The sequence below is a fragment of the Methanorbis furvi genome (assembly GCF_032714615.1).
GTDB lineage: Archaea > Halobacteriota > Methanomicrobia > Methanomicrobiales > Methanocorpusculaceae > Methanocorpusculum > Methanocorpusculum furvi.
The window spans coordinates 171,666-218,952 of record NZ_JAWDKA010000002.1 but is presented as its reverse complement, the minus strand read 5'-3'; the positions used below and the strand labels follow the sequence as shown (position 1 = coordinate 218,952).

The window sequence follows — 47,287 nt, the reverse complement described above, 5'->3', positions numbered from 1 at the left end:
AATTTTTCTCGTGATAATTTTTCTCGTGATAATTTTTCTCGTGATAATTTTTCTCGTGATAATTTTTCTCGTGATAATTTTTCTCGTGATAATTTTTCTCGTGATAATTTTTCTCGTGATAATTTTTCTCGTGATAATTTTTTCCGTGTTGTTCACGTCTGCTCCGTGATTTTTTCTGTGAAATTTCCGTGTACTCTGTGTGTTCCGTGGACGGAGCAACGAACCGCGAACAGTGTCTACCAATAAACGAATTTATGGGCACAGCACCTCCTCATCCGAAATCCTGATAACTTTCTGCATTGAATTATAGTACCACTATGGATATCAGCGAAGGCCCCCCGAAACTTACCCGTGGCGGGAAGAGGGGAGAACGAACCTTCGTCGCTCCGAACGCGACGATTGCAGGCGACGTCACTTTGGGAGACGACGTCACCGTTCTGTTCGGTGCAGTCCTCAGGGCAGACATGGCGAAAATAACGATTGGCAGCAGATCCAATGTACAGGACAACGCCGTGATCCACGAAAGCATCGGTCATCCGGTAACCATTGGTCAGAACGTCTCCATCGGTCACGGCGCAATCATTCACGGCTGCACCATCGAAGACGACTGCCTGATCGGTATGGGCGCAATAATCCTCAACGGTGCTGTGATCGGCAAAGGCTCGCTCGTTGCCGCAGGAGCACTTGTCTCGGAACGAAAAATAATTCCGCCGAACTCACTCGTCATGGGAGTTCCCGGCAAAGTCGGCAGGGAACTCACTCCCGAAGAGGCTGCCGGCAACCTCAAAAATGCCGAAACGTATGTTGCGGTCGGCAGGAGATACCGCAATGAGTGGAACTGACGTCGTCGTAATAGGAGCAGGAGTTGCCGGCATTCAGGCGGCAATGGACATCGCCAACCACAACATCCATGTCTGGCTCGTCGAACGCGAACCAACCATTGGCGGCCACATGGGAATGCTCGACAAAACATTCCCCACCAATGACTGTTCCATGTGTATCCTCTCGCCGAAAATGGCAGAGGTTGGGAGACACCCGAATATTACTCTCCTCACACTTTCGGAAGTTGAAAAGATCGAAGGAACTGTAGGCGACTTCACGGTCAGCATCACCAAATATCCCCGCTATATCCGCGAGGCTGACTGTACCGGTTGTGGCGACTGCACCAATATATGCCCGGTCGAAGTCTACAATAAATTCGATGCAGGACTTGGTGTTCGGAAAGCCATTTACAAACCCCATGCACAGGTCGTGCCGAACTGGGCGGTCAAAGACAACCTCCATTGCATCGAGTGCGGACTCTGCTATGAAGTCTGCGGAAAAAACGCTGTGCTGCACACAGACGAAGACGCAGTGAAAACGATTACCGTCAACGCTGCCGCTGTCGTCATTGCAACAGGCTACACCCTCTTTGACGCACAAAAGAAACAGCAGTTCGGTTACCTTCGCTACCCTGACGTCATCACCAGCATCGAGTTTGAGCGGATGATCAATGCCGGAGGTCCGACACTTGGCGAGGTCCGCCGCATGTCGAACGGTGAGAGACCGAACTCGGTCGTGTTCGTCCAGTGTGTCGGCAGCCGCGACATATCGATCGGCAGAAACTACTGTTCCTGCGTCTGCTGCATGTACGCACTGAAGAATTCTATGCTGATCAAAGAGCATTACCCGGACACTGAGGTCACTATATTATACAACGACCTTCGTGCGTACGGCAAAGGCTACGAAGAGTACGCAGAACGTGCAAAACAGATGGGCGTCAACATCGTCCGGGCATTCCCCGGTGAGATCCAGCAGACGAGAACAAATCTTGTTCTGCCGATCGAAGACACCGAGACCGGCGAGTTCAAAAATCTTGAAGCAGACTTAGTCGTCCTCTCGGTTGGAATGGAACCGCTCCCTGATACCATTCATCTTGCAAAATCTCTCGGACTTTCGCTTGATGAGAACAACTTCCTCTCCAGCGCTGACATGAAACTCAATCCGGCAGGAACGATTCGCCCGGGCATCTACATCGCAGGTGCCGCAGTCTCTCCAAAAGACATCCCCGACTCCGTCATCTCCGGCGGAGCTGCTGCGATGAAGGCAACAATTGACTCCTACTCTTCGGAGGAAAAACCGTGACGGACGAGACGAAAACAATCTGGTGGAATGATGAGAACAACTCGATCATGATGATCGACCAGACGAAACTTCCGGTCGAGTTCGTGGTCATTGAGGTGAAGACCGTTGAACGACTCGCTGATGCGATTCGCAGACTCGAAGTCCGGGGAGCTCCGGCTCTCGGTGTTGCAGGAGCTTTCGGCGTTGCATTGTCCGCAGTTTCCTGTACCTCTGACGTTGAGTTTGCCGAGACGGTTGCAAGCGACGCAGCTTTACTGAAAAGTACCAGGCCTACTGCGGTGAACCTTGCGTGGGGCATTGACAAAGTGCTGCGGTCGATGGAAAATCTTCCGCCTGAGATGGCAAGGTTCCTTGCGATCACCGCCGCGAAAACTATCGCGGAAGCGGATGAAAAATGCTGCATGCAGCTTGGCCATAACGGAGCAACGCTTCTTCCACAGATCGGAACCGTGCTTACGCACTGCAATGCAGGAGCGCTTGCCTGTTCAACGTGGGGAACAGCGCTCGGCGTGATTCGTTCAGCTCACAAGATGGGCAAAAAGATCTCGGTCGTCTCCTGCGAGACGCGTCCTCTTCTGCAGGGAGCACGCCTGACCGCATGGGAACTGCATCATGACAACATTCCGGTCACCTCGATCATCGACTCGGAAGCTGCGTATCTGATGCGGAAGGGAAAGATCGACTGCGTTGTGGTGGGAGCCGACCGGATCACGAAGGATGCGGTGTTCAACAAAATCGGAACCTACATGCATGCGGTCTGTGCAAAACATCACAACATTCCGTTCTATGTCGCAGCTCCAATCTCGACGTTTGATGTAGAGGCGGTTGAAGCAGATATTATTGTTGAGGAACGGAGCCGCGACGAGGTTGCGGCATTCTGGGGAAAGCCAACCGTGCCCGAAGGCGTTCCGGTCATCAACTATGCGTTTGATGCAACGCCGCTCTCGCTGGTGACCGGCATCATCACCGAAGTCGGCGTTCTGTATCCTCCGTACGATTTCTCGAATCTGAGGCAGATGTAATCCATGCCGGTCACCCTTCCGTTTTCCATTTTTGGTCATCCGTACTGGGACTCGCTGGCTCTGATGATTGGTCAGATTGCACTGCTGATCTTTTTCGTCTGGCTTGCCCTTGTCGTGATAACCGTCCTGCTGTTTGTTGTGTCGATCCGAAAGAAACATCTCTACTGCCCCTGGCTTCTTCGTCCTGCGTATCTTCTGCTGAAAGGGGCAGTTCGGACCGGATGCCGGATGGTTGGCATTGATGATACCGAGATCACTACTGTTCTGATCAAACTCGAGAATGATGTGAACCGCGACGAGTTCGCAGCTGTTCCGGTAAAAGAGCGTGCGGTGTTTCTTCCCCACTGTCTGCGCTCGGCGAAGTGTCCGGCTCATCTGACGCCCCTTGGGATCAAGTGTCTTGACTGCGATCGGTGCGGGCTTGGGATGGCGACGAATGCGTTAACTGATGCAGGGTATCTGGTGTTTATTGTGCCCGGTTCAACCTACATCAAACGACTTCTGAAGCGGTTTCACCCGCGGGCGATGATCGGTGTCGGGTGTCTGATGGAGATCAAGCAGTTTCAGGAGATGGCGAGGAAAATTGAGATGACGGCGATGGGTGTTGTGATGAAGTCGGACGGCTGTGTGGAGACGAGTCTTGACTGGGATGAGCTGTTCGAGGTTGCGTCGATCGGACTTCCCGAACCGGTTGTCGGGAGGAAGTAGATGTCTGTTACACTGCCGTTTGAGGCGACTTTGTTCAACAGCCAGTTCTGGGATAATCTTGCACTGCTGGTCGGACAGATTCTTCTGATTCTGATCATTGTCTGGATTGTTTTTGTGATCGCGATGGTTGCGTTGATTGTTCTCTCAATCAAACGCAAGCATCTCTACTTCCCGATGCTGCTCAGACCGGTCCTCGCGTTTACGGAAGGGGCGGTTGCGACCGGCTGTCAGGTTCTCGGCGTTGATGCAACACAGTTGATGGAGTTTTTGATCAAGATCGATAATGATGTGAACACAACTGCGTTTGCGGCTGTTCCGGTTGAAAATCGTGCGGTGTTTTTCCCGCAGTGTCTGCGGTCGTCCAACTGTCCGGCACGTCTTACGCCGGATGGGCTGAAGTGTATTTCCTGCGGCAGGTGCGGTCTTGGGTCAGTCATCCCTCCTCTGGAGGAGGCAGGATACAAAACATTTCTGATTCCGGGCTCCACATTCATCAAACGAATGGTGAAGAAGTACCGGCCTCAGGCGATGATCGGTGTCGGCTGTATTCTTGAGGTGAAGGAGGGTCTTGAGATGGGGAAACGTATCTCGATGATTACGCTTGGTGTGGTGACCAAGACCGACGGGTGTGTCGAGACGACGATGGACTGGGATGAACTGCTTGAGGTCGCGTCGATCGGACTTCCCGAGCCGATTGTGCGACGCGAGCCTGAGAGAAAGCCTGATCAGTGAATATTTTTTTTTCACCAAAATATTTTTTTACGATTTTTTTTTGTGTTGTCTATTAGTTCCTGGCCTCCCACGGAAAAACAGAAAACACAGAAATAAAAACATCACGTCTGCTCCGTGATGTTTTTCTGTGAAATTTCCGTGTGTTCCTGCGAAGCAGTAAGCAGGCCGAAGGCATGCGTTCCGCTTTTCCGTGGGCGGAGCTACAAACAATGCTGAACAGTGTTTGTAAATAAATGAATTTATCATCAAAGCCGCTTCAGGCAAAAATTTTCCAAAAGAAATCCTTATGATTCGGGCAGGCATACAGAAGTGGCAATGATTCATATAATTCCCAAACCCACCGACACACCGGGTGACAACTCGACCGGCATGGTGATGGCAGAACTCAAGCGGATGAACGTCCCCTTTGAAGTCCTCAACCTTGCCTCGGTTGATCCCTTCAATCTGCCGGTCGATGGAGAGACCATCTGGGCATGCGGCATTAAGCAGGACGGCATACAGTTTGAACTCCTCAAAGCACTCGAGCTCACCAACCGCGTCATCAACTCTCCCGAGGCAATCGCCACTTGTGCAAGTAAAGTTACCACAACCGCCATGTTGATCAATGCCGGAGCGCCGAGCCCTGACACCTGCTTCACAAACAACAAAAAAGTCGTCGCCGATTTTCTCGCAAGCCATGACGGCAAAGCAGTCTACAAACCGGTCTACGGCTTTGACGGAAACGGTATCTATCTCTTCAACTCGGTCGATCAGATAACCGAAGCCCCGCCGTACTATGTACAGCAGTACGTCAAAAATGATCGCGACTACCGCATCTTTGTCATCGGAAACAAAGCTGTCGGCGCAATCAAACGTGAATCAGACCACTTAACTCATAACATCCATCAGGGAGGCTGCGGCACGGCAGTAGAAATACCAGCCGACATGCGTGCGGCAGCAGAAGCAGCAGCACGGGCTATCGGAATCGACTACTGCGGTGTTGACCTTCTGCCGCTCGAAGACGGAGGCTACACGGTCCTTGAAGTCAACGGAACCCCGAACTGGCATTGCATGACAGCCCCCATCCCCAGACTGCTTGCCGAGTATCTGGTCGAACAGGATAAACTCGGGAAGTGCTGAAACTTTTTTTTATTTTTTTTGCCTATTATTTCTGAGCCGCCCACGGAACACACTGAGTACACGGAAATTTCACAGAAAAAAAACATCACGGAGCAGACGTGAACATCACGGAATTCTAAAACAATTCGTTTGGTATGAAAATCAAATCTCAATCTCATTTTCATCAAGGGGTTTGACACGTTAGTATCAGGAATATTTCCGTGATGTTCACGTCTGCTCCGTGATGTTTTTTTCTGTGGAACTCAGTGTGTTCCGCTTTTCCGTGGGCGGCAGAACTTTCATCAGTACACAAAATCAAAAAAAAGAACGCGGCTTTTGGCCAAAGCCGATTATTGCCAGATTACGAATGCTCGCGCTCTGACTCCATCTCCCGTAACGTCTTCTCCGCAAGTTCCTTCATACGTGTTGGAATCCCGCGGGAAGAGATAGTCTCAAACTCCTTCATGGATGCCGCAAGCTCAGAACCGAGAATAAAAATTGCATATTTGTGCTCAAGCTTGCTGCGGTTGATCTGATCTGGCTGGATCTTCAGTGCAGTATACTGGGGAAATTTCAGATCAGGATTGATCGACTCAAAGTACTCCTTTATATCGAAAAATATCTGGTGCAGTTCGATAAGCTCTTCCTTATGCATGTGTCATAAAGGTGAGAAGTCAGACCACATAAGCATTTGTCCGGAACCATTTGAAGGTATATGAACATTGTGCAGAGAAAGGGTGCAGGCAACATGTCGCGGACACAATAACTATCATTCCTTCCGTTCAAATATATACCACAATCCAAATCACCAACAGGAGACAGCTGTGAAAACCATCTATGTAATCGGCCACCGGCATCCCGACACCGACAGTATCTGCAGTGTTATAGGCTACGCCGCATATCTCAATAAACTGGGCGGCGGCCAGTACATCGCAGCCCGCTGCGGTGATCTGAATGCCGAGTCCAGATTTGCCCTGGAGAAATTTGGCGTTGAGGCTCCGGAACTTATTCTGAACGTTGAGCCCTCAGTCGCTGACATTCCGGTCACCTACTCCCAGAGTGCGACCGCCAGCACGCCGACAATCGACGTCATCGAAACAATGGACGCAAACGATCTGCGAAATCTGCCGATCACTGATGCTGCAGGAAAACTGATCGGTCTTGTGAGTGAACACGGTCTTGCCCATGCCTATGTCAGTACGATCAAGCGGGAAAATCTGGTCATGTCGCCGATGCCGGTTGAGACTCTCGCACGGATTCTCGCAGCAGACATCCGCGTCCGCAAACATGATGTTCTTGAAGGCTCGGTCTACATCTCAATTGATGCCCTGCATGTGATTCTCTCCCGCATCACCGAGAAGGATATTGCCATTGTCGGTGACGACGAACCAACCCAGCTTGCTCTGGTGTCTGCCGGTATTGCAGCTTTGATCATTGCAGACTCTGCGCCGGTTGGCGACCGGCTGCTTACAGCTGCTGAGGCACGCGGGGTTACGGTCCTCTCGACTGATGTTGATGCGTTTGGTGTTGCAAAGACGATTCACTTGACTCTGCCAGCAGAGATGATCATGGCGACCGATGTTCCTACCGTTCACATGGGAGACACGCTTGAGTACGTGAAGGAACTCGTTTCCAACTCGAAGTATCGTACTGCTTGTGTGCTGGATGAGAGCGGCAAACTCATCAGTACGATCTCCCGCAACTCGTTGATGGATGATGTGGAGAAGTCGGTGATTCTTCTGGATCACAATGAGTACAGTCAGGCGGTCGAGGGAATTGAGACTGCTGATATTATTGAGATCATTGATCATCACCGCCTCGGGGCAATGGCGACCTTGCAGCCGATCCGTTTTGATCTTGAGCCGGTCGGTTCAACCTCGACGATTGTGACCAGGAGATTTATGGAGTCAGGTATTGAGCCTGGGAAGGAGGTTGCGGGCGCTCTTCTTTCGGGAATTCTTTCTGATACTCTTGGGCTGAAGATGTCAACATCGACGAGACTTGATGAGGAGGCTGTCTCCTTCCTTGCAAAAATTGCTGATGTGGATCCAACAGCCTATGCTCAGGAGCTGATCGCTGAAGGGATGTCGCTGTCAGGTGTGTCCCAGAGCGAGCTGCTTGACCGTGATACGAAGGAGTACAGTCTTTCCGGCAAGCGGGTGATTGTTGCCCAGATTCTGACGCCTTCGTATGAGTATGCGCAGAACCAGTCTGAGGAGATTTATGCGGCTCTGCAGGCAAAGATGCGTGAGTCGAATGCTCCTGATATCTATATTGCGCTGTACACGAGTGTGTCGGAGATGGGGTCTGATATGTTTGCGGTCGCGGATGAGTCGACGATGATGAAGATGCACTGGGAGAAAAAACCGATGCATCTTGAAGGGGTTGTGTCGCGGAAAAAAGATTTCGTTCCGCGCTTCGGACGAACGCTGGCAAATCTTTTGTAAATATTTTTTTTTAAACGCGAATAACGCGAATAAAAAAATAAAAATAAAGATCATCTGCATCTCTCAGAATGAATCGTTCTCTAAAAATTAAGTGACGTCGTTAATATCTTAAAAATCGCCATTGGCGATTTTTTTTATTCGCGTTATTCGCGTTTCTTTTCAAATGCATCCTGAAGCGAAACAAAAAAAAGTGATTATGAGAGATGAATACTATTACTGCTCTTCTTCTGCTTCTTCAGCATCTTCCGAAGCATCAACTGCGTCTGCGGCTGCTCTGGCAAGCATTGCCTTCTCAAGCTTCTGCACCTTTGTCGAAAGTGACGGAATCGTCAGAACAGTTGACTCACGTTCTGCTGGCGGGTTCATGCGTGCGGCCTGCTCGTACCCGGCAACATCCTCCACAACGTCGGTCGGCAGATTCTCTGCCTTCTGTAAAAGCTCCAGCATCTCATTGCTGAAGTAGGTGTCAAGCACAATTTTTCTCTTCGCAGCATGACTCAGCTCACCGATAAACCGGCAGATCTGATCCAGCTCGAACGGAGTAATCTGGCGGGCGAACTCGTACTCCTCAATCCTCTGAAGTGTGCGGACAATCGCTTCAAGAGCCTCGGGCGTAACCACAAACACCGTACAGCGTGCAGATTCATACACAAACTCGGTCAGCTTTGACGCAACACAGTTTGGCACCACAAGATATGCCTCGCCCCGGACACCATCCTCCTTTGCCTCCTCGAACAGCTCAGCAGCCTCAGCCGCAACACGTCCCTCAAAGGATGCCACCTCATCAGGAGACGCAGGCGACACCGTGTTGAAAAACACATAACTGCTGTTCACCAGAATCGCAAAGTCGGGATGACCTGTACCGCGATAGGTCGCCTCGGTCTTCAGACCAAGATTCAGATCGGCACAGACTTTCTCCAGAATGGTGCCGACCCGTGCATGATGGCCGTCAAAGACCTCCACCATATCCTGTCGTGCCAAAAGATCTGCTGCTGCCTTCTCCTCGGCAAGTTTTGCAGAGAGTGCGTTCAGCCGTTCGGCCTCGATTGCAAGAGCCGCATACTTTGCATCGCGCTCACTCACATGCATATTGATCTCTTCCTGACGTGCAGAACTTTCCTTAACCGCAGCATCAATATTCTTTCTAAGGATATCCAGCTCGGCCTCGCGGGAAAGATACTGCTCGCGGAAGAGCCGTGCCTGATCATTATCTGCCATATGTGCACTGCGTTCTGCGGAAAGTTCGTTCGCAAGAGTATCGCGTTCGGTCATGAGGCAGTTGTGCGCTTCGGTAAGTTGGGCGTACTGATCGTTCAAGGCCTGTAACTCGGCACGGCGTGCACCTTCCGCAGCCTTCCACTGTTCTGCAGAGTCCGCATTCGCAGACGCAGTCTTTGTCATCTCGGACAGCTTGTTCTCAAGAAGACTCTTCTCCTCAGATAACGTGTCTCCGTCGCTGTGGAGATCCTCGTTCAGGGATTTTATCTCTTCCAGGCGGCTGCCGAGCGCATTGATCTCAGCTTCCTGATCTGCAGAAAGGGATTCAGTTTCTGCAAGCCTGTTTTGCGTCTCCGAAAGAGTACCGGTTATGACCTTATACTCTTCCTCTGCGGTTGCCGCTGCCGCAGTTATCTTCTTCCAGGAGAAAAGGCGAGTCCCCACACCGGCATCGCGAACCTTTCCGAAGAATGCATCAAGATTTTCCGAATCGCTCATAATCTAATCAAGGAAATATATGTGTGTCCTATCAGATAATACATTCGCATTTTCCAATAAGAAAACAAGCAGAAAAAAAAGGAGTTAGCGGGTCTGGGTCTTTTCGTAGACCACAAACCGCGCAATGGTTCGAACCGCTGCAATCACCTGCGAAGGGGTGATTACTTCAACCGAACAGGCCGGAGATGCGTACAGGGTCTTCGTAATGTACATCATGCATTCGTCCGGGACAACGATGAACGCTTCTTTGCGGCAGTTTGAGGTGTTCATACATGTTGCCAGTTTCTTTGCAGCCTCGCGGACCATGGCGTCTGCGTTTCGCAGTTCTTCGTAGGAACTTGGGGCGAAAGGTACGAACGCAGTGTGATGACCGCTGATTGTTGCGAGGAGTCCGTACTTTTCTTCGGTTGGTGCTGTTCCTGCAGCGTCCGTGATGGAGGTTCTGGTACGCTTGGCATGTTCCTTCCATTCGTCGAGGATCTCGGAGGTGATGGCAGAGTAGGTGGAGAGTGTTTCTTTTTTTGCGCAGAGGTCAGATTCGAGCGAGTGTTTGGTCTGCTGAAGGTTGCTGATCTCGCGGGTAAGTCTGGCTTGCTCTTCTTTGAGCTGTTCCTGTTTGTTTTGGTTTTCGAGGTCGGCCTTGACTGAGGTGAATCCCATCCGGTTGATGTCGGTGAGCATCTTCATTTTGACGTCACGCAGTTCGTTCAGTTCTTTTCTGAGTTTTTCTGCTTCCGCACATTTGTCGTCAAGGTCAGTTCTGAGTCGGTGAATTTCGGTCAGGTCGCATTCACGCTGGTACTTCCAGGAGTCAACCGTTCGGGTGAGTTCGTGAATGGTTGGGAGGAACTGGCGGCCTTTTTCTTCGAAGTCTTTGTTGAGTGCTTCAATTTCTTTTTCGTGCGTCTGAGTGAGGTTGGAGATGGTTTCTTCGGAGGCAGCAAGACGATCGAGTGATTCGTTTTTTTGGCGAACGAGTTCTGTGTACTCGGAGGTTAATGCATCGTACCGGGAGGTCTTTTCGGCGAGTTCGGTTTTGTTTTCGGCAAGCTGTGTTTCAAGTTCCTGAGCTTTGGCGACAGCGTTTTCCAGTTCGGTCTCAAGCCGGCTGATCTCACTTTTTTTGGCGGCGAGTTCGGTCTGCTGGTTGTGAAGTTCCAGCTCTTTTACTTTGTCGTCGTCTGACCAGTTTTGTGAGTTGGCTTCGTAGCTTTCCTTCAGAAGTTGATGCGCGATGGTTTCTTCGGCAAGTTTTTCGGATATTTGGGTGAATTGGGTGGTTGCCTGTTCATATTTTGTGGTGAGTGCTGCGTTTTCCCGTTTGAGCTGATCGATATTTTTATTGGCTTCTGCGAGAGATCCAGCTATTTGGAGATATTCGTTTTCCGCAGATACTATCTCGGATTGGACTTTTCCCCACGAAAACAGCCGTTCCGAGATGCCGGCACTGGACACTTTCCGGTACCGGCCTGAGCCTCCTGCTGTATTATTGTCAACCATACCTCTGATACCTACTATATTTATATCATCATCGGTATTTAAGATAAATGTTCGTTTTTGGGCTTTGCATCATTATTCATGTGCAGTCCAGGGGTTATCAGTTCACGGGAAAATATTGAATGCGATCAAGGGGCATTGGTTAGTGACAGGAGCATGTCAAACTCAGGTTTTCCTGATTTTTTCGTCAGGTGTGTTTTGAGATAATTTTTCTGAGAGGAATTGATTTTATTTTATGCAAAAAACCTATTATGTTATCCTCCCCATTATCTGATATTATGCAGGCGGTGGAATCCAGGGATAAACCACAGAAAGTAACGGCTACTATCTCCGTAACTCCACACGTAAAAGAGACGCTCCGTTCTTTGAAGAGAGGGAACGAGTCATACAGTGATGTTTTAGAGCCAATTCTCCATACTGTTGCAGTTTCAGAGTCCGATGAGGGTATTGGTGCAGTATTCCTCAAATCAGTTTATGTAAACGATGATCTGAAGAAATTGAAAAAACCGATCCCGCTAAAAGTCATCATTGATGAAGATAATACACTGATTCTCTCAAATAGCGAGTTTAAAATTCTCGTAACCTGTACTGATATCATTGATGGACTGGAGGAAGCCCGCTTACAGTTTGCAGATCTCATTGATATTTACACAGACAATCAACCCATGACAGATGGGGCAGTCACATTTGGCAAGAAATTGATGGACTCGGTTTGGACGTGATATCTTGTCGGTGCTAAAATGTGATGCGGTAACGAAAGCCCTGAGAAAGAAAGGTTTTGTTTTGGTACGCGGTCGATCAAAGCATCTTGTTTATTTCTTTGTACATGATGGAAAGAAATCAGAAATTGCAACACATTTAAGCCACAATAAACAGGAAATCAACGATGCACTACAGCGAGAGATGGCGGAACAAACCTATCTTTCAAAAGCTGAATTTCTTGAGATGATCTCCTGCAAAATCGAACACGATGAACTGGCCGCCCGTTATGCTGCTCGTGGTCTTCTTCAGAGAGATTAACTCTTTTTTTGTTTTCTTCCAGACAAAAACCTGCCCGCTATTCATGCAGACATTTTTCTTCAACTTCACGAAATATTCTCCTGCGAGTACATGGCACAATTCCCAAAAAATGAGTTCATAATTCACAGAGTGACGTCCTAATTATCTCGCTGAAAATCCAAATATACGCTCAAACTGAATTCAAATGAATGATCTTTGATCATGAAAACATCATTGCTGTCTCGGAAAATTATATTACCCCTGAAATCCAAAATACCATACTTAAAAGGAAAAATTTGTGGTGAGGCGTTGTGTGTGCTAATACCAAAAATACTGAGAACGCGGTTTCACCAGTGATTGGAGCAGTAATGCTGGTACTGATAACGGCAGTACTGGTGGCTATCGTCGCGATTGCCGTAATAGGTATGGCAGGCAATCAGCCTGGGTATGTTGTCGGAGTTACGGCGAGTGCCGCACCTTCAGGGAATGATGCGGTCGTGACACTCTACGGCAGCAAAAATATTCCCGAGCTGGTAAAAGTCGAGGTAATCGATGCCGGCTCTTCTGCCGGAGAGTACGTCGAGGTATGGAACGGAACGGCAGGCTCTGCACCGGTCGGCATACCGCTTACGGCGAAGAAGGTTGCGAGGCCTTCGGGGAATATGTCGTCTTACGCAACGAAGCTTCTGGTGCGGGGGACATTTGCTGACGGAACAGAGCAGGTGCTGCTTATGCAGGATGCGGCGTTTAAGGGAGTCGAAGAGGTGGTGGAATATATACTTTACAATAAAGTAGAGTGGAAGGAGTATTATGACAAGCATTATGATGACCCTGGTGAAACAGTGACGATTCCTCAAAAGACATTACTGGATTTCGGAGATGGTGAGTATCTATATTTTATCGACAATAGTGATTCTAATAAACGTGTAATGAAAGGAGTAAATAGGGATCAGTACTGGGATCTGAGGCCCGGTCAATGTGTTAAAGTAGATATTACACCAGAACTAGTTCGAGATGCAATATCGGGCCCAATAACAAGCCAGAGCGTGGGCAAGATAAAGACACTATATAATATTGGAGGTATATTAAAAATAAACCTAGATAATTATGGTGGTGTAAATCTTGTTGAGATCGGTACGATAGTAAACCCATAGTTTATTTCACTCGACCGAGACTCACCGATATCTCCGACTCCACAAAATACCCTGCTCACACAACCCCTTCACCCCCTCCTCCTCTTCCCCTCCATCTTCAGCAGATCCCTCTTGATCTGCAGATCAGGCGTGAAACCCCCAAGCCCTCCATCCGCCGCAGTAACACGATGGCAGGGAACAATCAGTGCAGTAGGATTTCTCGCCATCGCATTCCCGACAACCCGCGGATGTGTATCAGCAGCAAAAGCAACCTCCCCGTACGTCCTCGTCTCCCCGTAAGGAATATCAGACACCGCCGCATAAATGCGTGAGTAAACAGAATCTCCCGAAACTGCCGCAGACACGAGAGGTGCAAACGAATCAACCCGGCCCGCAAGAAACTTCGTGAACTGCACCGGAACCAAACCCTCAGGCGCGGTTCTCACAAACTGCACCTGATGCACAACATTTCCTTCCCAGGAAACAAGAACCTTCCACATCCCAAAACTACACGAACCAGTCTTCATCATACAATCACTTCCACTTCGCAAGAATTCCAGGCAACATATCCGCATCGCACTCTTTTAACTCAGCCTTCATCCATGGCGGAAGCCCGGAAAAGATCTCAGGATCCAAAAACCGCTCCTCGCCTAAGATAAGCACACCGCGATCCGTCTCGGTTCGGAGAACACGACCGAGCGCCTGAAGCGCCTTGTTCATCGCAGGAAGCGTATAAGCAATAAACTCTCCCTCGCTTCCAAACTTTCGCTTAAAGTAACTGTTCACCATCCGCCGAACCTGCGTAAAGGGTGCCAGAGGAAGCCCGATCACCATCGCCGCGGTCAGCTGATCGCCGCGGTAGTCAAGCCCCTCGCTCCATTTTCCTCCGCAGACCGCAAACATCACGCCCGACTTTCGCTGACTTGGAAGACTGATGAACTCCTTGAGTGCTGCGTTCGCCTCCTCAGTCTCGCGGGGTTCGATGAACACCTGCTTTGACCTGATCTTTCCCTCACAGAGTTTCGCAAACTGCGACTGCAGCTGATACGAAGGGAAGTATATCGCAATATTTCCCGGAAGCTTTGCGAACGCAAGAATGTAGGCGGTGATTGCCGCCGTGTTTTCCGAGTTCTGCCGCCGCGAAAATGCAGTCGTGATATCGCGGCTGCCAAGCACCAGACGATTCTCCTTTGGGAACGAATTCGGCAAAGACAACGTCCCAACCGGCATCTCACCAAAGTAGTAACGCCGGTAGGACTCTACCGGCGCAAGAGTTCCGCTGATAAGAACAGTTGCCGCATGCATCGAAACCATCTCCTGCAACCGATTTGCCGGATCGATGTTTCTCACCTCAAGATTTACCGCATCCCCATCCTTCACATAAACCGTAAGAAATGCCGGGTCGGATGAAGACCGGTAAATCCTGAACAAAAACTCGCACAACCGCTCAATTGCCGTCTCGCGGTACTCGGCCTTCTGAATACTTGCCTCGCGAAGCGTCTCCTTAATCGACAACAGATCATCCAAGATGTCGTCGAGCTTGGTGTAGAGCGAACCCTTGATTAACAATCTGTTAAAGATTGTCGGATCAAACCAGTCCTCCACCTCGTTCGACCGCTTCAACCCGTTCATGAACTCCGCAATTCTTGGTAGAACATGACGGACCGCATCAGCCCCGCGAACTTTCCCCCGGATGGACGCAAGTTCGTGCGAAGCATTTTCGATATCGATCTCACTGAGGCGAATGCTCTGAATGCCCTGCACCACATCACCGAGATTGTGGGCTTCGTCAAGAAGCATCATCACGTCCGTTGGTTCGCACTGCAGAGTCACATACAGCTGTTCGCGAATGTCGTCATTGAAGAGGTGATGATAGTTGAGAATCACCACATCAGCCCCGCGAGCCGCAGAAAGCATCAGATCGTACGGACAGACACTGCCGGCAAACTCATGCAGATCGGCAGGCATGACAACACCCTTCTGTGCCCGCTCGGCTTTGGTTCGCATCTCTGGAGACGGGATGAGTCTTCTGCCGCCTTCCTCCCCTTGCACAAAGACGCGGCTGTTGATAAAGTACGGACAGAGCATCGGATGATCGCGGTCCTGCTTTCTGATCTGTTCAAGGATCATCTTGTCCTTTGATGGAACCATCGACCCGCGGTCTGCTCTCTCCTGCATGAGAGCGGTCGAGAACGCCTTCACTCCTTCGCATCTGCGGTAGACATCTCCGTAGCCGCCTAAAGGACACATGTTTCCTTTGCCGATTAAGTAGACGAACTTGAGGTCACGCTTTTTCTTCTGCCGGATCAGTTCGAGTTCTCGGATGAAGATCTGCAGCTGTGAGATTGTGCGGACCGCAACGAAAATTTTTTTGCCGTTTGCCTCGGCAAGCAGGGGAGCGATCACGCTTGACTTGCCGCTTCCGGTTGGTGCATCCACCATGAGGATACCGCCTTCCCGTGCGGTCTTTGCCACCGCTTCCAGCATCTCTTTCTGGTTTTTACGGTAGGACTGATAGGGAAAGTAGTCGGTGATGGATGACATTGATGAGGTAGTATTGGACCTCCAGTAATAATGGAGTTACGCTTTGTCTGATCAGGGGGTAGCTTCATTTTTTGTTCTGTACTCTCGCAAAAAAATTTAGTGATTTTTTTTTTCTGAAATATCGTGATGAAATATTTTCATGTGACAACATATCTCCCGCAGTTATTTGGAAGAATCAATTCGTGTTCTCTACTTCAGCGACAATTTTTTTTTGAAAAATTTCCAGGACGAAACTCACTAAATCTTTTTTTATGATATCACACAAGTGAAACCACAAGAAAATTTCAATCGAGACATGTTTGAAAAAAAAAGTATTGGGGCATCCGTTGTGTGTGGGGATTTCCGGATGCCTGATTATGAATGAATGCTTGTGTGTGGTGGTTGCTGCTTTACTGTACGATCACGACCCATCCAAGAGTCGTGACATCAATATTACTCAGACTTCACCGCCGAATAACATTGTTTGTTGTGATCTTTTCGGGTCTCTTCCCGAACTCTCACAACCATATACACATAGAACTCATTTGTATAAAATGTTTTACATAATGTGCTGGACGTTAGTCATATTTACCGACAAACGAGTGAAAAAAATTTGATACGAAAAGTACAAGGCACGCGATTCATGAATCCTGAATCGCGTGCCGTTAGGTTTCGGCCTGTGGAGAACCGTATACCCAATTGTTTTTTGGAGAGTATGTGTGTGTGGTATGAATGTGTATGTAACCTGCCGCAGACCGGAAAACTCGCCGGTCTGCGGCAGCCTGTAGCCGTAGTGATTTTTTAGGCAAGGGTGGTTGATTTGCCCAATGTGACCTTGGCTCTGTTCCATCTGGTGGCTGTCTCAACAAATCTTGTCACTATCGCAAATCCTGCCGGCAGATTTCAATTCGGGGGTAAAAACCGCCATCGGAACTGGAGAGTGCAGATCTGTAACGAGTGCTGATTCAAACCCGAGTTCTCAGAGTTTGGGGTCCTCACTCGTTGATACTATGATACGTCATAATCCTATAAAGGACTATATTTAGTACCAAAATTTTTTCAGAAAAAGAGGGATATGTTGTATTTGAAGCTTCAGATTCAACCAAAGATTCACATCTTTTTCGTCTTGCGCACGCGAACGGCAACACCGCGGGACGAACGAAGCATCTCATCAGCACTCATCGCAGCTTTTCCGGTCGCAAGATACCCCGAACCGGTCACATAGACCTCATCGCCTTCACGAATGTTTGGATCACAGTCAAAAATACCGGGCGCAAGAATATCTCCCTGCGGCACAAAACCATCGCTGATCGTAACGCGGTAACCGGAGATGAACTGCCAGCCTTCCATCGTCGGCCTGAGAAGACCGGTCGAGCTGTCGATAGAAAATATCTGCTGTTTCTTGTCGAAGATCTTCTGCTCAGGATACCTGCCTTTCGTTATCCATCCTTTCGTATCGACAAGTTCGCCGAACTGCCAGGCAAGCGTTCCGCGAATTGAATCAGAGCGGCGTTTGCGGCAGTCGTGCAGGGCATTGTTCAGCGCCCGCAGCGAGTCTGGGGAAGAGGGGCGGTCGTCATTGCAGGTGTGTTCAAGAACAACACCCGCTTTTTCTGCAGCAGCAGTTGCCACAGCTTTTGCTCCTCCTTCAAGATGACAGATAACTCTCTCGTAGCGGTGCTTTGCAAGGTATGCCGCAACGTACTCGACAAGAATTGCCGACTCTTCGCGGTCCCAGTAACCGGTAACCGGCACATCATAATGGCCGGCAGGATAGAGAAGTTCAAGCTCTCTGGGCACAACACCCAGCGGCGAAGTAACGATGACCTCGTGTGCTCTTCCTTCGATAACTCTCTGAAACTTCTGATGTGTCTTTGAAAGCGAGTAGGGTTTTCGCGCCGCACACGGCAAAAGCACACAGACATCATTTCGCGAAGGAACAAATCTGTTCACCACGCGGTCTTCGAAGAATGCAATCTCCGGCCGCGTCATAGACTCTGCGGAGTTTGCCATAAACCGCGAGGACCGGACTGCCGGCAGAGCGGCAGAGGTGACCGGCGATCGGTCAAGATGACGGAGCAGGCCTACCTGTTCGGCATGAAGTCTGCATCGCTGCTCAATCAGATCGCGAATCTGTCCCGACTCAATCCATGTCTTGACAACAGCAATCTCGCGGTCGAGAGCAAGCCTGTTATGCAGAGCAAGGTTGCCGGTCCGGCATCCTTCGCAGCCGCAGACACCTTTGTCCATATAGGATGCATCAAACTCGCCTTCGGTCATGCAGAACTTTTTCTGCACGCTGGCAAGATCAACTGCCGTGTAGTCAAAGAGATCAAAGCCGGTCGCAATCAGCATTGCAGCATTTGACGGCAACGCGCAGGCAGGAGCGTAGCGGGCAACGTCTGGCGGAGTGCCGGCAAAAAGCGGAGAGAGATACTCTGCATATCTGCGGGCGTCTCCGAGTACTGATCGCCAGCCGGGAACCATCACGACATCGCCCGACTCTGCGGGACAGTCTGCAAGCGGGTGAAACGAGACCGGATCTTTACCAGCCACATAGTATTTGTCTGCATCAGATTTTGGTGCTGAGAGCGGGAGGTTAGTAAACGGCCGGTCCAAAAGCGAGGGAAACAGTCTGAGTATGTCCACTGCTGCCGGCGTTTTTATCTCTTCGTCGCCAACGCGGAGCATGCCGGTTCTGGCAAGGCCGTCGCGGACTCTCGCGTCAAAGACACTCATACGATGACCTCGCAGTCAGGAAATGCTGACCGGAACAGGGAAGCCCACTTCTCGGTTGTGGAGATGGTAACTTTGGTGTCAGGGTTGGTGGCGAGAAGTGCCGCAAGACCTTTGATACCACAGGCGACCATCGTTTCATCCCAGGACGGAATTTCGCAGGGACCGACCGGAAAAGTCTCGGCAAGCTCGTAGGGTACCGGACCAAACGGCGGTTTGAATCCGATAACCTCGGTGAAGCGTGAGGGAACTGGTCCTCCGGCATCAATCAAAGAGACGTCAGAAAGTTTCACGCGGGGAATCATCTCATGATACTTTTTGACTTCGGTACGATCGCAGGATTCTGAGCCGCGGTAGAAGAATCTGCGTTTGGTTGCACGGTCGAGGTGTTCGAGTTCGGCCGAGCGTTCCAGCAGACGACGATATCCATCGAGCAGCCGCGGGTGTGCCCGGCAGCGTTCGTCGACGAGTTCCCAGAGGGTTCCTTCCTGAACCGCCGCACGGACGCGGGAGATCTCTGCCATGGTGACGGCGAGGTTGTGGTAGGCGAGGAGTTTTTGTTTGTCGGGAGATTTTCTGAGTTCGTCTGCGGTATGCGAACGACAGACCGGACAGGCACAGGGAAGTTCGCTCATCTCTTCGAGTTTGAGGGTGCCGGACGGCGTGATGTAGCGTCCCTCTTTTGCGTAGAGTGCGTAGGCTGCTGAGTCGAAGACATCACAGCCGAGAGCTACTGCAAGAGCAAACATGGACGGGTGTCCGGCACCGAAAAGGTGAACGCAGGCTCCCGGGTTGAGTCCTTTTTTGGCGGCGATGATGACGTCGACGAGTTCGCGGTACCGGTAGGATTCCATTAACGGAACGACCGCCCCAACAGGGCAGTAGGCAAATCCCATCTCAGAAACTGTTCTGCCTGCCGACTCGCGGAGGTCTTCAAAGACCGCTCCCTGAACCGGACCGGAAAGCGGGGCATCGGGTCCGAAGATCTCTTTTGCTTCCCGCATCCGGTCCATGGTGACCTCCATCTGGGCAATGACCTCTTCGCGGTCGGTGTCCGGGTGCGTCGGGATGTCAAGAGGCACCCAGATATCAGAGCCGATGTCGCGCTGGAAGGAGATCGTTTCTTCGTTGGTGATGTCTACGCTGCCGTAGACCGACATCTGAAATGATCCTGAGTCGGTCATGATGAGGCCGTCAAAGTCAAGGACGTCATGCAGTCCGCGTTCGAGCGCCTGACTGCGATACTCCTCGCTTTTGGAGAAGATATAGGCGTTGGTGATGATTCCTTCAACACCCATCTTCTTCATCTCTGACGGCGGGATTACCTGTAAGTGCGGGTTGACGACCGGTAAGAGAGCCGGGGTTTTGATGGTTTTGTCGCCGACTTTGAGTTTGCCGACGCGTCCTGCGATGTCTTTGTGGATTACTTCAAAATATATGCCCATTTTTTGTATCTGCTCCCTTGCGAAAATGTCAGCGATATGATTGGTATTTGTTTGGCGGGAGTCCTATTAAATCTGGGGCTTTGAAAGAATTTTTCGGAGAAGAAACGGTGATGCCACAAAAAGATTTAGTACGTTTCGTCTTGGAAATTTTTCAAAAAAAATTCAGTCGCGGCGGATCTCAACCGCACAACTGCTGCGGCGAACCCTTGGCAGAACCGCGAGTTTATTCTCGTACTGCTCGCAGACAAAACCCTCTTTTGGCATCGGATCAGGAACAACAATACCGCGGCTGCAGCTCACATGATACTCGTAACTGCCGGATTCGTTATTCATACTATACTCGTGCTTGTCAAGCGCCGTACAGGTCAGACAGGGAACAACCATTATCTAATACCTTCTCTTGGCAACAGCATTAATCTAACGAAGAGGATTTACGGATGCTCTTCGGCGAGTCCCCAGACCTCAAACGTCCGCACAACCGTGTCCGGTTCGGGCACTCCCTCAGGAAGCCGGATAACTTCGCCCTCCTCTGTAACACAAATCCGGTAACAGGTCTCCCACTCCTTTGACAACGTCACCGACCGTGAATCATACGCCTCACGCGAAAGCTTCTGCGTAAGATACACTCCATGCTCGGCATCCTCAAACAGCACATCCTGCATATACCGCATCGCATACCACCGCAGCTCACTCATCAAAGCAAGTCCGCTCGACACAGTCGCCACCTCAACCGAGATGCCGAACTCCAGCTCTCTCGGATGATAAAAACGTAAAATATGCCGGCTGGTTTCTGAATCAGACAAAGTCCGATACAGATCCACACCCGGTTTTCCGATACATATCAGAAACATCTCAGAGATACATTATATCTGCACGTTCATCATCTTTGTCCTGATGACGAATCTTGCGGATTGCTGCGATAAACCGGCCTTCGTCGATGACGTCCGCTTCATCGCGGATGGCAAGCATACCAGCCTCGCGGCAGATTGCCTCAATCTCTGCTCCGGTCAGACCATCCGTCAGATGTACCAGCTCATCATAATCGATGCCGATAAGTGAACCTGCCTCAGCCATCTTGCGGGTGTGCACGCGGAAGATCTGCATTCTTGCCTCGGCATCGGGCGACGGAATCTTGATCAGCCGGTCGAATCGTCCGGGTCTGAGCAGTGCTGCGTCCAGCATGTCAGGCCGATTTGTTGCCGCCATGATTCTGATGTTTCCGCGGTTGTTGAACCCATCCATCTCTGCGAGCAGCTGCATTAAGGTTCTCTGGACCTCAGCAGATCCTGAGGTTCCGTCGTTGGTTCGCATGCTGCCAACCGCATCGATCTCGTCGATGAAGACGACGACTCCACCGTTTGCTGTTGCCATATCGCGTGCCATCTGGAAGAGATCGCGGACAAGCTGTGCTCCTTCTCCGATGTATTTGTGAACCAGCTCTGAGCCAGCCATTCTGAGGAACGGCACGCCTGCGTTGTTTGCAACCGCTTTTGCAATCAGTGTCTTGCCGGTTCCGGGAGGACCGTAGAGTAACACGCCTTTCGGCGGAATAACGCCAAACCGTTCAAACGATTCAGGTCTTGTCAGCGGGAACTCGACCGCCTCGCGCACCTCAAGGATCTCGTCTTTCAGACCGCCGATGTCATCGAAGGTGATTGAGGGTTTGGTGTCAAGTTCCATGACCTTGACTCTTGAGTCAACCGTGCTACCGAGAACTTTGACTACGGAAAGCGTGTTGTTGACCGCAACTTTTGTTCCGGCCTTCACTTCTTTGTAGATCTCTTCGCTTGCGACGGTTACGTACTCCTGATTGTTTCCCTGCTGGCGCAGGTAGAGTTCTTTGCCGGGAAGTTTTTCTAAGACGACCGCGACAAACAGCGGGAGACGTTTCAGCTGGGAGTTTTCCTTCTTCAGCTGGGCGTTGTCCATCCTGATCTGGTTGTTGTCAGTACGCAGGGATTCGTTTTCCGCACGAACCGATCGGAGAAGTTTATTGAGAGATTCGTTCTCTTTGTGAAGCAGTCTCACTTCTTCGGACATCTGGATGAACTTCTGGTTCAGATCACTGTAATCCAGTGCCTCCGGAGATATATCTGCAACTTTTGCCCCCTTTTGCCGCGTATTGGTATTGAGTGTGTGAACTTCTTCGTCCATATGTTTACTGTATATTATGGGCGCTGTCTTTATATTCTATCTGATTGAGTATGGGATTTTATGGTTTTAATGTTCGGTATTGTTCGTTGCTCCGCCCACGGAAAATCGGAACACACGGAATACGCACGGAAAAAAACATCACGGAGCAGACGTGAACATCACGGAATCTGAAAATAATTTATATCTGTGAGTTCTGCCTTCCACGATAAACATGGAACACATAAAAAACATGACGAAACTCGAAACTAATTTTATTTCCGTGATGTTCACGTCTGCTCCGTGATGTTTTTCTGTGATGCTCCGTGTGTTCCGTTTTTCTGTGGGCGGCAGAACTCACAGCCAACACCCCACAAAAAAAAGTTCACACCCTGCGCACAGACAGCTTCTTGCCGAACACCTTCGTAAACAGTGCCGCTTCCGGCGCAAGACTCATCAACTCCAGCGTCAGATCCGAACTATCCGGTGCCGCAACACTCAACTTAACATCCCCGCCTTTACAGGAGTAGTAGACATCCGTCACAAAAACCGCATGGCTGCGGTTCAAAAACTCAGCAGTCCGCAAAAATATCGCCATGATTCGGACTCTGTCACGATCCTCCAGACTCAGCGACCCGAACTCGGAATCCTTTCGTCCGGGAAGTTTTTTGCGGTGATAGCGGACAATCTTTGCCATAATCTCAATCTCCCGCTGATCAAACCCAAGCAGCTCGGTGTTGCGGATAATATACTCGCCATGCTGGTGGTGACCGACAAAGGAAAGAAAATCCCCGACATCATGCAGCCACGCAGCGTTCGCAAGAAGCTCGCGTTCCCATGCCCCATAGTTGTGCAGCCCGCAGAGCTTTGCCGAATCAAACATCGAAAGCGCATTTTTCTGCACAGCCTTTGCATGATCCTCCTCAAGACGGCAGTAGCGTCCAAGCTGGAGAACACTCGCATCCTTTACCGGCATCTGTTCAGACTGCGGGGTTCCCGGCATCACCGCAAGATAATCCATCAGAATTCCCTCCCGCAAACCCCGGTCGCTGATCTCCAGCACCGGAATCTTTAACGTCCCCATCACCGCAAGAAGAATCGCAGCTCCGGCAAGAATAATATCCGCACGTTCAGGATTAATGCCCGGAACCCGTCTTCTCTCCTCAAGAGAAAGGGAACAGAGATGACCAAACAGCTTCTCAAGATCAGTAAACTGCAAAACAAGTTTGTCGCTGTTCTCTTCTGCATGATACAGACGCTGTGCGATCTCTGCAAGATTGATCGTGGTCCCCGAACTCCCGACCGCACGGGTAAATGGATGTTCCGAGATCCTTTGCAGAGCAGGAATGGCAACCGTCATAACGCGGTTCATCATCTTGGTCTGTTTTTTGGGCGGCAGCGCTCCGGTAAAATTCTTTTTGATACACTGATTCGTGATCCTGATTGCGCCAAGCCGCATACTTTCCAGCGTTGAGTACGAGTACTGGCCGCCGACGATGAGCTCGGTTGATCCCCCGCCGATATCAATGAACAGCGCCTGATCATTTCCAAGACTCATGCCGGCCGCAACACCGAGATGAATCAGCCGTGCCTCTTCTTTGCCGCTGACGACCTGAATCTCAAGACCAAGTTCGCGGCGGATTTTATCGATGATCTCCTGGGCATTGACCGCCTCCCGCATCGCAGACGTTGCCATGATAACAAACTCTGCATCCCCAAACGTTCGCGAAAGGTCTGTGAACCGTCGCAGAACAAGAACCAGACGGTCGATGGCTTCCGGGATTATCCGCGCAACACCTGAGATGTACTCATCCTCGCCAAGCCGAACAACGTCCTTGATTCTGCTCAGCATATGATAAGCTCCGTTTGGACTGATGGAAACGACCAGCAGTCGTGCGGAGTTCGTGCCAATATCGATGAATGCAACTATTTTGTCGGTCATTTGTCCTCTTCTGCTGAAGTTACGGAGACGGTCTGCGGCATTTTCGTCAGCTCCGGCATATTTCCTGCCGCAGCGTCTGCTGCTTCGTCAAAGTCAAGCCCTGCCCCAAACATTGCGGTGAGTTCTTTGTTCTTTTCCAGACGAGCAAGCGTCTCTTCAATGTTGTAGGGAACCCGGATGTGATGAAGGGTGAACGGATCTTTTGTTGCAAGAAGGTATGACGCACGAAGGTCTCCATCTCCCGATCTCCCGCCTCCGCCGGTGTTTGCAATCCAGACGCCGTGAACTTTTTTGGCGAACGGCCGGTGGGTGTGACCGCAGATGATAACATCCGCATCGGTTTCGGCAGCCAGCCGGTTCAGCTCTGCATCCGAGGTCTCAGAACAGACATTTTCACATGACTTCGGGTGATGCATCACGGCGATTCGCAGATTCCCCCACAGAAACCGTATTTCCGTTGGCAGTGCGGCGAGTTCGGCGCGGGAAGCGGTGATGAGTTTCTTCCAGGTTTTTTTATGGAGAACAAACCTGCGAGGATCAAACTCCTTCGGGCACTCCTTAACAGTCCCTGCAAGAAGAATTGCTTCTTCTGCGTTGCCGCAGACACCATGTGCATTCGCAGATGCAAGCATTTGCATAGTCTCTTCGGGGAACGGTCCAAACCCGATCACGTCTCCTGCATAAATGAAGGTCTCACATCCCCTGCTTTTTGCGTCCGCAAGAATTGCCGATAATGCCGGAAGGTTTGCGTGAATGTCAGCAAAAAACGCGATCGAAGCAACTCCGTCCGGTAGTGAGAGCGTCTGAAGTCTGAGATCCTCGAGCGGTTTGGTGAGATTTTTCTCGATCTGGTCCCAGAGTCCTTCACTCTTTTTCCAGAAAACGTTTACCTCAGCATGCAGCTTTGCGCGTTTTTCCGCACGGTCCGTTTCGAGATTCTCGAGTCCCGGACGAACTGCTGCAACAAAGGAGGTGTTTCCAAAGTAGGCGATGCTTTTCTCCTCTTCTGCTTTCAAAAAAATCGGCAGGAACTCTGTCCAGACATCGCAGTCATGCATATCACCGAGATAGTCCTGCAACTCTTTGACCATTCTGATTGCCGGCGCAAGTCCGTCGCCGTAGAGATCCTTGTAGGACTCCATGGTGTACCGGAGTTTTTTTGCGGCGATACGCATCTCATGATGAGCAGCGATGCGTTCCGGGTCAGCGAGGGCTTTTGCGTACAAAAACACATTCTCACGGCAGAGACTGATGTGATAGTAGGCCTCGCGGTACGAGAACGACGTTTTCGTCTCGGTCTTTTCCATTTTTCCGCGGATGACGATCTCCATACAGGTTTTTTGTATCGACTCAATGGTTTTTGACCGCTCGAACGCCTCGACCGCTTTGATGACATCAGCCTGCAAACCGGACCGCTCCTGCATCAGTCTGAGAGTAAGACACTCAATACCGGCTCTGAGTTCAGGTCCCATCCGCTGTTCCTTCGGAAGTTCAGGCTCCTGAACTTTTGGGAGTTCCTGAACGTCGGGAACTCCTGCAAAGAATCGTTTAATTGCTGCAAAAAGTCCCGGCTGCTCTACTGGCGGAGCAGCGGGTTCTGTCAGCAGAGGAATCTCGTTCTGCGGGGACTCAAGCGGCTCCTGATACTCGAGCGGCAGAAACCGCGGCATACCATCCGGCAGTCCGGTCTTTGGCAACTTTTCCAAGTAAGAACGCAGAAACGCTATCTGCACATCAAGATCGCGGGCACGTCCAAGCGAACGGGTGATCTGTTTCACCTCTTTTTCCCAATACCGGTACTCTTTCTCTCCAAAACATCCGGCAAACAACGGCAGAGCAGCCCGAAGTCTGCGTGAAGCAACCCTCATCCGGTGAATGTACTCGATGTCGGTTCCTGCTTTCACGCCGGCAGACTCGCCAGCCATATCTGCTGCAAGCTGGAGGAGAACTTTCGCGCCGTAAAGCCGGTATCCTTCGTCGATGTTAGTAGTCATGCCAGATTCCGCGGTGTTCCATCATCCACAACTGTGAGTTCAGCGGTTTTTCTCCTTTCTTTGGCAGCACCTTCTCATAACTTCCATCGATGTGGAGAACCTGCGCCTGAGCGGTATCTCTAAGATGCATCTCCAGAATGGTTCGGATGATCATATCCTTCAGATAGGTGTTTTCGACCGGGAAGAGAATCTCGACCCGTCTTGACAGATTTCTCGGCATCAGATCAGCACTGCCGAGAAGCACTTCCTCGTCACCGCCGTTTTTGAAGTAGTATATACGGGTGTGTTCGAGGAATCTGCCAACAATAGAGATCACCCGAATGTTGTCCGAGACTCCGGGAACCTCAGGACGCAGACAACAGACGCCGCGAACGATCAGGTCTACTTTGACGCCTGCCTGACTTGCCCGATAAAGCGCCATGATACATTCTTCGTCAACGAGTGCATTGAGTTTGAATGCAATGTATCCGTCGCCGAACCGTTTCTGCTGCTCGATCTCCCGATCGATTCTGGCGATCAGCTCCTTTCGCATGGTCCCCATTGTTCCGTGCGAGACCAGCAGTTTGCGGTAACCGGTTTTCTGCGAGTAGCCGGTAAGGGCATTGAACAGATCAGCAATGTCTGCGCCGATATCAGGATCGCAGGTAAACATCGAGAGATCGGTGTAGATGCGTGCGGTTGAAGCGTTGTAGTTTCCGGTTCCCATGTGGGTGTAGGTTTTGAGTCCGTCATTTTCGCGGCGGACGACCATACACATTTTTGCGTGAACTTTGAGACCGACAATTCCGTAGATGACGTGAACGCCGGCCCGCTCAAGCGAACGTGCCCACTCGATGTTGTTCTCCTCGTCGAAGCGTGCTTTGAGTTCGACGAGGACGGTGACCGGTTTTCCTTCTTCGCGGGCTTCCATTAAGGCGTGCACGATCGGCGAGTTCTTTCCGGTGCGGTAAAGTGTCTGCTTGATTGCGAGCACATTGGGGTCGTGAGCTGCCTGCCTGACGAACTCGACGACCGGACTGAAGCTGTCGTAAGGGTGGTAGAGGAGGAGGTCGTCGCGGGCTACTGCGGCCGCCATTGTTTCTTTGCCGAGACATGCGGGAAGGGCTGCTTTGAAGGGGATGTCTTTGAGGTCAGGCCGGTCGATGTCCATCAGTTCCATCAGATCGTTCATACCGATGAGGCCGCTGTGGGAAACATAGACCTGGGTCGGCATGAGTCTGAGTTTGGCGGAGAGGATTCCGCGAATCCATTCCGGCATTGCGGCGTGAACTTCGAGTCTGGACGGGGTGCCGATTCTCCGCAGTTCCACGCTGGACTCAATTGCGGTCAGGAGATCGGATGCTTCGTCTTCTTCGATCTCCATGTCTGCGTCTCTGGTTACCCGGAAGACGTAGGTGTCTTTGACTTCCATGCCCGGGAAGAGCAGCTGGATGTTGGAGGCGACGAGGTCTTCGAGGACGATGTAGTGGTACTCGGAGTTGTTTGCGGGGGGAATCATTCGGTTGTTGGGGATACGGATGAATCTCGGCAGTGTTCCTTTGGGAACTTTGACCCGCGAGAAGACCTGACCGCGGGTCGGGTGATTGATGACGACGGCGAGGTTGATGGAGAGGTTGGAGATGAAGGGAAACGGGTGGGATCCGTCGAAGGTCATGGGGGTGAGGATGGGAAATATCTGGGTTTCAAAGTAGTTTTTGAGGTATTCCTGCTGTTCGGGTCCGAAGTCTTTGAATTTGTGGATGTAGATTCCTTCGTCTGCAAGGGCAGGTTTGAGGTCCTGACTCCAGCAGCGGCAGGACTCGGCTTGCAGGGGAATGAGGGTTTCAAGGATCTCTTTCATCTGTTCTGTCGGGGTCATGCCGTCTGCAGGGCGTTCGAGTACTCCTCCGCGAATCTGGCGGAGAAGTCCTGAGACCCGTATCATCATGAACTCGTCAATGTTGTTGGCGAAGATGGAGAGGAATTTGATCCGCTCAAGCAGCGGGTGGGAGAGGTTTGCCGCTTCTTCAAGGACGCGGCGGTTGAACTGGATGAGGGATATTTCCCTGTTGATATAGAGAGACTTGTCCGTGAGACTGATGATGCTTTCGGACGATTCCTGATTTTGTTCGGGGGTCATTGCATGATCTCCTGCTATTATTACTGTGTATATTTGTCCCCAATGCGTATCAGTCCTTTCTATGGAAACAATAGAGGGATCATAGGTATGATTGATCCCTGTCATGAGACGAAATCATCTTTCCAAGACTGAAACTGCTGTGGTGCAGATCAAAAAACAAGATGCTGAAGGTTGGGTGGGCGTCCATGACAACAAAACCTATTATCTCAACCTTCCCATTATCTGATTATTATGCAGGCGATGGAATCCAGAGACAAACCAGAGAAAATAACGGCTACCATCTCCGTTACTCCACGCGTAAAAGATAACGCTCCGTTCTTTGAAACGAGGGGCAACATATTACTTATAGCCAAGTAATAACATAGCCCCATTTCCCGATGTTGACAATACCCATAGAATCAATGTTCCAAATATTATTGATACTATGACAGAGAGCATAGTTCCCAATAGCAAACCTTCTGTATTTTTTGCATTCTTAGCTTGAGATGTGATAAGCCCCTTTGCAGCAAATAGTAATACTACCCCCTCAATATGCCCATAAACGATAAGTACTATTGAAACAAATCTTTCTAAAAATCCAATTATTCGACCATAGTTATTAATTGTATGATGGTCTTTGATTTTGCAATTTTTTTCAGTATTTATATTAATGGTCTCGATTAAAAATATGTGTGCTTTTGAGCATAAATTGAATAATTTAAGCTTTAATAGAGCAGGTTGGAATTGCGGGACTTCCACCGTTTCTGAAGATACGGTATTTGAAGAATGAGGTTCTGAACAATAATGACAGAGAAAATATACAATTGGTGTACTTGTATAATATACACCAAGAATGAATAAAGCCATAATTGTAAATAATGCAAATAAGGGTGATGGGATGAAACCCTCTGAAGTCCTTTCGATAAAATATTTGTACACATATGCTATGAAACATGATATACACAGGAAAAATATAATACATTTAAATACAAAAAACAGACAATTTTTATTACTCCAAAATACACCATACATCAATATAATTATTTATAATTCGATTAATATAAATCCCTCCGATCATCTGTAATTGTAACATACCAATAGTCGTGTCAGGTATGTTCTGATCTACAATCCCTTCTTTATTATCCTCCGCCACCCGTTACTACCCGATCTTCATCCAGTAGTTGGCAGGCTACGCCAAAACCGCCAAGCACTTCGCGGCCACCAACACTGAGGTAGCGCAGGTCCTCGAATGTTCCGAGCGCATTGTGATCGCATGGGGGGCCATCACACCCTAAGTATTGGTATATCATAACATCACTTGTACCAGCACAGGACATCGGATCAAATCCCAACCCCACACCCCACACCACCATAAGACAAAGTCTTGATACGTCACGCCCGCCAATAAATATACCATTATGATGCTGGCAGATGAGGTGGCCAATGATGAGATTGGCGAAAGTTGGATGGCAGACTCTTTCGGAGCACGAAGAGTTTCTCACCGGACTGGTCACACTCTTAATTAGTGTCAGCTTATCATTCATTGCAGGTATCTATCTGGGCGCGGTCAACGAAGTTCTTTTACTGATCCCAGGTCTTATGGTGCTCGTCACTCCGTCAATTAACATGCGTGGAGCGATAGCCGGAATTCTGACATCCCGTCTGTCATCATCCATGCACCTTGGTGCGTTTGAGGTAAAGTTCGGCAGGGAAACCGATCTCGGTGACAACCTGCGGTCATCGATTCTCCTCACCGTGTTCATCTCCGTGCTTCTTGCGGTGTTTGGCAAACTCATCTGCATGGTTGTCGGTGTTGAGGTCATTGATCTCTCAGACATGGTGATAATTTCCGTGATCTCCGGCGTTCTTGCAGGTCTTGTTGTGACCCTGATTGGTGTTATCACCTCGGTTGTCTGTTACCGGAGGAGTTTGAATCTTGATATGATCGGTGCTCCGGTCGTGACGACCTTTGGCGACATGATGACGCTGCCGTTCCTGGTGGTGACTGCGGTTCTGATAATGGCTGCACCCGCTGAACTCAAGATGATCTGCGGCGTTGTGGTGCTGGTAATTATTGTCTGGGCTGTTGTTTCTGCAAAGCGTGCGACCGAGATGATGAAGGATGTTCTTCGGGAAGGACTGCCGCTTCTTGCTCCGCTGTCGCTTCTTGGTATTGTTGCAGGCGTTTTGTACACGGATGGTCTTGAGAGTCTGATTGCGGCTGCCGCTGTTTTGATTCTGATTGCGCCGTTCATGAACGGCTGCGGGTCGATTGGAGGGATTCTGACGTCCCGGGTTGCAACCGAGATGCATATGGGTCTGATAACTGCGGATTATCTGCCGTCCAGGGTTGTGCTCTGGCATTTTCTGGAGAATTATATTTATGCTCTGCTGATTCTTCCGCTGATGGGGGCGTTGTCGCATATCTCGGCTGCTGCGATCGGTATTACGACGCCAGGGTTTACTCCGATGGTTTTGCTGTCGGTTGTTGCGGGTTTTCTGGTGATTACGGTGATGAATCTGCTCGGCTATTACACGGCGGTGTTTAGTTACCGTCTGGGGTATGATCCTGACAACTTCGGCGTGCCGGTTGTGACAAGCTCGATCGATCTGGTGGGTGCGACAGCGCTGATTCTGGTGATGGCGGTTTTGTTGTAATTTTTTTTGCGTCAAGTCCCGCCTCCCACGGAAAAACAGAACACACGGAAATAAAACATCACGGAGCAGACAAGAACATCACGGAAATATATTATTTTAGAATTCCGTGTTGTTCACGTCTGCTCCGTGATGTTTTTCTGTGAAATTCTGTGTGTTCCGTTTTTCCGTGGGCGGCAAATGAATACGATCCCCGCAAAATACTTTTACCCGCCGATTACCAATATGAAGACAGTACTCAAACGAGGTTACAGAAAAATGGCAAATCTGAAAGGATCCAAAACCGAAGCAAACCTGATGACCGCCTTTGCCGGCGAGTCCCAGGCACGAAACAAATACACCTACTATGCATCCAAAGCCCGCAAAGAAGGTTACAACCAGATTGCCGACCTCTTTGAAGAGACCGCTGACAACGAAAAAGAGCATGCAAAAATCTGGTTCAAACTGCTCCACGGCGGCAGCGTTCCTGACACCATGCAGAATCTCAAAGACGCAGCAGATGGCGAGAACTATGAATGGACCGACATGTATGCAAACTTTGCCAAAGACGCAAAGGCAGAAGGATTCGACGAGATTGCCGCACTGTTCGCAATGGTTGGCGCAATCGAAAAGCATCACGAAGAGCGGTATCGCAAACTTCTCGCAAACATCGATCAGGCAATCGTCTTCTCCCGCGACAGCGAAGCCATCTGGCAGTGTGCAAACTGCGGCCACATAGTTCTTGGAAAGAACGCTCCAGACGTCTGTCCGGTCTGCGATCACCCGAAGGCCTACTTCCGAATCGAGGCCAGAAACTACTAACTTTTTTTGGAGAAAAGTTATGGCTGAATACCAGTGCGGGGTCTGCGGCTATGTATTTTCAGAGACAGACACAACAATGTTCTCTGATCTCCCAAAGACCTGGAAGTGTCCGATCTGCTCAGCCGCAACCTCGCAGTTCTCCTGCACCTCAACTCCCGTTGCCGAAACTGAGTATCTTGGCAGCAGTGTCGTTGATGAGATTCATTATATGGCAACGACCGGCAAAAGCATCACCGAACCCATGGACACCCTGATGAGGGTCCCCTCTTTTGATGACATTCTTGTACTCGGAGCGCAGCTTGCCAGACAGCCGCTGGGTGACGGCTCGTTTGTGAATGTGCAGACGATTATCGGCAAACATGCGAAAAAGCCGATGGTTCTTGAAACGCCCGTCTATATCTCTCACATGAGTTTTGGGGCATTGTCCCGCGAAGCAAAGATTGCTCTGGCAAAAGGGTCTGCTCTTGCCAAAACCGCAGTGTGCAGCGGTGAAGGGGGCATCCTTCCTGAGGAAAAAGCTGCGGCATACAAGTACATCTTTGAGTATGTGCCAAATCTCTACAGCGTGAACGATCAGAATCTCTCCGAAGCGGATGCGATTGAGATCAAGATCGGGCAGGGAACAAAACCCGGGATGGGTGGTCATCTGCCGGGACGAAAGGTCACGGATGAGATCGCAAAAATCCGGGGAAAGATGGTCGGCGAGGATGTGGTGAGTCCTTCGCATTTTCCGGGACTCAATACTCCTGAGGATCTGAAAAATCTGATCACGTCTCTTCGAGAGCGAAGCGGCGGAAGACCGATCGGGGTGAAGATTGCGGCAGGCCATATCGAGGAGGATCTTGCGTTCATTGTTGCGGCAGATCCTGATTTTGTCACGATCGACGGACGAGGCGGGGCAACGGGTTCCTCGCCGAAGTTTCTGAAGGATGCGTCAAGTGTTCCAACGGTGTATGCTCTTGCAAGAGCGGCGAAGTTTTTGCGTGAACATGAATCCGAAATTGATCTCATTATCACGGGCGGTCTTCGGACGAGCAAAGATTTTGTGAAGGCTCTTGCGCTTGGTGCGGACGCGGTTGCAGTTTCTTCTGCGGCACTGATTGCTCTTGGCTGTAACCGTCACCGCGTCTGTCACAATGGCCGCTGCCCGGCAGGAATTGCGACGCAGGATGCAACTCTTCGTGCAAATCTTTCGATTGATGAGGGGGAACTGCGGGTCGCGAACTTTTTTGCAGTGTCTACTGAGGAGCTGCGGGTGTTTGCCCGCGTAACCGGGCATGCGGATATTCATGATCTTTCGATCGCTGATCTTGCGACGATCAGTAGTGAGATTGCGGGACATACCGATATCCCGCATGTCTGATTTTTTTTTTGAAATTTTTTTTGACTTTGCCTATAAATTCGTTTATGGGTAGACACAGTTCGGTATTGTTTGTTGCTCCGCCCACGGAAAATCTGAAAACACGGAAATATCACAGAAAAACATCACGGAGCAGACGTGAACATCACGGAAATGAATTGTTTTTGGATTCTGTGTTGTTCACGTCTGCTCCGTGATGTTTTTCTGTGATATTTCCGTGTTTTCAGATTTTCCGTGGGCGGCAGGAATTAATAGGCAACATCCCAAACACCATACCCTCATCTATCTGCACAACCCATATAGTAGCAGTATGACTCACGGAGCCTCAGTCAAAAACATGATGAGTTTAATGGCATCCCGAATCGATGCCATCTCCCGGCAGATCTCCAGCGGTGAAATCGATGCGTTTCTTGCGGCAATCCTTGAAGCAAAACGCATCTACGTAATGGGAGCAGGCCGCAGCGGACTGGTTGCAAAATCCTTCGCCATGCGTCTGATGCACATGGGCCTCACCTCCTATGTCGTTGGCGAAACCATAACCCCGGCAATCGGTGAAGGCGACCTGATCGTTGCCTTCTCCGGCTCCGGCAACACCAAAACCATCGGCGACATCGCCGAAACCGCAAAAAGCCTCGGCGTAAAAGTCGCCCTGATCTCCTCCAACCCTGACTCACGCATCGGCAAAATCGCCGACTTCGTCATCAAGATCGAAACCCAGAGAGATCCTGTCAGCTGCGACGCCCATGAGTATGAGATCCGCCAGATGCTTGGCGAACACCGCTCGTTCGCCCCGCTTGGCACCATCTTTGAAACAAGCTCCCTCATGTTCGGCGACGCTGTCATCTCCACCCTAATGGACATGACCAAAACCGAAGAAAGCGATCTGAAACGCCGCCACACCAACATCGAGTAAGACCATGACCCAGTTTGCAAAACGTGTAACCGCAATTGACATCTCAGGTATCCGCAAAATGTTTGAAGGAGCGGGACCTGATGCCATCAACATGGGACTCGGCCAGCCTGACTTTGACACCCCGGAAAATATCAAGGCCGCAGCAGTCGCAGCCCTTGCCGGGGGAAAGACTGGATACACCAACAACGCAGGAGTTGACGAACTGCGTGCAGCAGTTGCCGCAAAACTTCAGCGGGAGAACAACATTTCCTGCGGTGCAGGAAATGTTGTCATCACCGCCGGAGGATCAGGCGCACTCAATATTGCGATTCAGTCGCTGATCGACTCAGGCGAAAAGGTCATCTTCAACAATCCGGGCTTTGTCTCGTATGGAGCACTCACCACTCTTGCCGGCGGCATTCCCGATCCAGTAGCTCTCCGGCCTGATCTTCATCTGGATGTTGAGACCATCAAAGAACATATGTCGGACCCGAAAGCAAAGGTGTTTGTTCTGAACAGTCCGGCCAACCCGACCGGCATGGTGGAGACGCCGGAAACCATTCGTGCAATCGTTGAGTCGGCAGCTGATTATGATGTGACCGTCATCAGCGATGAGGTGTACGAAAAGTTCTGCTACGGCAGCACGAAGTTCGTGAGTGCGGCAACCTTCGGCGACAACGTCGTGACGGTCAATGCGGCGAGCAAGACCTATGCAATGACCGGATGGCGGATCGGTTTTCTTGCGGCAAGTGAAGAGATCGTTCACGAAGTGATCAAAGTCCAGCAGTATACGCTTGCGTGTGCGACCTCGATCGCCCAGTACGCGGCTCTTGAGGCATATACAGGGCCGCAGGACTCGGTTGCTGCGATGAAGAAGGAGTATGAGGCGAGAAGAAATCTGCTTATCGCAGGACTTACGGACCTCGGTATTCCGGTGAACAAACCTGACGGTGCGTTTTATGCGTTCCCGAAGATGGATGCAGAAATGGTTATGAAAATTGTGAATGCGGGAGTTATTATCACGCCCGGTACTGCGTTTGGCAGTGCAGGTGTTGGTTATGCCCGCATGAGTTATGCGACGTCGCAGAAGAATATCAAAACAGCTCTTGAGAGAATTGCAAAAGTTATGGAGTGAAGTTGTATGGAAATTACAGAAATCAGTGCATTATTACAGAAGCTTTCAAATGCCCACGGCATTTCAGGCTTTGAGTCGTCGGTTGCAAAGATCATCAGAGATGAGGTTGCAGCGTACGTTGATGAGGTTACGACCGATAAGATGGGAAATCTGATCGCAATTAAGAAGGGCGATGATTTTAAGATCATGCTCGCTGCCCACATGGATGAGATTGGTCTGATGGTCCAGTTTGTGGATGATAATGGTTTTATCAGGTTTGTTGGTATCGGCGGATGGTATAATCCGGTTCTGGTGAGCCAGCGTGTTCTTCTGCACGGCGAGAAGGGAGTTGTCCGCGGCGTTCTCGGCACAAAGCCGCCGCATGTGATGAGCGAGGATGATCGCAAGAAGCCAATTGGTTTTGAGGATATGTTTATTGATGTGGGTGCAACCAGTCCTGAAGAGGTTGAGGCTCTGGGTATTTCTGTCGGTACTCCGGTGACGATCGACCGTGAGTTTGCTCAGTTGTCAGGATCTGTGGTGACCGGCAAGGCGTTTGATAATCGTGCGGGTTGTGCGATGCTGATTGGGGCGCTTCGCGAGATGGAGACGAAGCATACGATTTATGCGGTGTTTACGGTGCAGGAGGAGGTTGGTCTGAAGGGTGCGAAGACGAGTTCGTTTTCGCTGAATCCTGATGTTGCGATCGCAACTGATGTGACGATCCCGGGAGATTCTCCGGGTATTGAGCGGAGAAAGGCTCCGGTGTTTATGGGGAAGGGTCCTGTTGTTGTGGCGGTTTCTGCGTCAGGCCGCGGTCATATTGCTGATCCGCGTGTTGTTTCGTGGCTGGTGAAGACGGGTAAGAAGTTTGATATTCCGGTTCAGGTCGAGGTAGGGGATGGCGGTAATACGGATGCGTCTGCGATCAATTTTGAGCGTGGAGGTATTCCGAGTGTTCCGGTTTCTGTTCCGGCACGGTATATTCATTCGCCGGTTGAGGTTGTGGATCTGAGGGATGTGCAGGCAGGCATTTCGCTGATCGCGAAGGCTGTTGCGACTCAGCCAAAACTGAGGAGTTAAGCACGGAACGAAGTGACGTGCGGCGAGTCAGTTTTGGCTGAGGAGCCGAGCACGGCGTGAGGGGCGTGCGAACGCGAAGCAGCCGAAACTGCGTAGCTGATTTCGAGAGAAACGCGAATAGCACGAATAGCGCGAATAAAAAAATCGCCAATGGCGATTTTTATTCTGATTATTTTTTCAAAAAAATATTTTGTCTTGCGTGAAATAATCGACGGGATGAAACGCGAAAAACAAATTTCAAATTTTTTTTGAAAATATTTGTAATGTAAATTTTTTTCTCACGTCTCTGTGAAGAATCAAAATATTTGTTATGAAATTTTTTCCGCCAAAAAATTTCATCTCAGAAGACCAAGAGCTGCATATCGTGCGGCAAGCTCAGCATGTCCGGTCTTGCAGGAGATCATCTCCACAAACTCTCCTTTGGAAAGATGCAGCTGCTCAGCCATCATACTTTGCAGAGTGTCGGATATCTCCTGATTGTTGTGACTCATATGAGTGGCAACCGCTGCCGGAACGCCATTATGATGAAAGGTATAGATCACATGCTTCTGTTTTCCTGATTCTGTCAGAAATCCTTTCTTCTTTAATGATTTTCTGACATTATCACACTTCAGAACAGACATCTGATCACATCCAAACAACACTCTGCAACTTCTTTCCAAACTGTTTTGCCGGAGCATCATCAGGAATTTCAGGATTTTGAAATACTTTGGAGAGAGAATTAAACTCCCATCTTGCCTCTTCCAGCCCATCCTCCAGACTGTCGCAGACGACTAAAAGTGAGTACTCATTGTTTGCGAGAATAAGGGAGCCATTCTCATCGATCACGATCTTCAGCGGAATGGGCTTCTTCAGCTTCCTGAGAGTATCATTCATATAAACCGAATCAAGAAAGACCGCACCAATCCCGTCTCCTTTTTCATGGACTGCCGCGGTGAAGAGAAGAGGCTCTAAAACATCATTGTATGATTCATTTCCCCGCTTCAGAGATCGGAGAGTTTCTTTGACATCCGGAGTTACCGAGATGGTTACCATTGCTTTTTGCGGTTTACCTTCGGACTCCATCACCTGCATGATATGAAATAATAGGGAGCATGAGATAATAGGTTTTGTTGTCATGTCTTTCGTCCGGCAACCCTGAACTTTTTGGAGTGGATGTGATGAGTGTTTGGCCACAATCTTGATGGTTCCTGAAAATTATATACCATCATATCTGTAGAAGTATTTGTGGTTGAGATGAAGTCTGATACAGACAACTCTGGTGATGTTTCATGCTAAGTTATCGTATAAAACGTATCCTTTTTGGTATATTCATTCTTGGTATCTTTTGGATAAGTATCGAAGTTGCCCAGTACACAGCAGCAGCAGAATCAACTCTATCTCTCATCTCTCTGCTCTATCCGGTAGGTCTTGTTCTCGGGTTTTCCACAATGCTTGGAGCAGTATTATTAGATCCCCGTAAACCGAAAGATATCGATCTTCTTCCGTTAACACGTACTTCTTTAGGTATCATGGGAGTTGTTGGGATTGCAATCATGGCTGTTGCCGGATTTTTGTACTATTATCTCATCGTGTATAGTCCTGAGAAAGTCATGGTTTCCACATCTGCGTACTCAATTGGTTTTTTGATCGGATTTATCGCAGTGTTAATCGTGTACTATCTCCCCGAGCACTTACCTCATGACGAACAGCAGGAGAGTTGAGAGTATTTTTCTGCGGAATTTTTCTTCCGCAAAAATTCTGTAAACAAAATCAACTCACATTTTTTTCCCATCATTACCCATCACGTTCCTGATCTTTTTCTCCCGCAACACTCTCCTCCACAAACCGTTCACAGATCTCTCTCGCCTCATCCGTGAGCGAGTAGCAGTACTCCTTCCCGCACTTTTCCGTTCTGCAAACCCGTTCATCCATGTACCGGATCAGATACCACCGAACAGTAGCAGGCGTTATTCCAAGCTGCCCCGCAAGCTCCTTTCTCGTGATTCCCGGATGAAGATAGAGTGTCTGTAAAAATTTCCCGGACTTTTCCCGCGAGAGAAGATAATGAATTGTCTGCTCCAGCATGTCGCCCGAGTCTTTACTGGTGTAATAGAAGGAACGCCCATTGCGAGTCACCGGATGAATTTTATTTTGTTTCTCAAGAGCATGCAGATGATAACAGACAGAGCCGCGGGAGGCTCCCACAGCAGAGATGATCTGCTGCTGGGTGGAGCCTGAATTATCGTTAAGATAAGCAAGAATTTTTTCCTGAGGCAGGGAGATCTTTTGATTTTTCCGGGACGTGTAGATAAATACAGAAATGAATCCAAGAAGAGCAAAGATAACCGGAGAGAAAATGATGAGAGGCCACTCGAGGACTGTTCCCTCAAAAATGGCAACTAAGTCCGTAATAACTATCTGTCGCCAGATTTCTAAATAACCCCATCCTTCAACAAGGACGATCTCTTTTCCGTCATCTATGGGAACAATCTCTTCATACATCGGACTGATTTCCATATCCCAGATAGTATAGTTCCCAACCATCTCTGCGGACACCATCCCTGTTCCGCTCAGCAAAATACCAAGAAGACAGAGAATGAGAATCCAGCGACGCATACAAAAACAATTGCCGATAACCTCAAATATAGTTATTGATCACAATCTCACACTTTACCAGAGCACCCCTCCCCAAAGTATCACACTTTGTCCACAATTATTATATTGGCTCATTTCCAATACCATCAATATATCAAAAATGTTTGGCAAACGCACAAAATGGATACTCTACGCCATCCTCATCCTCGGCTCCCTCATAATGGCCACGCCTCTCAGAAGTTACGAAGTCTTCGCAGGATCAAGCCCGGAACTCTCCCTGCTCACCTACTGCTTTGGTCTTCTCATCGGCTTTGCCGTAATGTTTGCCGCATTTCTGCTCGATGTCCGTGAAACAAAAGACACCAAAAACGTAGTCCTGAAAAAATCCGGCATCGCAATCCTTACATCAATTCTCCTCATCTTTGCAGGCATCGTAGTATGGGTTGCATACCTCCTCAGCAGCTACATGCCGGAAAAAATCGGCTTCGCCCCACTATCGTACATCATAGGTCTTGCGATAGGCTTTACCGCAGTCGCCATCATCTACTATCTCCCAAACGAACTGTTGTATGAGGAACAGCAGATCTGAATTGAAAAAATTTGAAAAATCAGGAACAAAAAAAATGCACAACCGCTTTATCGCCTCACTCATCGTGATCCTCCCTCTCATACTCTCCTTTATCCTGGGCGGAGTACTTTCATGGTATGGAGATCACACCGAACTCACCTCAGAATTCTGCATGACCCTCTACATTGCAGGAATCATTATCGGCATCCTCACGGCCTCTGCCATGTATCGCATGACAACTCTCACGGCACAAAATGCTGATGACCAGCCGGTCTGCATAGGAAAAAGAGCGAACATACTCCGCCTCCTTCTCTTTGCCGTCCTTCTTCTCTGCATCGCAGCATTCGGATATATTCTGATGACAAACTACTCGCAGTTTTTCACAGGAACATATTCCATCTACACGTTCGGCGTCGTGTTCGGTCTGCTATTCAATGGATTAACCTTTGAGTTCAACGCTGCCTGTGGTGAGTTGCAGAAATTTTTCGGTAGAAGATCATGAACACCTTCATGGTCATTGGCTATTTCCTGCTCATCATAGTCACAGTCACTCTCTATGCATATGCATTCCGTCAGATGCGGAAGAACAATGCCGAGCCAAAAAAGATCAGACTGTTCCTTCTTCTTGGGATAGGTGTCGTCATCTGTTACTTTTTCCTTCTCAGGATCATTCTCTAAGGAAAAATATCATGAAGAAAAACATCCTCCTCCCGGTTGTAGTCCTGCCTGATGATTTGCATCATCACATTTCCGGCCTCATTAAAAATTACTCAGGTGATCTCACATGCTAACCACTCATGAAAAACTCATCTATTCCGCTCTCCTGTTTCTTGGCATCTTTTCTGTAGGAATCGCCCTCTGCGACTATCATGCAGTTGTAGGTTCCAGCCCTGAACTCTCTCATCTGTATTATCTCATAGGTATTGTTCTTGGTTTTATCACCATGCTCTGGATTACGCAGCTCTACCCTCGTGAACCAAAGAATACCAATCCTCTTACGCCTTTCTCCTACATTCTTGCCGGGGGCGTGATCCTCATTCTCCTTGCTGCTATCATTGAAATCGCCAATCTTCTTATGGAATATCTCCCGGAGAAAGGAGGATTTTCAGTCTACATGTTCTCGTGCGGATTTATGATCAGCGTTGTTGCGACGATGTCTTTGTACTGTCTTATGGAGTATCTGCCTCGCAAAAAGAACAACAAATCTGAAATCGAAAAAAACTGATAACCCAAAAACTATCGGAACGCTCATCATGTCTGAGTACAATGCTAAAACCCACACACACCTTCTCATAATAACCGCAATCATTCTTGTAGTCGCGGCCATACTCGCAGTTATTCTCCTCGCGGGAGCTTCAGATACCCCCCCGCAACCGCCACTGCCGTCGGAAAACATCAGCAAAGTAACCGCCGCCCCGGGGACCGTAATTCTCCTCCGGCCGGGAGTGGACGGAGTAAATTACAGCACAATGCTCAATGCATCCGGCTACTCCATCAGTGATCCTGATATCAACAGCCACCTCTGGAACAAAGTGACAGAGTATGATCGAAACATCAGTGACTATGGTGTCAACGAAACCGGCTACCTCACCATCCTCCTCGAAGGATATTACTCACCCGAAGAACCTGAAAAAGTTCTCGCCGAAATCGACAGAATTTCAGCCGCCAAAAAAAATCCGCCTCTTCCGGTCCAGTTCATGATAGTCATACTGAGATACGATATCGAACTCTCGGAAAATATCAAACACAACACAACGGTAACGGAAGAAAGACTGGAAGAAATTCTTCGAAACATCGAAGCGAGGACGGCATGACATCTCTCACAGCAGCAACAATCATTCTTGGAATCACAGGAATGCAGGAATTGGCATCCTCGTGATCGCTCATATGAGGTTCATCATCTAACGAGTCACCAACTATGATGTACACACAGGAAACCAGCTTCAGCCTCATCTCCAGCCGCGACATCGGCCAGTTCTACTATCCGGAAAGCAGGGATCACGAGACCTATCTCTGCATCCTCGACTACCTCGAACAACACTGCGACAGAATCGTCATCTCCGACCCATGTCAACTCGAGGACATCACCACCCTCCCTGAGATCAAAAACCAATTCGCCCCCTGGTTCATCGAACGCAGGAGAACCGATCACGGCGCCAGATACTCGGATGGAGACGGCATCACACAAATTGCCTTCTATGACGACCATCACTACCGCTGCTGCAAAGAGTCAATTGATCTTCTCCGCAGCTCTGAAAACTTCATCACCCTTGATCGCTTCCTTGACATCAGATTTTTCGCAGGAAACAGATGCGTCCTCACCACCATCGCCCACGAATCCATCTACTACCTTGACCCATCATTCTTCCTCGACCTTGCTGAGTTCAGACTCGCCGAAGAAAAAATCGGCGAAACAGTCTACACTGATTATGACACGGCCAGCAACCATGCCTGTCCCTATCTCATGCCGGCTCTCTCTTCCGACGAATATCGAAAACTGCTTGACGACCTTGCAAGATACAGCGACACCCTCTCCCTCATCTTCCCGGGCTCCCCCTCCCCTGCATCGCAAAATCTCATGCAAAAACTCGGTGGACAACTCCTGCATCACAACACCATTCACAACTGGCCCGGTCGCTGGCATATCGATGTACCCGCAGACGAGTACGTCTACTCAGTCAACGCTGAAACCATCACTGTCTTCAAAAAATTATCAGACTTTTTTGACGCTGACTGTGATCTCAGCTTCAATCGCAGCGGCTTCTCCGTCCTCTACGTTCTTCGGCAGGAAGAGCAGTGCGTACAGGATGCCGGATTCTTCGACGACCCGGATACTTATCTACCGCAGGAAATTATTTTGTAGAGAGTTATCAGGTTTTTCAATACACCTGTTGAGAAAACGAAAAAAATATTTTATTTTCTGGGCGAGACCGTAACGCCGCTTCCGGGCGAAATCGCATCCACCGTCATCGACGTCGTCGACTCGATCGCATGCTTGAACCCGGTTAAGTCCTGCATAATTGCCGGGAACGTATTGTAATGCATCGGAATAACCAGCGGAGCACCAATCCACTCAGCCGCAATCATCGCCTCATCCGGTCCCATCGTAAAATGGCCGCCAACCGGCAGCAGGGCAACATCAGGATGATACAACTCATGAATCAGCTTCATGTCCGAAAACAGTCCCGTATCTCCCGCATGGTACACCACAACCCCGTCCATCTCCACCACAAAACCTGCCGCAGCTCCCATATAAAGATCCACCCCGTTCTCCTCCACCGAAGAAGAATGAACTGCCGGAACCATGGTGATCTTCACGCCGTCAACAACAACCGTTCCCCCGATACCCATTCCGGTTGCCGGCACATCCTTTTTTGACAGATACCTTGCAAGCTCATGAATTGCGATCGTCCGCTTCTTCAGCTGTACCGTTATTCCCAGATGATCGCCATGACCGTGCGTAACCAGAACAAGATCCGCATCAACCTTCGCCGCGTCAACAGGCAGGGGATCAATCAGAATTTTTTTGGACCCTTCCAGCGAAAAGCAGGAGTGCCCGACATATCTGATATACATGCAATATACTCCTCCCTGATGCTATAAATAGAAATAGGTCAGGGAAAAAGAAGAAAAAAATATTGGATATGAAGTTAGTTGATCTCAATACTGTCGGACTCAGACACATCAATAGCCTCGCCAAGCGTGTCCTCCTGCAGACCTGACGCCATCTTTTCCGTCAGATCCCGATCCTCCATCACATCCCGGATGCGTTCCAGATATGGATCAAGCGTCACATCCTCTTTCTGTTCAATCACATGCCGGTACTCACGAAGCGTCGTCGGGCTTATTCCCAACTCCTCAGAGATCTCCCGCATCGTTTTATCAGTACTCATCAAAGTCCGCATCTGTTCCTGATCGAACGGCATATTAAAGTCAAGATCGCGGAACAGCTTCAGCCGAACCCGGGCACGGGCAACCGTCTTTGAAAGCTTCTCGTCGCCAAGCTCGCGGGCGATCTCGGTATCATTCTTGCCTGCATGAAACGCGGTGATAAGTCGTGCCAGCTGAATTGGTTCAAGCTTTGTCTTGAAAAATCCGCGGTCCTGAATCTCCCGCATAATCAGGGCAATCTCACGTTCAACCGCATCCTGATCACGAAGTGTCCCGTGGAGCTGCTTCATGGGCTCCACAATCTTCGTTTTCTGCGTTATATCAGAAAACAGCTTCAGCAAATCCTTTTGTCTCTTCTTTGGGGCCATATTTGTATATCCTCCCAATGGGTTATTCGATGAAAATATACTTCTGAGCATATAATTATTCTGGATGTTTCGGCCCGTGATTCAAACAACAGACCCGGATGCAAAAAATTAATAACCACAACGACAGTATGATTACCCCCAAACCCCTTTGCTCCAAAAATCTGAAAAAAAAATTTTTGGGTGTGGGATGATATTTTGAAACGCGAATCGCATGCCTTCGGCCTGCTCACCGCTTCGCGGAATAGCGCGAATAAAAAAAATCTCTATGCCTCTCAAAACAGATCAATTATTTAAAATTAAATTATTTACACAATCTCTTAAAAATCGCCATTGGCGATTTTTTTATTCGCGCTATTCGCGTTTCAAAATTTCATCATCCACGTGTACACCATCCCCAAACACCTCCTTCACCCGCTCAAGATCCTCATGCTTCCCGCTCAGAACCAGCATATCCTCAGGCATCAGAACCTTCGTCCCGTCAGGCGTCAGAATAACCTCGCCTGACGCATGATGCAGCGACACAACCGACACATGAAACCTCTTTCGCAGATGTAAATCAGCAAGCGCCTTACCCGCAGCCTCGGAGTCCGGGCTCACCGCAATATGAACAAACTCAGACTTCGACGAAGGTGCAAGACTGGACGAAATCTTCTGCACCTTACTATCGATCACCTTTTGAATCAGCACCTTCTCCCGCTCGGCAAACATCTCGCCCCGCACATCCAAAACATACTGCTCCAGATCCTGTGCCGGCACATTCTCATTCGCAAACACTCTTCGTGCCATCGCAAGACCAGCCTCACGCTCATCAGCAATCACCTCATCCACACCAAGCTTGAACAGCGTCGAACTCTCGGTCGTGTACCGGGCACGGGTAATAATCGTCGTCCAGGGATTCAGCCTCCTCGCCATCAACGCAATCGACTCAGCAGCCGAAGAGTCCGAGATCGTAATCACCAGCGTCCTCGTATGCCTGATACCTGCATGTTGAAGAACCGGCTCAAGCGACGCATCCCCGTACAGAATATGCTCACCGTTCCTCCTCTCCTCAGCAACCGTCTCGTGATTCATCTCAAGAATAATATACTCGCGGCCAACATGCTTCAGCGCCCGAACAACATACCTCCCTGCCGGACCAAAACCAACCACAATAACAGGCCCTCCCTCCTCCTCCAGCTTTGATGCAGGACTCTCAGTACTAAATGAGATCGAAGCACCCCCTTTTCCGTGCGTTGCTGCATGCACAATCCTCTGCGAAATTTTCGGCGCAGCATTTACCGCGAAAGGCGCAATCGTCATCGAAATAATTGCGACTGCGAGAAAAATCTGATATATTCCATCCGTCAGAATACCAAGCGACAACCCGGACGATCCAAGCACAAAGGAAAACTCTCCGATATGGGCAAGACTCAAGCCCCCGATAATCGCCGTCCCCGCAGTTGCTCCGGCAATCCATCCGGCAGCAGTTGCAATCACCGTCTTTGCAAGAATCAGCAGACCTACCAGAATTAAGATCAGCACAATATTTTCCATCATGACTGCAACCGACAACATCATGCCAACAGAGATGAAGAAAATTCCCGTCATCATATCCCGAATCGGCATGATGATTCCGATAACCTCATGGTTATACTCTGATCCTGCAATCGCAACTCCGGCAAGGAACGCACCCAAAGACATCGAGACATCCGCAAGCGACAGCACCCAGGCAATGCCGATACAGATCGTCATCACTGAGATGATGAACAGCTCGCGGTTTCTTCGTGAGACTACCACTTCAAGAATCTTTGGAACAACTACCAAAGCTACCAGCATCACAACAAGCAGTGCTATCATGTTTGTGCCAAGCGTAAAGAGCGAGGCCATAACGCCTGCTCCGGTTCCGGCAATCATGGGGAGCATGAGCATGATGGGAATTACTGCAATATCCTGACTGATCAAAATTGCAAGAAGCAGTTTTCCGTGCCTCGTGTCGATCTGGCCATTGTTCTGATAGATGTTGAGAACAATTGCGGTTGAGGAGGCTGATACCATGAGTCCGAGCAGAAATGCAGTGTTTGAGGGAATGCCGAACGCGGACAAAACAACCCAGACAAAAAGTGTGGTGAGAATTATCTGAAGTCCGCCGCCGATGAGGACGAGCTTTTTCATCTCAAGAAGTTTTTTCAGTGAGATCTCAAGACCGATTGTGAACATCAGAAGAATGAGACCAAACTCTGCGACGAGACTTACCTGTTCATAATTAAATAGGTTGAGACCTGAGGGCCCGATAATAATGCCTGTCACGAAAAATCCGATGATTGTGGGGAGATTGATCTTGCTGCTCAGTAAAAGAACGATGAGAGTACAGGCAAGGAGGAGAAAAATCCCCATCATGGTTGTTTCAGCGGACATGCATACACCGGAGAGGTTGTGATGAGATGATGTTTGGTATGGAATTTAAAAACTGTATCGATGGTCACAAAATTTGTGTTCGCTGTTCGTGCTCGTAGCTCCGCCCACGGAACACACTGAACACACGGAAATTTTACAGAAAAAAATCACGGAGCAGACGTGAACAACACGGAAAAAAAATTATCACGATAGGAGTTCCGCGGTGTGGTTTTGTTTGGAACAACCACGGAATGCACTGAGCACACGGAACTTCACGGAATAAAATGCACGGAGAACGCCTGCGGAGCCGGAATGCACAGAAGAGCTAAGGAAGTTGGCCCTCTAACCAATAACAGACATATATACTCATACTCTTAGTTTTTCCGTGCATTCCGGCGCCGCAGGCGTTCTCCGTGCATTTCTGCGAAGCAGTGAGCAGGCCGAAGGCATGCGATTTCTTTTTTCCGTGAAGCTCTGTGTGCTCAGTGCATTCCGTGGTTGCTCCGAGTGAGGCCAAGGACAGAAAAATCTTAAACGATGAAACTCATCACCGCGTAACTCCTACACGAAAAAAAATAATCACGAAATTGTAAGTTCCGTGTTGTTCACGTCTGCTCCGTGATTTTTTTCTGTGAAATTTCCGTGTGGTCAGTGTGTTCCGTGGGCGGAGCAGCGAACAAAAACACAAACCCGACAACAGCGAGAGAACTATATGTCTGTCCGCCCCATACATACAGCACCGGAAAACCATGGCAGATATGGAAGATACCTACGAAAGAGTCACGGAACTTGCACGCAGACGCGGTTTTGTCTGGCCGTCCTCTGAGATATACGGCTCAGTTGCAGGTTTCATTGACTACGGCCCGCTTGGCGCAATGATGAAGCGCAGAATTGAAAATGTCTGGCGCAAATTCTACGTCGTGCAGGAAGGATACTATGAGATTGAATGCCCGACCGTTGGTATTGAACCAATCTACGTTGCGAGCGGTCACGTTGGCGGCTTCTCTGACAAAATGTTCCAGTGCCCGCACTGTCAGGAGTTCCTCAGAGCTGATCACGTTGCCGAATCCTTTGGCATTCCGCATGCAGGAACCATGTCCAAACAGGATCTGCATGACGTCCTCGTCGACAAAGAATGTCCTGCCTGCGGCAAAGTTCTCGGACCAGTTGACGTTTTCGACTTCAACCTGATGTTTACAACAAGCATCGGTCCAGGAGGACAGCGGAAAGGATATCTTCGTCCCGAAACCGCCCAGGGAAT

General features: G+C 49.5%; 45 protein-coding genes (1 of these 45 running past the window's edge). 25 read left to right on the top strand and 20 right to left on the bottom strand.

Going from position 1 to position 47,287, the window contains the following annotated elements:
* The 7 genes from McpAg1_RS02795 to McpAg1_RS02765 all read left to right on the top strand — a co-directional run.
* Positions 1-246 (top strand): hypothetical protein (locus McpAg1_RS02795; RefSeq protein ID WP_338093770.1); only part of this gene is annotated, 246 nt, incomplete at its 5' end.
* Between the two features lie 71 nt (positions 247-317).
* The gene (locus tag McpAg1_RS02790; protein ID WP_338093769.1) at positions 318-842 is read left to right on the top strand and encodes a gamma carbonic anhydrase family protein; all 525 of its coding nucleotides are present in this window, start codon (positions 318-320) and stop codon (positions 840-842) included.
* A complete protein-coding gene (locus McpAg1_RS02785; RefSeq protein WP_338093768.1) occupies positions 829-2,124 on the top strand; it encodes an FAD-dependent oxidoreductase in 1,296 nt (431 codons plus the stop codon). Before McpAg1_RS02790 ends, McpAg1_RS02785 begins: the two co-directional genes overlap by 14 nt.
* Positions 2,121-3,146, top strand: a complete 1,026-nt coding sequence (gene mtnA / locus McpAg1_RS02780) for an S-methyl-5-thioribose-1-phosphate isomerase (protein ID WP_338093767.1) — start codon at positions 2,121-2,123, stop codon at positions 3,144-3,146. Before McpAg1_RS02785 ends, mtnA begins: the two co-directional genes overlap by 4 nt.
* A gap of 3 nt (positions 3,147-3,149) precedes the next feature.
* Positions 3,150-3,854, top strand: a complete 705-nt coding sequence (locus McpAg1_RS02775) for a DUF116 domain-containing protein (protein ID WP_338093766.1) — start codon at positions 3,150-3,152, stop codon at positions 3,852-3,854.
* Positions 3,855-4,586: a DUF116 domain-containing protein gene (locus tag McpAg1_RS02770; protein ID WP_338093765.1), complete on the top strand. Its 732-nt coding sequence runs from the start codon at positions 3,855-3,857 to the stop codon at positions 4,584-4,586.
* 315 nt (positions 4,587-4,901) lie between these two features.
* Positions 4,902-5,705 (top strand): ATP-grasp domain-containing protein, encoded by an 804-nt coding sequence (locus tag McpAg1_RS02765; RefSeq protein WP_338093764.1) that lies wholly within the window; start codon positions 4,902-4,904, stop codon positions 5,703-5,705.
* 340 nt (positions 5,706-6,045) lie between these two features.
* Here the strand turns inward: McpAg1_RS02765 and McpAg1_RS02760 are convergent, their stop codons facing one another.
* Positions 6,046-6,339 carry a UPF0058 family protein gene (locus McpAg1_RS02760; protein ID WP_338093763.1) on the bottom strand — a complete coding sequence of 98 codons (294 nt, stop codon included), beginning with the start codon at positions 6,337-6,339 and terminating at the stop codon, positions 6,046-6,048.
* Between the two features lie 169 nt (positions 6,340-6,508).
* Here McpAg1_RS02760 and McpAg1_RS02755 point away from each other — a divergent pair, with 169 nt between their 5' ends.
* Positions 6,509-8,131, top strand: coding sequence for a putative manganese-dependent inorganic diphosphatase (locus McpAg1_RS02755; protein ID WP_338093762.1), 1,623 nt, complete (start codon positions 6,509-6,511; stop codon positions 8,129-8,131).
* A 213-nt stretch (positions 8,132-8,344) separates the two neighbouring features.
* On the opposite strand, the gene McpAg1_RS02750 is transcribed toward McpAg1_RS02755, so the two are convergent.
* Both McpAg1_RS02750 and McpAg1_RS02745 read right to left on the bottom strand, forming a co-directional pair.
* Positions 8,345-9,847 carry a coiled-coil domain-containing protein gene (locus McpAg1_RS02750; protein ID WP_338093761.1) on the bottom strand — a complete coding sequence of 501 codons (1,503 nt, stop codon included), beginning with the start codon at positions 9,845-9,847 and terminating at the stop codon, positions 8,345-8,347.
* Between the two features lie 84 nt (positions 9,848-9,931).
* Positions 9,932-11,347 carry a coiled-coil domain-containing protein gene (locus tag McpAg1_RS02745; protein ID WP_338093760.1) on the bottom strand — a complete coding sequence of 472 codons (1,416 nt, stop codon included), beginning with the start codon at positions 11,345-11,347 and terminating at the stop codon, positions 9,932-9,934.
* Between the two features lie 275 nt (positions 11,348-11,622).
* On the opposite strand from McpAg1_RS02745, the gene McpAg1_RS02740 reads away from it, so the two are divergent.
* The 3 genes from McpAg1_RS02740 to McpAg1_RS02730 all read left to right on the top strand — a co-directional run bounded on the left by McpAg1_RS02740 (position 11,623) and on the right by McpAg1_RS02730 (position 13,497).
* Entirely contained in the window at positions 11,623-12,066 is a 444-nt protein-coding gene (locus McpAg1_RS02740; RefSeq protein WP_338093759.1) for a hypothetical protein, read from the top strand.
* Between the two features lie 4 nt (positions 12,067-12,070).
* Positions 12,071-12,364 (top strand): type II toxin-antitoxin system HicA family toxin, encoded by a 294-nt coding sequence (locus McpAg1_RS02735; RefSeq protein WP_338093758.1) that lies wholly within the window; start codon positions 12,071-12,073, stop codon positions 12,362-12,364.
* Between the two features lie 290 nt (positions 12,365-12,654).
* A complete protein-coding gene (locus McpAg1_RS02730) occupies positions 12,655-13,497 on the top strand; it encodes a type IV pilin domain-containing protein (protein WP_338093757.1) in 843 nt (280 codons plus the stop codon).
* Positions 13,498-13,565: 68 nt separating this feature from the next.
* Here McpAg1_RS02730 and McpAg1_RS02725 read toward each other — a convergent pair whose 3' ends face one another.
* The 11 genes from McpAg1_RS02725 to McpAg1_RS02675 all read right to left on the bottom strand — a co-directional run bounded on the left by McpAg1_RS02725 (position 13,566) and on the right by McpAg1_RS02675 (position 29,283).
* Entirely contained in the window at positions 13,566-14,006 is a 441-nt protein-coding gene (locus McpAg1_RS02725) for a methylated-DNA--[protein]-cysteine S-methyltransferase (protein ID WP_338093756.1), read from the bottom strand.
* 4 nt (positions 14,007-14,010) lie between these two features.
* Positions 14,011-16,020, bottom strand: a complete 2,010-nt coding sequence (locus McpAg1_RS02720; protein WP_338093755.1) for an ATP-dependent DNA helicase — start codon at positions 16,018-16,020, stop codon at positions 14,011-14,013.
* A 1,089-nt stretch (positions 16,021-17,109) separates the two neighbouring features.
* A complete protein-coding gene (gene arcS, locus McpAg1_RS02715) occupies positions 17,110-18,738 on the bottom strand; it encodes an archaeosine synthase subunit alpha (protein WP_338093754.1) in 1,629 nt (542 codons plus the stop codon).
* On the bottom strand, positions 18,735-20,180 hold the full coding sequence (gene tgtA / locus McpAg1_RS02710; protein ID WP_338093753.1) for a tRNA guanosine(15) transglycosylase TgtA: 1,446 nt from the start codon (positions 20,178-20,180) through the stop codon (positions 18,735-18,737). The genes arcS and tgtA overlap by 4 nt, the downstream gene beginning before the upstream one ends.
* A 162-nt stretch (positions 20,181-20,342) precedes the next feature.
* Positions 20,343-20,564 (bottom strand): hypothetical protein, encoded by a 222-nt coding sequence (locus tag McpAg1_RS02705; protein ID WP_338093752.1) that lies wholly within the window; start codon positions 20,562-20,564, stop codon positions 20,343-20,345.
* A gap of 47 nt (positions 20,565-20,611) precedes the next feature.
* On the bottom strand, positions 20,612-21,031 hold the full coding sequence (locus tag McpAg1_RS02700) for a DUF5804 family protein (RefSeq protein ID WP_338093751.1): 420 nt from the start codon (positions 21,029-21,031) through the stop codon (positions 20,612-20,614).
* Position 21,032: 1 nt separating this feature from the next.
* A complete protein-coding gene (locus tag McpAg1_RS02695) occupies positions 21,033-22,220 on the bottom strand; it encodes a proteasome-activating nucleotidase (protein ID WP_420847091.1) in 1,188 nt (395 codons plus the stop codon).
* Positions 22,221-22,695: 475 nt separating this feature from the next.
* Positions 22,696-24,252, bottom strand: coding sequence for a Ppx/GppA phosphatase family protein (locus McpAg1_RS02690; protein WP_338093749.1), 1,557 nt, complete (start codon positions 24,250-24,252; stop codon positions 22,696-22,698).
* Positions 24,249-26,246, bottom strand: a complete 1,998-nt coding sequence (locus McpAg1_RS02685) for a CHAD domain-containing protein (RefSeq protein ID WP_338093748.1) — start codon at positions 26,244-26,246, stop codon at positions 24,249-24,251. Before McpAg1_RS02685 ends, McpAg1_RS02690 begins: the two co-directional genes overlap by 4 nt.
* Positions 26,236-28,365, bottom strand: coding sequence for a polyphosphate kinase 1 (gene ppk1, locus McpAg1_RS02680; RefSeq protein ID WP_338093747.1), 2,130 nt, complete (start codon positions 28,363-28,365; stop codon positions 26,236-26,238). The genes McpAg1_RS02685 and ppk1 overlap by 11 nt, the downstream gene beginning before the upstream one ends.
* A 339-nt stretch (positions 28,366-28,704) precedes the next feature.
* Positions 28,705-29,283: a hypothetical protein gene (locus tag McpAg1_RS02675; protein ID WP_338093746.1), complete on the bottom strand. Its 579-nt coding sequence runs from the start codon at positions 29,281-29,283 to the stop codon at positions 28,705-28,707.
* A gap of 504 nt (positions 29,284-29,787) precedes the next feature.
* Between McpAg1_RS02675 and McpAg1_RS02670 the strand changes: the two genes are divergently transcribed.
* From McpAg1_RS02670 to McpAg1_RS02645, 6 genes are all read left to right on the top strand, one after another.
* Positions 29,788-31,002, top strand: coding sequence for a magnesium transporter (locus McpAg1_RS02670; RefSeq protein ID WP_338093745.1), 1,215 nt, complete (start codon positions 29,788-29,790; stop codon positions 31,000-31,002).
* A gap of 177 nt (positions 31,003-31,179) precedes the next feature.
* A complete protein-coding gene (gene rbr / locus McpAg1_RS02665) occupies positions 31,180-31,800 on the top strand; it encodes a rubrerythrin (RefSeq protein WP_338093744.1) in 621 nt (206 codons plus the stop codon).
* A gap of 19 nt (positions 31,801-31,819) precedes the next feature.
* On the top strand, positions 31,820-33,163 hold the full coding sequence (locus tag McpAg1_RS02660; protein ID WP_338093743.1) for a glutamate synthase-related protein: 1,344 nt from the start codon (positions 31,820-31,822) through the stop codon (positions 33,161-33,163).
* 337 nt (positions 33,164-33,500) lie between these two features.
* Positions 33,501-34,073 (top strand): 6-phospho-3-hexuloisomerase, encoded by a 573-nt coding sequence (hxlB, locus tag McpAg1_RS02655; RefSeq protein ID WP_338093775.1) that lies wholly within the window; start codon positions 33,501-33,503, stop codon positions 34,071-34,073.
* Between the two features lie 4 nt (positions 34,074-34,077).
* Entirely contained in the window at positions 34,078-35,187 is a 1,110-nt protein-coding gene (locus McpAg1_RS02650) for a pyridoxal phosphate-dependent aminotransferase (protein ID WP_338093742.1), read from the top strand.
* 6 nt (positions 35,188-35,193) lie between these two features.
* Positions 35,194-36,249 carry a M42 family metallopeptidase gene (locus McpAg1_RS02645; protein ID WP_338093741.1) on the top strand — a complete coding sequence of 352 codons (1,056 nt, stop codon included), beginning with the start codon at positions 35,194-35,196 and terminating at the stop codon, positions 36,247-36,249.
* Between the two features lie 335 nt (positions 36,250-36,584).
* Here McpAg1_RS02645 and McpAg1_RS02640 read toward each other — a convergent pair whose 3' ends face one another.
* Together McpAg1_RS02640 and McpAg1_RS02635 are read right to left on the bottom strand one after the other, a co-directional pair.
* Entirely contained in the window at positions 36,585-36,872 is a 288-nt protein-coding gene (locus McpAg1_RS02640; RefSeq protein WP_338093740.1) for a hypothetical protein, read from the bottom strand.
* Between the two features lie 4 nt (positions 36,873-36,876).
* The gene (locus McpAg1_RS02635) at positions 36,877-37,323 is read right to left on the bottom strand and encodes a hypothetical protein (RefSeq protein ID WP_338093739.1); all 447 of its coding nucleotides are present in this window, start codon (positions 37,321-37,323) and stop codon (positions 36,877-36,879) included.
* Between the two features lie 197 nt (positions 37,324-37,520).
* Between McpAg1_RS02635 and McpAg1_RS02630 the strand changes: the two genes are divergently transcribed.
* Positions 37,521-37,952 carry a hypothetical protein gene (locus McpAg1_RS02630; RefSeq protein WP_338093738.1) on the top strand — a complete coding sequence of 144 codons (432 nt, stop codon included), beginning with the start codon at positions 37,521-37,523 and terminating at the stop codon, positions 37,950-37,952.
* A 73-nt stretch (positions 37,953-38,025) separates the two neighbouring features.
* On the opposite strand, the gene McpAg1_RS02625 is transcribed toward McpAg1_RS02630, so the two are convergent.
* A complete protein-coding gene (locus tag McpAg1_RS02625) occupies positions 38,026-38,847 on the bottom strand; it encodes a winged helix-turn-helix transcriptional regulator (protein WP_338093737.1) in 822 nt (273 codons plus the stop codon).
* A 139-nt stretch (positions 38,848-38,986) separates the two neighbouring features.
* Between McpAg1_RS02625 and McpAg1_RS02620 the strand changes: the two genes are divergently transcribed.
* From McpAg1_RS02620 to McpAg1_RS02595, 6 genes are all read left to right on the top strand, one after another.
* Positions 38,987-39,415, top strand: coding sequence for a hypothetical protein (locus McpAg1_RS02620; RefSeq protein ID WP_338093736.1), 429 nt, complete (start codon positions 38,987-38,989; stop codon positions 39,413-39,415).
* A 34-nt stretch (positions 39,416-39,449) separates the two neighbouring features.
* Complete coding sequence (locus McpAg1_RS02615; RefSeq protein ID WP_338093735.1) at positions 39,450-39,896, top strand: hypothetical protein; 447 nt, start codon at positions 39,450-39,452, stop codon at positions 39,894-39,896.
* An 8-nt stretch (positions 39,897-39,904) separates the two neighbouring features.
* Positions 39,905-40,072 carry a hypothetical protein gene (locus tag McpAg1_RS02610; protein ID WP_338093734.1) on the top strand — a complete coding sequence of 56 codons (168 nt, stop codon included), beginning with the start codon at positions 39,905-39,907 and terminating at the stop codon, positions 40,070-40,072.
* A 106-nt stretch (positions 40,073-40,178) separates the two neighbouring features.
* A complete protein-coding gene (locus tag McpAg1_RS02605; protein WP_338093733.1) occupies positions 40,179-40,619 on the top strand; it encodes a hypothetical protein in 441 nt (146 codons plus the stop codon).
* A gap of 28 nt (positions 40,620-40,647) precedes the next feature.
* The gene (locus McpAg1_RS02600) at positions 40,648-41,208 is read left to right on the top strand and encodes a hypothetical protein (protein ID WP_338093732.1); all 561 of its coding nucleotides are present in this window, start codon (positions 40,648-40,650) and stop codon (positions 41,206-41,208) included.
* A gap of 104 nt (positions 41,209-41,312) precedes the next feature.
* On the top strand, positions 41,313-42,257 hold the full coding sequence (locus tag McpAg1_RS02595; protein WP_338093731.1) for a hypothetical protein: 945 nt from the start codon (positions 41,313-41,315) through the stop codon (positions 42,255-42,257).
* Between the two features lie 50 nt (positions 42,258-42,307).
* Here McpAg1_RS02595 and McpAg1_RS02590 read toward each other — a convergent pair whose 3' ends face one another.
* The 3 genes from McpAg1_RS02590 to McpAg1_RS02580 all read right to left on the bottom strand — a co-directional run bounded on the left by McpAg1_RS02590 (position 42,308) and on the right by McpAg1_RS02580 (position 46,047).
* Positions 42,308-42,970 carry a metal-dependent hydrolase gene (locus McpAg1_RS02590; RefSeq protein ID WP_338093730.1) on the bottom strand — a complete coding sequence of 221 codons (663 nt, stop codon included), beginning with the start codon at positions 42,968-42,970 and terminating at the stop codon, positions 42,308-42,310.
* Between the two features lie 74 nt (positions 42,971-43,044).
* On the bottom strand, positions 43,045-43,653 hold the full coding sequence (locus McpAg1_RS02585; RefSeq protein ID WP_338093729.1) for a response regulator receiver protein: 609 nt from the start codon (positions 43,651-43,653) through the stop codon (positions 43,045-43,047).
* Positions 43,654-44,004: 351 nt separating this feature from the next.
* Positions 44,005-46,047, bottom strand: a complete 2,043-nt coding sequence (locus tag McpAg1_RS02580; protein ID WP_338093728.1) for a monovalent cation:proton antiporter family protein — start codon at positions 46,045-46,047, stop codon at positions 44,005-44,007.
* A 737-nt stretch (positions 46,048-46,784) separates the two neighbouring features.
* Here McpAg1_RS02580 and glyS point away from each other — a divergent pair.
* Positions 46,785-47,287 carry the start of a glycine--tRNA ligase gene (gene glyS, locus McpAg1_RS02575; RefSeq protein ID WP_338093774.1) on the top strand. It continues 1,216 nt past the right edge of the window, so the window shows 503 of its 1,719 coding nt (coding positions 1-503); its start codon is at positions 46,785-46,787; the stop codon falls past the right edge of the window.

What these genes read in the sequence shown, in the direction of transcription:
- McpAg1_RS02650 (WP_338093742.1), top strand. Translation starts at nt 34,078, where the DNA reads ATGACCCAGTTTGCAAAACGTGTAACCGCAATTGACATCTCAGGTATC.
- arcS (WP_338093754.1), bottom strand. Translation starts at nt 18,738, where the DNA reads ATGAGTGTCTTTGACGCGAGAGTCCGCGACGGCCTTGCCAGAACCGGC.
- McpAg1_RS02725 (WP_338093756.1), bottom strand. Translation starts at nt 14,006, where the DNA reads ATGATGAAGACTGGTTCGTGTAGTTTTGGGATGTGGAAGGTTCTTGTT.
- McpAg1_RS02580 (WP_338093728.1), bottom strand. Translation starts at nt 46,047, where the DNA reads ATGTCCGCTGAAACAACCATGATGGGGATTTTTCTCCTCCTTGCCTGT.
- McpAg1_RS02595 (WP_338093731.1), top strand. Translation starts at nt 41,313, where the DNA reads ATGATGTACACACAGGAAACCAGCTTCAGCCTCATCTCCAGCCGCGAC.
- McpAg1_RS02605 (WP_338093733.1), top strand. Translation starts at nt 40,179, where the DNA reads ATGCTAACCACTCATGAAAAACTCATCTATTCCGCTCTCCTGTTTCTT.
- hxlB (WP_338093775.1), top strand. Translation starts at nt 33,501, where the DNA reads ATGAGTTTAATGGCATCCCGAATCGATGCCATCTCCCGGCAGATCTCC.
- McpAg1_RS02695 (WP_420847091.1), bottom strand. Translation starts at nt 22,220, where the DNA reads ATGTCCGAAGAAGTGAGACTGCTTCACAAAGAGAACGAATCTCTCAAT.
- McpAg1_RS02700 (WP_338093751.1), bottom strand. Translation starts at nt 21,031, where the DNA reads ATGTTTCTGATATGTATCGGAAAACCGGGTGTGGATCTGTATCGGACT.
- McpAg1_RS02705 (WP_338093752.1), bottom strand. Translation starts at nt 20,564, where the DNA reads ATGGTTGTTCCCTGTCTGACCTGTACGGCGCTTGACAAGCACGAGTAT.
- McpAg1_RS02645 (WP_338093741.1), top strand. Translation starts at nt 35,194, where the DNA reads ATGGAAATTACAGAAATCAGTGCATTATTACAGAAGCTTTCAAATGCC.
- McpAg1_RS02615 (WP_338093735.1), top strand. Translation starts at nt 39,450, where the DNA reads ATGCACAACCGCTTTATCGCCTCACTCATCGTGATCCTCCCTCTCATA.
- McpAg1_RS02785 (WP_338093768.1), top strand. Translation starts at nt 829, where the DNA reads ATGAGTGGAACTGACGTCGTCGTAATAGGAGCAGGAGTTGCCGGCATT.
- McpAg1_RS02750 (WP_338093761.1), bottom strand. Translation starts at nt 9,847, where the DNA reads ATGAGCGATTCGGAAAATCTTGATGCATTCTTCGGAAAGGTTCGCGAT.
- McpAg1_RS02630 (WP_338093738.1), top strand. Translation starts at nt 37,521, where the DNA reads ATGCTAAGTTATCGTATAAAACGTATCCTTTTTGGTATATTCATTCTT.
- McpAg1_RS02765 (WP_338093764.1), top strand. Translation starts at nt 4,902, where the DNA reads ATGATTCATATAATTCCCAAACCCACCGACACACCGGGTGACAACTCG.
- rbr (WP_338093744.1), top strand. Translation starts at nt 31,180, where the DNA reads ATGAATACGATCCCCGCAAAATACTTTTACCCGCCGATTACCAATATG.
- McpAg1_RS02670 (WP_338093745.1), top strand. Translation starts at nt 29,788, where the DNA reads ATGATGAGATTGGCGAAAGTTGGATGGCAGACTCTTTCGGAGCACGAA.
- McpAg1_RS02635 (WP_338093739.1), bottom strand. Translation starts at nt 37,323, where the DNA reads ATGCAGGTGATGGAGTCCGAAGGTAAACCGCAAAAAGCAATGGTAACC.
- McpAg1_RS02770 (WP_338093765.1), top strand. Translation starts at nt 3,855, where the DNA reads ATGTCTGTTACACTGCCGTTTGAGGCGACTTTGTTCAACAGCCAGTTC.
- McpAg1_RS02590 (WP_338093730.1), bottom strand. Translation starts at nt 42,970, where the DNA reads ATGTATATCAGATATGTCGGGCACTCCTGCTTTTCGCTGGAAGGGTCC.
- McpAg1_RS02585 (WP_338093729.1), bottom strand. Translation starts at nt 43,653, where the DNA reads ATGGCCCCAAAGAAGAGACAAAAGGATTTGCTGAAGCTGTTTTCTGAT.
- McpAg1_RS02720 (WP_338093755.1), bottom strand. Translation starts at nt 16,020, where the DNA reads ATGTCATCCATCACCGACTACTTTCCCTATCAGTCCTACCGTAAAAAC.
- McpAg1_RS02775 (WP_338093766.1), top strand. Translation starts at nt 3,150, where the DNA reads ATGCCGGTCACCCTTCCGTTTTCCATTTTTGGTCATCCGTACTGGGAC.
- ppk1 (WP_338093747.1), bottom strand. Translation starts at nt 28,365, where the DNA reads ATGACCCCCGAACAAAATCAGGAATCGTCCGAAAGCATCATCAGTCTC.
- McpAg1_RS02660 (WP_338093743.1), top strand. Translation starts at nt 31,820, where the DNA reads ATGGCTGAATACCAGTGCGGGGTCTGCGGCTATGTATTTTCAGAGACA.
- McpAg1_RS02640 (WP_338093740.1), bottom strand. Translation starts at nt 36,872, where the DNA reads ATGTCTGTTCTGAAGTGTGATAATGTCAGAAAATCATTAAAGAAGAAA.
- McpAg1_RS02790 (WP_338093769.1), top strand. Translation starts at nt 318, where the DNA reads ATGGATATCAGCGAAGGCCCCCCGAAACTTACCCGTGGCGGGAAGAGG.
- McpAg1_RS02610 (WP_338093734.1), top strand. Translation starts at nt 39,905, where the DNA reads ATGGTCATTGGCTATTTCCTGCTCATCATAGTCACAGTCACTCTCTAT.
- McpAg1_RS02600 (WP_338093732.1), top strand. Translation starts at nt 40,648, where the DNA reads ATGTCTGAGTACAATGCTAAAACCCACACACACCTTCTCATAATAACC.
- McpAg1_RS02625 (WP_338093737.1), bottom strand. Translation starts at nt 38,847, where the DNA reads ATGCGTCGCTGGATTCTCATTCTCTGTCTTCTTGGTATTTTGCTGAGC.
- McpAg1_RS02760 (WP_338093763.1), bottom strand. Translation starts at nt 6,339, where the DNA reads ATGCATAAGGAAGAGCTTATCGAACTGCACCAGATATTTTTCGATATA.
- McpAg1_RS02620 (WP_338093736.1), top strand. Translation starts at nt 38,987, where the DNA reads ATGTTTGGCAAACGCACAAAATGGATACTCTACGCCATCCTCATCCTC.
- McpAg1_RS02685 (WP_338093748.1), bottom strand. Translation starts at nt 26,246, where the DNA reads ATGACTACTAACATCGACGAAGGATACCGGCTTTACGGCGCGAAAGTT.
- tgtA (WP_338093753.1), bottom strand. Translation starts at nt 20,180, where the DNA reads ATGGGCATATATTTTGAAGTAATCCACAAAGACATCGCAGGACGCGTC.
- McpAg1_RS02690 (WP_338093749.1), bottom strand. Translation starts at nt 24,252, where the DNA reads ATGACCGACAAAATAGTTGCATTCATCGATATTGGCACGAACTCCGCA.
- McpAg1_RS02740 (WP_338093759.1), top strand. Translation starts at nt 11,623, where the DNA reads ATGCAGGCGGTGGAATCCAGGGATAAACCACAGAAAGTAACGGCTACT.
- McpAg1_RS02745 (WP_338093760.1), bottom strand. Translation starts at nt 11,347, where the DNA reads ATGGTTGACAATAATACAGCAGGAGGCTCAGGCCGGTACCGGAAAGTG.